The organism is Serratia sp. Nf2, assembly GCF_003028435.1.
GTDB classification, from domain to species: domain Bacteria; phylum Pseudomonadota; class Gammaproteobacteria; order Enterobacterales; family Enterobacteriaceae; genus Serratia; species Serratia marcescens_L.
On record NZ_PYTW01000003.1, the window covers coordinates 450,487 to 500,897 of the forward strand.

The 50,411-nt window shown below is 56.9% G+C and carries 56 protein-coding genes and 1 tRNA gene (1 of these 57 running past the window's edge); 30 read left to right on the top strand and 27 right to left on the bottom strand.

The window, feature by feature from the left end; genetic code table 11:
- Window positions 1-865: the end of a ribonuclease E gene (gene rne, locus C9411_RS10000; protein ID WP_107226971.1), read on the top strand. 2,516 nt of this gene lie to the left of the window's left edge; only the last 865 of its 3,381 coding nucleotides appear in the window; the start codon falls outside the window, past its left edge; it ends in the stop codon at window positions 863-865.
- A 61-nt stretch (window positions 866-926) separates the two neighbouring features.
- On the opposite strand, the gene C9411_RS10005 is transcribed toward rne, so the two are convergent.
- Window positions 927-1,214 carry a putative quinol monooxygenase gene (locus C9411_RS10005; protein ID WP_063989523.1) on the bottom strand — a complete coding sequence of 96 codons (288 nt, stop codon included), beginning with the start codon at window positions 1,212-1,214 and terminating at the stop codon, window positions 927-929.
- A gap of 213 nt (window positions 1,215-1,427) precedes the next feature.
- Here C9411_RS10005 and pyrC point away from each other — a divergent pair, with 213 nt between their 5' ends.
- From pyrC to C9411_RS10045, 8 genes are all read left to right on the top strand, one after another.
- On the top strand, window positions 1,428-2,474 hold the full coding sequence (gene pyrC, locus C9411_RS10010) for a dihydroorotase (RefSeq protein ID WP_107226972.1): 1,047 nt from the start codon (window positions 1,428-1,430) through the stop codon (window positions 2,472-2,474).
- Window positions 2,475-2,549: 75 nt separating this feature from the next.
- The gene (gene dinI / locus C9411_RS10015) at window positions 2,550-2,789 is read left to right on the top strand and encodes a DNA damage-inducible protein I (RefSeq protein ID WP_038875499.1); all 240 of its coding nucleotides are present in this window, start codon (window positions 2,550-2,552) and stop codon (window positions 2,787-2,789) included.
- A gap of 131 nt (window positions 2,790-2,920) precedes the next feature.
- Window positions 2,921-3,199 carry a hypothetical protein gene (locus tag C9411_RS10020; protein ID WP_004927809.1) on the top strand — a complete coding sequence of 93 codons (279 nt, stop codon included), beginning with the start codon at window positions 2,921-2,923 and terminating at the stop codon, window positions 3,197-3,199.
- A 201-nt stretch (window positions 3,200-3,400) separates the two neighbouring features.
- Window positions 3,401-3,655 (top strand): biofilm formation regulator BssS, encoded by a 255-nt coding sequence (bssS, locus tag C9411_RS10025; protein ID WP_004927812.1) that lies wholly within the window; start codon window positions 3,401-3,403, stop codon window positions 3,653-3,655.
- Window positions 3,656-3,796: 141 nt separating this feature from the next.
- Window positions 3,797-4,912, top strand: coding sequence for an N-methyl-L-tryptophan oxidase (solA, locus tag C9411_RS10030; protein WP_063989521.1), 1,116 nt, complete (start codon window positions 3,797-3,799; stop codon window positions 4,910-4,912).
- Window positions 4,913-5,128: 216 nt separating this feature from the next.
- On the top strand, window positions 5,129-5,755 hold the full coding sequence (locus tag C9411_RS10035; RefSeq protein WP_063989520.1) for a LuxR C-terminal-related transcriptional regulator: 627 nt from the start codon (window positions 5,129-5,131) through the stop codon (window positions 5,753-5,755).
- A gap of 122 nt (window positions 5,756-5,877) precedes the next feature.
- Window positions 5,878-5,994, top strand: coding sequence for a DUF2770 family protein (locus C9411_RS10040; RefSeq protein ID WP_074181193.1), 117 nt, complete (start codon window positions 5,878-5,880; stop codon window positions 5,992-5,994).
- Between the two features lie 3 nt (window positions 5,995-5,997).
- Window positions 5,998-6,987 carry a zinc-dependent alcohol dehydrogenase family protein gene (locus C9411_RS10045; RefSeq protein ID WP_107226973.1) on the top strand — a complete coding sequence of 330 codons (990 nt, stop codon included), beginning with the start codon at window positions 5,998-6,000 and terminating at the stop codon, window positions 6,985-6,987.
- A gap of 363 nt (window positions 6,988-7,350) precedes the next feature.
- Here the strand turns inward: C9411_RS10045 and C9411_RS10050 are convergent, their stop codons facing one another.
- Both C9411_RS10050 and C9411_RS10055 read right to left on the bottom strand, forming a co-directional pair.
- Window positions 7,351-7,866 (bottom strand): DUF2778 domain-containing protein, encoded by a 516-nt coding sequence (locus tag C9411_RS10050; RefSeq protein WP_233221892.1) that lies wholly within the window; start codon window positions 7,864-7,866, stop codon window positions 7,351-7,353.
- Window positions 7,867-8,459: 593 nt separating this feature from the next.
- Entirely contained in the window at window positions 8,460-9,518 is a 1,059-nt protein-coding gene (locus C9411_RS10055) for an AI-2E family transporter (protein ID WP_063989517.1), read from the bottom strand.
- A 442-nt stretch (window positions 9,519-9,960) separates the two neighbouring features.
- On the opposite strand from C9411_RS10055, the gene C9411_RS10060 reads away from it, so the two are divergent.
- Both C9411_RS10060 and C9411_RS10065 read left to right on the top strand, forming a co-directional pair.
- Window positions 9,961-10,515, top strand: coding sequence for a cytochrome b (locus tag C9411_RS10060; RefSeq protein ID WP_063989516.1), 555 nt, complete (start codon window positions 9,961-9,963; stop codon window positions 10,513-10,515).
- 23 nt (window positions 10,516-10,538) lie between these two features.
- Entirely contained in the window at window positions 10,539-11,117 is a 579-nt protein-coding gene (locus C9411_RS10065) for a YceI family protein (protein WP_016928208.1), read from the top strand.
- 43 nt (window positions 11,118-11,160) lie between these two features.
- Here C9411_RS10065 and C9411_RS10070 read toward each other — a convergent pair whose 3' ends face one another.
- Window positions 11,161-12,228 (bottom strand): rhodanese-related sulfurtransferase, encoded by a 1,068-nt coding sequence (locus C9411_RS10070; protein WP_063989515.1) that lies wholly within the window; start codon window positions 12,226-12,228, stop codon window positions 11,161-11,163.
- A 120-nt stretch (window positions 12,229-12,348) separates the two neighbouring features.
- Window positions 12,349-12,534, bottom strand: coding sequence for a histidine kinase (locus C9411_RS10075; protein ID WP_233221893.1), 186 nt, complete (start codon window positions 12,532-12,534; stop codon window positions 12,349-12,351).
- Between the two features lie 234 nt (window positions 12,535-12,768).
- On the opposite strand from C9411_RS10075, the gene C9411_RS10080 reads away from it, so the two are divergent.
- The 4 genes from C9411_RS10080 to C9411_RS10095 all read left to right on the top strand — a co-directional run bounded on the left by C9411_RS10080 (window position 12,769) and on the right by C9411_RS10095 (window position 17,541).
- Window positions 12,769-13,689 carry a Kdo(2)-lipid IV(A) acyltransferase gene (locus C9411_RS10080; protein ID WP_063989514.1) on the top strand — a complete coding sequence of 307 codons (921 nt, stop codon included), beginning with the start codon at window positions 12,769-12,771 and terminating at the stop codon, window positions 13,687-13,689.
- A gap of 102 nt (window positions 13,690-13,791) precedes the next feature.
- Entirely contained in the window at window positions 13,792-14,076 is a 285-nt protein-coding gene (locus tag C9411_RS10085) for a YciI family protein (RefSeq protein WP_063989513.1), read from the top strand.
- A gap of 199 nt (window positions 14,077-14,275) precedes the next feature.
- Window positions 14,276-15,514: a multidrug efflux MFS transporter MdtG gene (mdtG, locus tag C9411_RS10090; RefSeq protein WP_107226975.1), complete on the top strand. Its 1,239-nt coding sequence runs from the start codon at window positions 14,276-14,278 to the stop codon at window positions 15,512-15,514.
- A 473-nt stretch (window positions 15,515-15,987) separates the two neighbouring features.
- Window positions 15,988-17,541, top strand: a complete 1,554-nt coding sequence (locus C9411_RS10095; protein ID WP_046686847.1) for a peptide MFS transporter — start codon at window positions 15,988-15,990, stop codon at window positions 17,539-17,541.
- Between the two features lie 48 nt (window positions 17,542-17,589).
- Here the strand turns inward: C9411_RS10095 and C9411_RS10100 are convergent, their stop codons facing one another.
- The 4 genes from C9411_RS10100 to C9411_RS10115 form a co-directional block, all read right to left on the bottom strand.
- The gene (locus C9411_RS10100) at window positions 17,590-17,988 is read right to left on the bottom strand and encodes a VOC family protein (RefSeq protein ID WP_063989511.1); all 399 of its coding nucleotides are present in this window, start codon (window positions 17,986-17,988) and stop codon (window positions 17,590-17,592) included.
- Window positions 17,979-18,407 (bottom strand): YeeE/YedE family protein, encoded by a 429-nt coding sequence (locus C9411_RS10105; RefSeq protein ID WP_107226976.1) that lies wholly within the window; start codon window positions 18,405-18,407, stop codon window positions 17,979-17,981. Before C9411_RS10105 ends, C9411_RS10100 begins: the two co-directional genes overlap by 10 nt.
- Before the next feature lie 76 nt (window positions 18,408-18,483).
- Complete coding sequence (locus C9411_RS10110) at window positions 18,484-18,918, bottom strand: YeeE/YedE family protein (RefSeq protein ID WP_063989509.1); 435 nt, start codon at window positions 18,916-18,918, stop codon at window positions 18,484-18,486.
- Window positions 18,908-19,225 (bottom strand): helix-turn-helix transcriptional regulator, encoded by a 318-nt coding sequence (locus tag C9411_RS10115; protein WP_107226977.1) that lies wholly within the window; start codon window positions 19,223-19,225, stop codon window positions 18,908-18,910. The genes C9411_RS10110 and C9411_RS10115 overlap by 11 nt, the downstream gene beginning before the upstream one ends.
- Before the next feature lie 137 nt (window positions 19,226-19,362).
- On the opposite strand from C9411_RS10115, the gene C9411_RS10120 reads away from it, so the two are divergent.
- Entirely contained in the window at window positions 19,363-20,157 is a 795-nt protein-coding gene (locus C9411_RS10120; protein ID WP_107226978.1) for a helix-turn-helix transcriptional regulator, read from the top strand.
- Here the strand turns inward: C9411_RS10120 and leuA are convergent.
- Both leuA and C9411_RS10130 read right to left on the bottom strand, forming a co-directional pair.
- Window positions 20,114-21,796, bottom strand: a complete 1,683-nt coding sequence (gene leuA, locus C9411_RS10125; protein ID WP_107226979.1) for a 2-isopropylmalate synthase — start codon at window positions 21,794-21,796, stop codon at window positions 20,114-20,116. The genes C9411_RS10120 and leuA overlap by 44 nt on opposite strands.
- On the bottom strand, window positions 21,790-22,008 hold the full coding sequence (locus C9411_RS10130) for a hypothetical protein (protein WP_063989505.1): 219 nt from the start codon (window positions 22,006-22,008) through the stop codon (window positions 21,790-21,792). The genes leuA and C9411_RS10130 overlap by 7 nt, the downstream gene beginning before the upstream one ends.
- Here C9411_RS10130 and C9411_RS10135 point away from each other — a divergent pair.
- Complete coding sequence (locus C9411_RS10135) at window positions 22,007-22,384, top strand: MysB family protein (protein ID WP_063989504.1); 378 nt, start codon at window positions 22,007-22,009, stop codon at window positions 22,382-22,384. The two genes, C9411_RS10130 and C9411_RS10135, sit on opposite strands and share 2 nt — an antisense overlap.
- Window positions 22,385-22,417: 33 nt before the next feature.
- Window positions 22,418-22,963 carry a GNAT family N-acetyltransferase gene (locus C9411_RS10140; protein WP_107226980.1) on the top strand — a complete coding sequence of 182 codons (546 nt, stop codon included), beginning with the start codon at window positions 22,418-22,420 and terminating at the stop codon, window positions 22,961-22,963.
- Window positions 22,964-22,969: 6 nt separating this feature from the next.
- Here the strand turns inward: C9411_RS10140 and C9411_RS10145 are convergent, their stop codons facing one another.
- The 3 genes from C9411_RS10145 to mdoG form a co-directional block, all read right to left on the bottom strand.
- Window positions 22,970-23,215, bottom strand: a complete 246-nt coding sequence (locus C9411_RS10145) for a YceK/YidQ family lipoprotein (protein WP_015377417.1) — start codon at window positions 23,213-23,215, stop codon at window positions 22,970-22,972.
- A 163-nt stretch (window positions 23,216-23,378) separates the two neighbouring features.
- Window positions 23,379-25,937: a glucans biosynthesis glucosyltransferase MdoH gene (gene mdoH, locus C9411_RS10150; protein ID WP_063989502.1), complete on the bottom strand. Its 2,559-nt coding sequence runs from the start codon at window positions 25,935-25,937 to the stop codon at window positions 23,379-23,381.
- A complete protein-coding gene (gene mdoG, locus C9411_RS10155) occupies window positions 25,930-27,498 on the bottom strand; it encodes a glucans biosynthesis protein MdoG (protein ID WP_025302384.1) in 1,569 nt (522 codons plus the stop codon). Before mdoG ends, mdoH begins: the two co-directional genes overlap by 8 nt.
- A gap of 259 nt (window positions 27,499-27,757) precedes the next feature.
- Between mdoG and mdoC the strand changes: the two genes are divergently transcribed.
- The 4 genes from mdoC (at window position 27,758) to C9411_RS26125 (ending at window position 31,804) form a co-directional block, all read left to right on the top strand.
- On the top strand, window positions 27,758-28,888 hold the full coding sequence (gene mdoC / locus C9411_RS10160; protein WP_107226981.1) for a glucans biosynthesis protein MdoC: 1,131 nt from the start codon (window positions 27,758-27,760) through the stop codon (window positions 28,886-28,888).
- 304 nt (window positions 28,889-29,192) lie between these two features.
- Window positions 29,193-29,417 (top strand): hypothetical protein, encoded by a 225-nt coding sequence (locus C9411_RS10165; RefSeq protein ID WP_063989500.1) that lies wholly within the window; start codon window positions 29,193-29,195, stop codon window positions 29,415-29,417.
- Between the two features lie 284 nt (window positions 29,418-29,701).
- Window positions 29,702-31,423 (top strand): potassium/proton antiporter, encoded by a 1,722-nt coding sequence (locus C9411_RS10170; RefSeq protein WP_060387562.1) that lies wholly within the window; start codon window positions 29,702-29,704, stop codon window positions 31,421-31,423.
- A 252-nt stretch (window positions 31,424-31,675) separates the two neighbouring features.
- The gene (locus C9411_RS26125; RefSeq protein ID WP_016928228.1) at window positions 31,676-31,804 is read left to right on the top strand and encodes a hypothetical protein; all 129 of its coding nucleotides are present in this window, start codon (window positions 31,676-31,678) and stop codon (window positions 31,802-31,804) included.
- A 61-nt stretch (window positions 31,805-31,865) separates the two neighbouring features.
- Here the strand turns inward: C9411_RS26125 and C9411_RS26130 are convergent, their stop codons facing one another.
- The 5 genes from C9411_RS26130 to cho form a co-directional block, all read right to left on the bottom strand.
- On the bottom strand, window positions 31,866-31,997 hold the full coding sequence (locus tag C9411_RS26130) for a hypothetical protein (protein ID WP_015377413.1): 132 nt from the start codon (window positions 31,995-31,997) through the stop codon (window positions 31,866-31,868).
- A gap of 69 nt (window positions 31,998-32,066) precedes the next feature.
- Entirely contained in the window at window positions 32,067-32,570 is a 504-nt protein-coding gene (locus tag C9411_RS10175) for a YlaC family protein (protein ID WP_038875410.1), read from the bottom strand.
- A 123-nt stretch (window positions 32,571-32,693) separates the two neighbouring features.
- Window positions 32,694-32,993 (bottom strand): sigma-S stabilization anti-adapter protein IraP, encoded by a 300-nt coding sequence (locus C9411_RS10180; protein WP_063989499.1) that lies wholly within the window; start codon window positions 32,991-32,993, stop codon window positions 32,694-32,696.
- Between the two features lie 191 nt (window positions 32,994-33,184).
- Window positions 33,185-33,281: transfer RNA gene (locus C9411_RS10185), tRNA-OTHER, on the bottom strand.
- Window positions 33,282-33,393: 112 nt separating this feature from the next.
- On the bottom strand, window positions 33,394-34,242 hold the full coding sequence (gene cho, locus C9411_RS10190; RefSeq protein WP_107227005.1) for an excinuclease Cho: 849 nt from the start codon (window positions 34,240-34,242) through the stop codon (window positions 33,394-33,396).
- A gap of 240 nt (window positions 34,243-34,482) precedes the next feature.
- On the opposite strand from cho, the gene C9411_RS10195 reads away from it, so the two are divergent.
- The 6 genes from C9411_RS10195 to C9411_RS10220 all read left to right on the top strand — a co-directional run bounded on the left by C9411_RS10195 (window position 34,483) and on the right by C9411_RS10220 (window position 41,531).
- The gene (locus tag C9411_RS10195; protein ID WP_233221898.1) at window positions 34,483-35,664 is read left to right on the top strand and encodes an efflux RND transporter periplasmic adaptor subunit; all 1,182 of its coding nucleotides are present in this window, start codon (window positions 34,483-34,485) and stop codon (window positions 35,662-35,664) included.
- A complete protein-coding gene (locus C9411_RS10200) occupies window positions 35,661-37,598 on the top strand; it encodes a MacB family efflux pump subunit (RefSeq protein ID WP_107226983.1) in 1,938 nt (645 codons plus the stop codon). Before C9411_RS10195 ends, C9411_RS10200 begins: the two co-directional genes overlap by 4 nt.
- Before the next feature lie 3 nt (window positions 37,599-37,601).
- Entirely contained in the window at window positions 37,602-38,969 is a 1,368-nt protein-coding gene (locus tag C9411_RS10205) for a TolC family protein (protein ID WP_107226984.1), read from the top strand.
- Window positions 38,970-39,383: 414 nt separating this feature from the next.
- Window positions 39,384-40,886: a glycine betaine/L-proline transporter ProP gene (proP, locus tag C9411_RS10210; RefSeq protein WP_063989496.1), complete on the top strand. Its 1,503-nt coding sequence runs from the start codon at window positions 39,384-39,386 to the stop codon at window positions 40,884-40,886.
- Window positions 40,887-41,027: 141 nt separating this feature from the next.
- Complete coding sequence (locus tag C9411_RS25825) at window positions 41,028-41,165, top strand: hypothetical protein (protein ID WP_199200124.1); 138 nt, start codon at window positions 41,028-41,030, stop codon at window positions 41,163-41,165.
- A gap of 96 nt (window positions 41,166-41,261) precedes the next feature.
- Window positions 41,262-41,531, top strand: coding sequence for a hypothetical protein (locus tag C9411_RS10220; protein ID WP_063989495.1), 270 nt, complete (start codon window positions 41,262-41,264; stop codon window positions 41,529-41,531).
- Between the two features lie 67 nt (window positions 41,532-41,598).
- Here C9411_RS10220 and C9411_RS10225 read toward each other — a convergent pair whose 3' ends face one another.
- The 3 genes from C9411_RS10225 to C9411_RS10235 form a co-directional block, all read right to left on the bottom strand.
- Window positions 41,599-42,150: a hypothetical protein gene (locus C9411_RS10225; protein WP_107226986.1), complete on the bottom strand. Its 552-nt coding sequence runs from the start codon at window positions 42,148-42,150 to the stop codon at window positions 41,599-41,601.
- Complete coding sequence (locus tag C9411_RS10230; RefSeq protein WP_107226987.1) at window positions 42,116-42,397, bottom strand: hypothetical protein; 282 nt, start codon at window positions 42,395-42,397, stop codon at window positions 42,116-42,118. Before C9411_RS10230 ends, C9411_RS10225 begins: the two co-directional genes overlap by 35 nt.
- Before the next feature lie 141 nt (window positions 42,398-42,538).
- Window positions 42,539-43,108 (bottom strand): PaaI family thioesterase, encoded by a 570-nt coding sequence (locus tag C9411_RS10235; protein WP_233221894.1) that lies wholly within the window; start codon window positions 43,106-43,108, stop codon window positions 42,539-42,541.
- Window positions 43,109-43,228: 120 nt separating this feature from the next.
- On the opposite strand from C9411_RS10235, the gene C9411_RS10240 reads away from it, so the two are divergent.
- Both C9411_RS10240 and C9411_RS10245 read left to right on the top strand, forming a co-directional pair.
- Window positions 43,229-44,569, top strand: a complete 1,341-nt coding sequence (locus tag C9411_RS10240) for an anaerobic C4-dicarboxylate transporter (protein ID WP_025302367.1) — start codon at window positions 43,229-43,231, stop codon at window positions 44,567-44,569.
- A gap of 379 nt (window positions 44,570-44,948) precedes the next feature.
- Window positions 44,949-45,188, top strand: coding sequence for a hypothetical protein (locus tag C9411_RS10245; protein ID WP_107226989.1), 240 nt, complete (start codon window positions 44,949-44,951; stop codon window positions 45,186-45,188).
- Window positions 45,189-45,210: 22 nt separating this feature from the next.
- Here the strand turns inward: C9411_RS10245 and C9411_RS10250 are convergent, their stop codons facing one another.
- The 5 genes from C9411_RS10250 to C9411_RS10270 form a co-directional block, all read right to left on the bottom strand.
- On the bottom strand, window positions 45,211-46,617 hold the full coding sequence (locus C9411_RS10250) for a hypothetical protein (RefSeq protein WP_107226990.1): 1,407 nt from the start codon (window positions 46,615-46,617) through the stop codon (window positions 45,211-45,213).
- 2 nt (window positions 46,618-46,619) lie between these two features.
- Window positions 46,620-48,695 carry a right-handed parallel beta-helix repeat-containing protein gene (locus tag C9411_RS10255; protein WP_107226991.1) on the bottom strand — a complete coding sequence of 692 codons (2,076 nt, stop codon included), beginning with the start codon at window positions 48,693-48,695 and terminating at the stop codon, window positions 46,620-46,622.
- A gap of 56 nt (window positions 48,696-48,751) precedes the next feature.
- The gene (locus C9411_RS10260; protein ID WP_107226992.1) at window positions 48,752-49,174 is read right to left on the bottom strand and encodes a tail fiber assembly protein; all 423 of its coding nucleotides are present in this window, start codon (window positions 49,172-49,174) and stop codon (window positions 48,752-48,754) included.
- A 2-nt stretch (window positions 49,175-49,176) separates the two neighbouring features.
- Window positions 49,177-49,710 (bottom strand): hypothetical protein, encoded by a 534-nt coding sequence (locus tag C9411_RS10265; protein WP_107226993.1) that lies wholly within the window; start codon window positions 49,708-49,710, stop codon window positions 49,177-49,179.
- Between the two features lie 30 nt (window positions 49,711-49,740).
- Window positions 49,741-50,411 (bottom strand): YmfQ family protein (locus C9411_RS10270; protein ID WP_233221895.1); only part of this gene is annotated, 671 nt, incomplete at its 5' end.

Below are 50,411 nucleotides of genomic sequence, written 5' to 3' on the forward strand. Positions count from 1 at the left end.
CCAGCGCCGCCGCCGTTACCGTGATGAGCGTTACCCGCTGCAATCCCCAATGCCACTGGCGGGCGCGTTCGCTTCGCCGGAAATGGCGTCGGGCAAAGTCTGGGTAAGCTACCCGGTTGCTCAGGTTGAAGAAGCCGAAGTGCAGGCCGAAGTCGTAGAAGTAGAACAGGCAGCGGCACCGGTTGTCGCCGCAGCGGTTGAACAGCACAACGTTGCCGTGGAAGAAACTCAGGCTGCGGCCAGCGTCAACGAGTCGGCACCAGAAGCCGCCGTTGAAACTGCTGCCGTTACCGTATCGGAAGAAGCTGCAGCCGTAGCGCCTGTCGTTGCTACCCCGGCCGAGGAAACCCCGGCGCCGGTAGAAGCCGCTCCGGCACCTGCCGCAGTTGAAGAACCGAAAGCGGAAGAGACTGCCCCGGCAGTGGAAGCCGAGCCGGTAGCTGAAGTCGTTGCGGCAGAGCCTGTGGTTGAAGCCAAGCTGGTGGAAGAAGAGCCTGTGGTCGAAACCGCACCGGTAGAAGCCACGCCAGCGGAAGAAACGCCAGTGGTAGAAGCCGCACCTGCGCCAGCCGCCGTGGAAGCCGCTCCGGTGGAAAAAGCCCCGGAGCCAACTGCCGCCGAGCCTGCACCTGCTGTTGTTCAACAGCCCGCTCCGGTGAAAGCCGTACAGGACGTACTGTACAAACACATCGCCACTGCGCCGATGACCAAAGCGCCTGCGCCGGCCTACGAGCCGGAAGAACGCAAGCACAGCGACTGGCAGCGCCCTTCCTTCAATTTTGAAGGCAAAGGTTCAGCCGGCGGTCACTCGGCAGCGAGCCAGGCCACCGCGCCGGCCACCAAGCCGCAGCCGGTTAACGAATAAGTTAATCTGCAACCCTAAAAAAAACCCGCCATCGGCGGGTTTTTTCTTGCCTGTAAAATGCTCAGGCGATCTTCTTCAGTTTCTTGATGTCCAAAACATCCAACTTGCCGTCAAGCCGGCTGACGAACTGCTGAAAATGCGCCGTCTCATTATGCTTATCCAGCGCTTCGCTGCTGGCCCAACGCTCAAAGAACACGAAAACGCCCGGCTTTTCCAGATCGCGATGCAAGTCATATTGCAGGTTACCCAACTCCTGGCGGCTCGGCTCGATAATGTCGTGCACCGCTTCGCTGACGACGGCTTCAAATCCCGCTTTCGCTTGCAGGGTGGCGATAACGCGTACTTCCATTGCTTTCTCCCTTTCCACTTGATGAAAGTCGACGGTATTGGCGTCGGCATCGTTGAAATCCCTGTTACTATGCGCCCGCTGCCCTACTGATTTCAACTTGTCGCCAACAAACAGATGCATCTCAGGCACTTTCCGCTTATCCTTACACCCCGGCGTGAATAAACCCATTATTCGCTTTTCATTAGACGTATTTGACCGCCGGAGCCTAGCTAGATGACCGCACAACCTCAAGTTCTGAAAATCCGCCGCCCAGACGACTGGCATATTCACCTGCGTGACGATGAGATGCTGAAAACCGTGGTGCCCTATACCAGCCAGGTATTTGGCCGGGCGATCGTGATGCCGAACCTGGTTCCGCCCGTAACGACCGTGGCCGCCGCGCGCGCCTACCGCGATCGCATTCTGGCGGCGGTCCCGCAGGGCCACAACTTCACTCCACTGATGACCTGCTACCTGACCAACTCCCTGGCGGCCAGTGAACTGATCAACAGCTTCGAGCAAGGGGTGTTTACCGCCGCCAAGCTGTATCCAGCCAACGCCACCACCAACTCCAGCCACGGCGTCAGCGACGTGACCGGCATTTACCCGCTGTTCGAACAGATGCAAAAAATCGGCATGCCTTTGCTGATCCACGGCGAAGTGACCGATCCTGCCGTCGATATCTTCGACCGCGAGGCGCGCTTTATCGAACAGGTCATGGAGCCTATCCGCCGCCGGTTCCCGGAGCTTAAGATCGTCTTCGAGCACATCACCACCAAAGAAGCGGCGCAATATGTGCAGGCAGGCAATCGTTTCCTCGGTGCCACCATCACGCCACAGCACCTGATGTTCAACCGCAACCACATGCTGGTGGGCGGCATTCGCCCACACCTGTTCTGCCTGCCGATCCTCAAGCGCAATGTCCACCAGGAAGCGCTGCGTCAGGCGGTCGCCAGCGGCTCGGACCGTTTCTTCCTCGGTACCGACTCTGCCCCGCATCTCAAGCACCGCAAAGAGTCCAGCTGTGGCTGCGCCGGCTGCTTCAACGCGCCGAATGCCATCCCGGCTTACGCTGCCGTGTTCGAACAGCTCGGCGCGTTGGAGCACTTTGAAGCCTTCTGCTCGCTCAACGGTCCGCGCTTCTACGGCCTTCCGCTCAACGAAGACTTCATCGAGTTGCAGCGCGTGCCGACCACCCAACCGGAAGAGATCGCCCTGGGCAATGAATCCGTGATCCCCTTCCTCGCCGGTGAAACCCTGAACTGGTCGCTGAAAGACTGATATTTTTGTTTCGCCCTCTTGCCCCCGCGCCCGGTTAACTGTATAAATAAACAGTAAATCGCTTCGGGGGCAATTATGCGTGTTGAAGTCACTATAGATAAAACCCGGCCGCTGCCGGCGGGCGCCATTGAGGCGCTGACCGGCGAACTGGGCAAGCGGGTCAATCGCCAGTTTCCAGACGCCGTCGTGCAAGTACGTTATGCCGGCGCCAACGGCCTCTCCGTGCTGGGGGGCGCCAAAACCGACCGGGATCTGATCGAGGAAATCCTTCAGGAAACCTGGGAAAGCGCTGACGAGTGGTTCAGCGCAGAATAACACTGCAATGCTGTTTTTGCCGGGGGTCGCTCTCCGGCTTTTTTTGTTTCTGGCGCCCTGCCCATTCATCGCTTACCCTTACTCTGGAACAAAATGCGCCTCAGCGCTGTACTTAACGCAAAGGAGTAAGCATGGCCCCGGACAAGGTGAAATCCGAAGACGCAATGACGTTTGGCGAACTGCTGGCGCTGATAGCCGATCAGAAAAGGCGCTTGAACGTATTGGAAGTGGCTTTCTCTTATCTGGCCTTCAGCCTGGATGATAAAGCCAATCAAAGGCTGATCCACAGCCTGAAGCTGGAATCGCACAGCCAGAATCGCGACGCCGAAACGCAAAAGCATTTCGCCCATTTGGCCGAAGAGCTGGAAAAATGTCTGCATGGCGCATCGCCACCTGCCGACGCGGAATAACGCGCTGCGCGTTACTCATCCACCGCTGCACATACAAATTTGTAGAATAATTGTTCAAATAAATATTTATTTTGCAAATTTCGGTGACAACCCCCTCCACCGATGAAAGCGGATGCGTATACTGTAATTGCTCTCATGATGATGAGCCGCATTGATCCTCGTTAGTCACTCACGGTAGTTACTACTCAATAAGGGGTCTTTATGGACAGAAATGATGAAGTAATTCAGACGCACCCGCTTGTCGGTTGGGATATCAGTACTGTCGACGTTTACGACGCCATGATGATACGCCTTCATTACCTGTCTTCACTAGACCAAACGCCTGAAGAAGCCCAAGTAGACAGAACGCTTTGGCTGACCACAGATGTCGCCCGTCAATTAATCAATATCTTAGAGGCCGGCATCGCCAAGATTGAAGCTACGGATTACCAGGATCTTGATCGCAGAAAACATTGATTCATCGTCCCCTAACCCCTAAGGCGCCGTGGCCCATTCCCGGCGCCTTTTTCTTTGCCTTTCGCCGTTCAATCAGTGCATTGCGCTCGGCAACCTTTTATCATGGGGCGATAAGAAATCGCTATCAGAGAGGGTGGGCACGTGGAATATGATTTGATTGTGGTGGGCAGCGGTTCAGTCGGCGCGGCAGCAGGGTATTACGCTACCCGAGCCGGCTTGAAAGTGCTGATGATCGACAGCGCCATTCCCCCGCACCGCAATGGCAGCCATCACGGCGACACCCGCATCATCCGTCATGCTTACGGCGAAGGTGAAAAGTACGTGCCGCTGGTGCTGCGCGCGCAGGCGTTGTGGAATGCGCTGATTCAGCAATCCGGCGAGGAACTGTTCCAGTCGTGCGGCGTGCTCAATTTGGGGCCGCTGCACTCCGAATTCATTCGTAATGCTCAGCAGAGCGCGCAGAAATTCCGCCTGAACGCGCAAACCCTCAGCGCCGAACAGATCGCTCAACGCTGGCCGGAATTCCGTGCGCCGGATGGTTACGTCGGCGTTTTCGAGCCGGACGCCGGTTTCCTGCGCGCCGAGCTGGCGGTTGCCAGCCTGATCAAGCTGGCGAAAGAGGCCGGCTGCAGCCAGCTGTTCAATTGCCCGGTCAGCGCGGTGGAACCTATCGATGGCGGCGTTGCAGTCGTCACCGGCGAAGGGCGTTTCACGGCGCGAAAAGCCGTGGTCACCGCAGGCACCTGGGTGAAAGCGCTGTTGCCGCAGTTGCCGATCGCGCCATTGCGCAAGGTATTCTCCTGGCATCAGGCGGACGGCCGCTACAGTGTGAACAACCGCTTCCCGGCCTTTACCGTCGAAGCGCAGGACGGCACGCACTATTACGGCTTCCCGGCGGACAACGACGGCCTGAAAGTGGGCAAACACGATGGCGGCCAGCCGATGGATGCCCCCGAGCAGCGCAAGCCCTTCGGCAGCTACGCCAGCGACGGCACCGAAGTCTTCACCTTCCTGCGGCAGTTTTTGCCAGGTGTAGGCGTATGTTTACACGGCGAAGCCTGCAGTTATGACATGAGCCCAGACGAAGACTTTATTATCGATACCCTGCCGGAGTGCGATCGCCTGATGGTCATCAGCGGATTGAGCGGCCACGGCTTCAAGTTCGCCAGCGCGCTGGGTGAGATTGCCGCGCTGTTTGCGCAGGACAAAGCGCCGCCGGTCGATGTCGCCAGCTTTGGTCTGAAACGATTTAGCTAAGCGAAGGATTTCGCTGTCCAGGTTGCCACCGCGCCCTGGACAGCGAAATTTGGCGGTTACAATTCATTAACATGCTAACTCTTTTAAATACCAAGTAAAAATTCTGATAACGGAAATTTCTTGTATTCAGCATTTGAATTTCCGAATTGAACACTTGCAGTGTAAGTCCTATTTTACAGAAGATATGCTCCATCGGCTTTCAACAAGGACGTCACCATGAAACTACTTGTCGTGGACGAATGCTGCTTCACCCGGGTCGGTATAGCCAGCTACTTTGCTGATAGTGGGATTACGACGATCAAGTGCTGCCACAGCATTGAGTACGCTACGCCACTGTTGGCCAGCTTTCAGCCGAGCCACATTCTGGTGAACCTCAGCAACCAGTGCCGCTATAACGAAGCGGACGCACAGCTGCTGGCGTTTATGGAAGCCAGCCAGTCTGCTTTGCTGTTTATCTATCTCGACACGCCTTACCCCTACAGCGAAGCGCCAATGCGCATCGCCGATAACGCGTTTCTGTTCAATAAAAGCATTCTGCCGCTCACCTTGCGCACGCTGCGCGAAAATCCGCTGGCGCTGGCCGATGACGGCGAAGAGCGTTCCCTGTTCAGCCCGCAGGAACTGACGGTGATGAAATATTGGATGGCGGAAATGCCCAACTACCGCATCGCGAAAAAGCTGCAGATCAGCTCGCATACGGTGTACGTGCACAAGCGTCACATCACGGAGAAGATCAACGCGCGCAACCGGCTTGAGTTCTACTCGCTGTATAACGTGCTGCGTTATTTCTACCCGCCAAGCGCACCAACGAATTCGACGCCGCTGGCGCTGCTGGCGGTGTAATATCAAGCCTGCGATAACGCAGGCTTTTTTATCGCCACTCTTCCAGCGCTCACGCGCGGCGCGCTATAAAAGACGCCAAGAAAAGGACTATAATCAAAGGTCTCTTTCTTCAGGCGGCTGAAATGTTAAACCGAATACTGGCGGCTATCGTCAACAACGTGCGTGAGCACCTGGTGCTGTACCTTTGCCTGTGGCTGATACTGCTGGCGCTGGATGTTTATTTTTTCTTCGTGATGTAACCCATGCCGTCGTCATTTCCCCGCTTGAGCTTCAGCCGCTTCGGCGATCCCGCCCAGGTGCTGGCGCTGCAGCAGGTGAACAGGCCGACGCTGCGCCCCGGCCAGCGGCTGCTGCAGATGCGCTATGCCCCGATCAACCCTTCTGACCTGATCCCGATTCACGGCCAATACGCGCACCGCATCGCCCTGCCGCAGGTGCCGGGCTATGAAGGCGTAGGCGTCATCGTCGATCCGCAAAGCGGGCGCTCGACCGGCCGACGCGCGCTGGCGGTAGCGGGTGACGGCAGCTGGCAAACCTTCGTCACGCTGCCTGAGGATCGGATGGTCTGGGTGCCGGACGACATCGACGACGCCGGCGCGGCGCAAATATATATCAACCCGCTCACCTGCTGGGTGCTGCTGACGCAATGGCTGCCGCTCAACGCCGGTGACGTGCTGCTACTCAACGGCGGCGGCTCCGCCGTTAGCCTGCTGTTGGCGCAGATGACGGCACTGCGCGGCATTCGTCTGGCGGTGGTGGTGCGCAACGTCGCTCATCGCCCGGCGCTGCTGGCCGCCGGCGCCTGGCGCGTTATTGAGGCGCCGCAGCTGGCGCAAATGACCCACTTTGGCGCCCGCGCCGCTATCGACTGCATCGGCGGAGAAGACGGATTGCAGTTGGCGCGGGCGGTTCGCGCCGGCGGCGACTTTGTCGCGCTGGGCCTGCTGGGTGGGCGCCAGGTGAACTGGCGGCGCGTGGTGGACGAATTGAAGCTGCGCGCTTCGCTGTTCCACTTGCGCAAATGGAATGCGCAGGCGGCGCCGGCGCAGTGGCAAACGGCGTTTTATCAACTATTCCAGCTGCTGCGGCGCGGCCAGCTGGCGCTGCGCCAACCCGCCGCGATTTACCCTTTGCAACAGTACGCAGCTGCTCTGCAACACGCTGCGCAGCCCGGTGTGAACGGCAAAATCTTTCTTAAGCCGACGGCATCGGAGATGGTTGCGGTGGATTAACCATTATTCAACGGAGTTCCCAATAAATAAAATGCAATGGAGGAAAAGGCGCTTTTTCCATTAATGCAAACTTATTAGTGGTGAGATACCCTTTTATTAACACATCGGACATTCTGTATTTATCTGAATTGTCTTAATGCCATCTTTACCAAACCAAATATAACCAAGGCATAGAGAACCACAGTAAATATCAGCGTGCTGAATGTCAGTGGATCTGCGTCCATTTCATAGAAACCTGTTTGATACCTGCCAAAGAGTTGTTGAGAGGTATCGATGATGAGTGACGTTAAGCCATACAGTGGCATCCCATAGCGAGAAAAACAGAAAGCAGTAATGAAACATGCAATATACAGTACTATATTCTTAACGAGCGATGCATTTTTCAAACTTGCTCTCCCCTTGCACATCAACAAAACCATAGGTCATCAACGTACTGCGTGACCCAGGAACTCTAATAAGCTTCATTCCAAGGATGAAGCGACGAACCTTGTAAAACTCCAGACGACTCACAAACGTAATGCACCCTTCACTATAACCGCGGCCATCGGGTCTGAGCGGATGCAATCTAAAACTACCACGTGCGATCTTATTTACAAACATGCTGTCACTCATTGTTTGAGCACTGAACAGAGCTAACCAGTCGCTATGATCGTTTCCTGTGTACTGGTCAAGCACCCACGAACGAACTTGATTGGCTAGACTACCTCTCGGCCTGTCAACCACCCAATAACGACCAACAGGTATTGCACTGTTCTCAATGTAGGTGCAGTTAGGATCATTTGTGTACGGCTGCCTACCAGAAAAAACGGGGAAAGTACCTAGCCCATAGACGTGGAGCTTCGCTTCTCCTCCGTTTTTTGAAAGATCGTTGTAACTCATCCTCATTATCAACATGCACATATCCTTATGCTTGGTACATTTATGTACTCTACCGCTTTTCTTGGTATGTATAACAGTTATCACTGTTCTCGTAAAAGTATTTCACTAGCTATATCATCCGTAATTCCTGTCATTAATCACTACCGCATTATATATATTGAAAATGATATGGATAAAGATAAATTTTACGAACCCTTGGATGCCGCTAATTTACCGAAGTAATATTCCTGTTGTTACCCATATAGTCTTTAGGCGTAAAATAGAAAATCTTTCTGAACTTTGGGTGCTCACAAAATGAAGTGGTTGATTGAATGGCTGGGTAACTCGTTCGCTTACCTAATCCCTATCGTACTCATTATTGTCGGCGGGGTTATTTTCGTTTCAGTGTTCCCAAACTCTGGTTTTTACCTCACCCTCATCTGGGCCATTGTCGTTTGTGTCGCCTATGTAAAGTGGTCTAAGTGGTTGTAGTTTTTTACTGATTAGCCAATGCTCCCAGTCTGCACTAACAGTATAAGCGTTAAGCCACCGTTGGGTGGCTTATTCAAAACTCATTAACAACGCACGGCTCAACGTGGCTACAAAAACGCTCCTCACTCCGGCGGCGCCGGAGGCTGGCGTGGCGGGCGGCCGTCGCCCAGGATAACCGCCAGCCGATAGCCGCCCTCGGTGGTCTCCAGCGCGATGCGCGCCACAATTGTCAGCGGTACCGACAGCAGCATGCCGACCGGGCCGAGCAGCCAGCCCCAAAAGATCAGCGACAGGAACACCACCAGCGTCGACAACCCCAGCCCGCGCCCCATCACCCGCGGCTCGAGGATATTGCCGATCACCATGTTGACTGCGATAAAGCCGCCCGCCACCACCAGCGCATCACCCAATCCGTTGAACAGCAGCGCCTGAATCAGCGGCGGAATGGCGGCCAATACCGAGCCGATATTGGGAATATAGTTGAGCAGAAACGCCAGCAGCCCCCAGATAAAGGCGAAGCGCACGCCGACCGCCGCCAGGAAGATCCAGACGATCACCCCTGTGGCCAGGCTGATGATGGTTTTAATCACCAGATAACGCGTCACGCCGTCCAGCGCACGCCGCATCGCCGCGAGGCCTTCGTTCGGCTTATCCAGCGCCTCCTGCAGCTTATAAGGCAGCAGTTGCACTTCGAACAGCATAAACACCACGGTCATCAGCAGCAGGAAGACGTTGGTCATGGCGCCAGACAGGTGCCCCAGCATGCGGGTAACCAGATTCATCGCCGCGCTGGGATCGACATATTGCAGCATCGCTTCGCTGGAGAGGCTGATATTGAAGCGATCGGCGTAATGCTGCAGCTCGCGCAGTTTCTCGATCATCATGCCGCGGTACTGCGGCAACGAACGGGCGAACTCATTGAGCGAAGCGCCCAGCATGCCGATAAACAGCATGACGACCACAATCACCGCCGTCACCAGCAGCGTCACCCCAAGGATGCGCGGCACCCGGCGGCGTTCCAGCATCGCCACCAGCGGGTTCAGCACCATGGCGAGGAACACCGCCAATAAAAACGGCACCACAATGTCGGCGGCCGCTTTCACCCCAGCCAGAATGATCACCAACATCGCCAGCAGGACGGCCAAACGCAGGCTGTTGTCGGTTACACGGGTTCGGCCCATCACGTTTCCTTGTTATTTCACTGGGTTAACCGGCCACAAAGAGCCGACGCTTGGCGCTAATGGTAGCAAAGTCCGCCGTTATGCCGCAGAGGGTTACGCGTAACCGTTCGAAAAAATTAATCTTTCCGCCCTGCTCTTCGCCGCGAGAAATAGGCATAAACTTTGCCAGCAAATAATCCCATCGAGCAATTTATGGACGATTTACGTAAAATGACAAAAGCTGACATTAATAGATAATAAGCCTAATTTTCAACAACTAGCATAATCGTTACGTGAAAGAAATAATATCATCTTCAACGATTTATCTGATGAACCCCGAACATCTCAAACAAATTCACTGACTAATATTTCTAAGAAGTAACATAGTTAAATTTATTATTGATTTTATGTTTCCTAAAGTTTAATTATTGCAGCCAGCCAATCGGTAATCGAAGGAAACAGGATGCTCTGGAAAAATACCGCCGATCGTTTCGGCCATGTGTCAGTGTTGATCCACTGGCTGGTGGCGCTGACGGTGTACGGCATGTTCGCGCTCGGCCTGTGGATGGTCACGCTGGGCTATTACGACGTCTGGTATCATCAGGCGCCGGAGATCCACAAAAGCATCGGCGCGCTGCTGTTCAGCGTGATGGTGATCCGCGTGATCTGGCGTTTTGTCTCGCCGCCGCCCAAGCCTCTGGCCAGTTATGGTCGCCTCACTCGCGTCAGCGCCATTCTCGCGCATCTGGCGCTATATGCCGTGCTGTTCGGCATTCTTATCAGCGGCTATCTGATCTCGACCGCCGACGGCCAACCGATCAGCGTATTCGGCTGGTTCGACGTGCCAGCCACCGTAACCGGCATGGCGGAACAGGCCGATACCGCCGGTGCCATACACCTTTACCTGGCCTGGGCCGTGGTAGTGCTCTCGGTACTGCACGGGCTGGCCGCGCTTAAACATCACTTTATCGATCGTGATGTCACTTTGAAACGGATGCTGGGTAGCAGCGCCGATTAACCTTTGGATTTATGGAGATTGCTATGTTGAAAAAGACCGTATTGGGCCTGACCGCAGGCGCCCTGCTGCTGAGCGCCGGTTCCGCACTGGCGGCGGACTACAAGATCGACAAACAGGGCCAGCACGCCTTTATCGAGTTCCGCATCCAGCACCTGGGTTATAGCTGGCTGTACGGCAGCTTTAAAGACTTCGACGGCGGCTTCACCTTCGACGAAAAAGATCCGTCCAAGGACAAGGTCAACGTGACCATCAATACCGCCAGCGTCGACACCAACCACGCCGAGCGCGACAAGCACCTGCGCAGCGCCGAGTTCCTGAATGTGGAGAAGAACAAACAGGCCAAGTTTGAATCCACCGAAGTGAAGAAAAGCGGCGACGGTTATGCAGTGGTCGGCAACCTGACGCTGAACGGCGTGACCAAACCGGTTACGCTGGACGCCAAACTGATTGGCCAGGGCAACGATCCGTGGGGCGGCTACCGCGCCGGCTTTGAGGCCAACGGCAAGATCAAGCTGAAAGATTTCGGCATCACCACCGATCTGGGTCCGGCGTCGCAAGACGTTGAGCTGATCATCTCCGTAGAAGGCGTGCGCGAGAAATAAAAAAAAGCCCGGCTTGGCGGCCGGGCTTCTCATTTCCTCAGGCTCAGCGGGCTGGGCCTTCTTCTTCCGGTGCCGGAATGTGCATCGTAGTCTGCAACAAGCCTTTCGACTTATTGAAGATCTTGACGCCGTTTTCACGGCCGGCACGGCGCGCGCGCTGCTCTTCACGCGGCAGCTTCAGCTCTTCGCGGCAAATCTCGCTGCAGCACCCTTCAAACTTGGCGGCGCAACTCGGGCACTGAATGAACAGCAGATGGCAGCCGTCGTTCTTGCAGTTGGTGTGGGTGTCGCACGGCGCACCGCACTGGTGGCAGTTGGCGATCACATCGTCGGAGATGCGCTCGCCCATGCGCTCATCGAATACGAAGTTTTTGCCGATAAACTTCAGCGGTAGCCCCTGTTCTTTCGCTCTGCGGCTGTACTCGATGATCCCGCCTTCCACGTGGTAGATGTTTTTAAAGCCGTTGTGCAGCATATAGGCGCTGGCTTTTTCACAGCGAATGCCGCCGGTGCAGTACATGACGATGTTTTTGTCTTTGCTGTCCTGCAGCATCTCCACCGCCATCGGCAGCTGATCGCGGAAGGTATCCGACGGCACCTCGATGGCATTTTCGAAGTGACCGACTTCGTACTCATAGTGGTTGCGCATATCGACGAATACCGTATTCGGATCGTCGATCATCTGATTGACGCGATCGGCCTGCAGATACTCGCCGACGTTACTTGGGTCAAAGCTCTCGTCATCGATGCCGTCGGCCACGATGCGCTCGCGCACCTTGAGGCGCAGCACCCAGAAGGATTTGCCGTCGTCTTCGAGCGCAATATTCAGGCGTACCTGATCCAGCGCCGGGTGCGAGGCGAACAGCGCGGCTTTGAACGCGTCGAAATTATGCTGCGGCACGCTGATCTGCGCGTTGATGCCCTCTTTCGCCACGTAAACACGGCCGAACACCTTCAGTTTTTCGAACTGAACGTACAGGCTGTCGCGAAACGCCTTGGGATCGTCAATGGAGAAGTATTTGTAAAAAGAAACTGTGGTGCGCGGCTCGGTTTCCGCCAGCATGCGCGCCTTCAGTTCCTCATTAGAAATTCGGTTATGTAACACTGGCATGGTGTACTTTCCTGTCTTTCGGGAGGTGACTGATTTACCGCACGCGGCCTGCCGACCCACGCGCGGCGCATATCATACCCGAAAAACCGCCGCCGCGCAGCCCTGGCGCAAACGCCCCGTTCAGCCTCCGCCGCCTTCGGTAAACGCGGAAGCCACTATGCCGAGCGCCATCATCACGCCGGCGAGCGCCAATATCGCGTTCATCTGCAAATGCGCGCCGACGCTGCCGACCGCTGCGCCCAAAACCAGCAGCCCCGCACTGATCCATGGTGCCAAAATATTTACCCTCTGAATAATTACCAGCAATAATATCGCCATTATCTTTGGCAGGAAAGATTGTGGAAAAATTCGGCATTCGATGCATATTTAACGCCCAAAGAGGGATTTTAATGCGTTGTGTTTTCCCGGATCGCCAGAAAAATGCCACAATAGTCGCAAACAAACGGCAGAAACGAACCTTGCCGCCGAGCTCACCCGGCTGCCAGACCATGCGATGACTCTGTCATTACACTTAAACAACCGTATTCAAACAGAGAACCCATGACTCAAGTTCCTACTTTCAATCGTTCCTTATTGCACCCGCGCTACTGGTTGACCTGGGTCGGCATCGGCTTGCTGTATCTGCTGGTGTTGCTGCCTTACCCCGTCATCTACTGGCTCGGCACCTCGATTGGGCGATTTTCCATGCGCTTTCTCAAGCGACGTGTCGCTATCGCCCAACGCAACCTCGAGCTCTGTTTTCCCGACATGCCGCAGGCCGAACGCGATGCGCTGGTGGTAAAGAATTTCGAATCGGTCGGCATGGGGCTATTTGAAACCGGCATGGCGTGGTTCTGGCCCAACTGGCGCATCGAGCGCTGGTTCAAGGTCAGCGGCCTGGAGCACATCCAAAAAGCGCGCGACAACCGGCAGGGCGTGTTGTTGATTGGCCTGCACTTTTTGACGCTGGAGCTGGGTGCGCGCATCTTCGGCATTCATAACCCGGGCATCGGCGTTTACCGCCCGCACGACAACAAGCTGATGGACTGGCTGCAAACCTGGGGCCGCATGCGTTCCAACAAATCGATGCTGGACCGCAAAGACATCAAAGGCATGATCCGCGCCCTGAAACAGGGCGATATCATCTGGTATGCCCCGGATCACGACTACGGCCCGCGCAGCAGCGTTTTCGCGCCGCTGTTCGCGGTAGACAAAGCCGCCACCACCACCGGCAGCTACGTGCTGGTGCGGATGGGCAAACCGGCGATCATTCCGTTCACCCCGCGCCGCCTGCCGGACGGCAAAGGCTATGAGCTGATCATGCAGCCGGCGGTGGAAAACTTCCCGCTGGATAACGAACTCGACGCCGCCGCCTTTATGAACAAAGTGGTGGAGAAAGAGATCCTGATGGCGCCGGACCAATACATGTGGCTGCATCGCCGCTTCAAGACCCGCCCGGAAGGCGAGCCTTCGTTGTACTGATCAAACCAACCCGCCGCCGGCGGGTTTTTTTATTGCGCGCCCCTTGAGAATCGACGGCGAGGGTGGGATGGTAAAGCCTTTACCGCCCCCCCCGGAGCCGCTATGTACATTGTCAGCCTGACCTACCATCGCCCCATTGCCGACGTCGACAGCCACCTTGACGGGCACATCGCCTGGCTTAAGAAATATTTTCAGGACGGCACCTTCATCGCCTCCGGCCGCAAGAATCCCCGCACCGGCGGCGTGATCCTGGCCAAAGGCATTGAGCGTGCGCGGCTGGACGCCATCCTGGCCGAAGATCCGTTCAACGCCGTGGCCCACTACGAGGTCACCGACTTTAGCGCCACCACCACCGCCACCGGTTTCGAGGCGCTGGCCGGCTTATAAAACGCTGTAAATTCCGCGCGCTAAGCGCGGAATAAGGTTTAAACGCCATTTTTAAAACTTTATTTCATTTTTCTCCCTATTTCCGTCCCCTGGTTTGCCGTTGCCACGCAGGCGGCGCATACTTATCAGGCTAACCTTCACGTTTTGCCCCTTCATCCTGCCGCCGGCAAAACGCGTCACCTTTCGGCAGTGGACATTTATGGCTTCGGCAGCAGAACCCGTTAACTGGAAACGCAACCTTTTCGTCGCCTGGGTCGGGTGTTTTCTCACCGGCGCCGCCTTCAGCCTGGTGATGCCGTTTCTGCCGCTGTACGTAGAGACACTGGGCGTAACCGGCCATCAGGCGCTCAACATGTGGTCCGGTTTGCTGTTCAGCATCACCTTCCTGTTTTCCGCTATCGCCGCGCCGTTCTGGGGTGCCCTGGCCGACCGACGCGGCCGTAAACTGATGCTGCTGCGCTCCGCCCTGGGCATGGCGATCGTCATGGTGCTGATGGGCATGGCGCAAACGGTCTGGCAGTTTCTCGCGCTGCGAGCGGTGCTGGGGCTGCTCGGCGGGTTCATACCCAACGCCAACGCGCTGATCGCCACTCAGGTGCCGCGCAACCGCAGCGGCTGGGCGCTCGGCACCCTGTCTACCGGCGGCGTCGGCGGCGCGCTGATCGGCCCATTGATCGGCGGCCTGTTGGCCGATCTGTACGGCCTGCGCCCGGTGTTTTATATCACCGCCGCAGTGCTGTTCGTCTGCTTCGTGCTGACGCTGCTGTATGTCAAAGAGCAATTCACCCCGGTGCAAAAGCGCGACATGTTGCACGCACGGCAGGTGTTCGCCTCGCTGAAGAACCCGAAGCTGGTGCTCAGCCTGTTCGTGACTACCATGATTATCCAGATCGCCACCGGCTCGATTGCGCCGATCCTGACGCTGTATGTGCGCGATCTGGCCGGCGCCACCCATAATCTGGCGTTTATCAGCGGGCTGATCGCCTCGGTGCCCGGCGTCGCGGCATTGATGAGCGCCCCAAGGCTGGGCAAGCTGGGCGATCGCATCGGCCCGGAGCGCATTTTGATATGTATGCTGATCGTCTCGGTGCTGCTGCTGATCCCGATGGCTTTCGTGCAAACCCCGTGGCAGCTCGGGGTGCTGCGTTTTCTGCTGGGGGCGGCTGACGGCGCGCTGCTGCCGGCGGTACAGACGCTGTTGATTTACAACTGCACCAATCAGGTGGCCGGCCGAATTTTCAGCTATAACCAATCGTTCCGCGACGTCGGCAACGTCAGCGGCCCGCTGCTTGGCGCCGCAGTCTCCGCCGGCTACGGTTTTCGCGCGGTCTTCGCCGTCACCGCTTTGGTGGTGCTGTTCAACGCCGGTTATTCCTGGTGGTGTTTGCGGCGGCGGCCGGGCTACATGCGGGAAGACACGCTGCAGGAAGAACAATAGCTGCATTTATCGCCAATTTCCGCGATTGGCCGGATCAACGCCGCGTTTCCCCTACTTTTAATAATGCTTCCTTCGGGCCCGCGAATTTTCGCGCCAGCCGGAACATTATTGATCCAACATATTGTTTATCAACAATTAATTAGCCTTCAGCGCATAAAACCCGCTGTCAATCATATTCCTGTCATAACCAACAGAAAAACCAGAAAAGGAGATGCTTGTCGACTTTTCGTCTAAAAAATGGGATACAGGTACTAGACAAAACCAACGACCAGTTATCAAATGGTTAAATAATATCACGCCAGATGTGAACCATCGGCCAAGTGAAAAAAGGTCAGCACGCTTTCCACGGTTTATCAGCGTTGCAGCCGCGGTTTTGTCGGGTAATCCGCATTGGGCGGATCGCCTTCATTAAATACACATACAACCACAGTACGGGCTGCAGCCATGCAGCGCCTTTTTATTGGGAAATCGTTATGCAATCCTCTGTCAATAAGTCAGAAAGCCGGACCTTCTTCGGCCATCCCTATCCGCTGGGTTCTCTGTTCTTCACCGAAATGTGGGAGCGTTTCTCGTTCTACGGCATCCGCCCGCTGCTGATCCTGTTTATGGCCGCCACCGTGTACGACGGCGGTCTGGGTCTGGCGCGCGAGAACGCGTCGGCGATCGTCGGCATCTTCGCCGGCAGCATGTACCTGGCGGCGCTGCCGGGCGGCTGGCTGGCGGACAACTGGCTCGGCCAACGCAAGGCCGTCTGGTACGGTTCTATCCTGATCGCCCTCGGCCACCTGTCGATCGCCCTGTCCGCGGTGATGGGCACCAACCTGTTCTTCATCGGCCTGATGTTCATCGTGCTCGGTTCCGGCCTGTTCAAGACCTGTATCTCGGTGATGGTCGGTACGCTGTACAAGAAAGGCGATGCGCGCCGTGACGGCGGTTTCTCGCTGTTCTACATGGGCATCAACATCGGCTCGTTCATTGCCCCGCTGATCTCCGGCTGGCTGATCAAGTCACACGGCTGGCACTGGGGCTTCGGCATCGGCGGTATCGGGATGCTGGTGGCGCTGGTGATCTTCCGGGTATTCGCCGTACCGGCGATGAAACGCTATGACCGCGAAGTGGGCCTGGATTCCACCTGGAACAGCCCGGTCGCAAAGAAAAAAGGCGTCGGCGCCTGGCTGCTGGCATTGGCGGTAGTCCTGGCTGCGGTCATCGTGCTGATCGCTCAGGGCACCATCGTCATCAACCCGGTTGAGGTAGCCAGCGTGCTGGTGTACGTCATCGCCGCGTCGGTCACCCTGTATTTCATCTACCTGTTCGCCTTTGCCGGCCTGAGCCGCAAAGAGCGTGCGCGCCTGCTGGTGTGCTTCATCCTGCTGATCTCCGCCGCGTTCTTCTGGTCGGCGTTTGAACAGAAGCCGACCTCGTTCAACCTGTTCGCCAACGATTACACCAATCGCATGGTCGGCGGCTTCGAGATCCCGGCGGTGTGGTTCCAGTCGATCAACGCCCTGTTCATCATCCTGCTGGCCCCGGTGTTCAGCTGGGCCTGGCCTGCGCTGGCGCGCAATAACGTGCGCCCGAGCAGTATCACCAAGTTCGTGATCGGTATCCTGTGCGCCGCCGGCGGTTTCGGCCTGATGATGCTGGCCGCGCAGAATGTGCTGAGCAACGGTGGCGCCGGCGTATCGCCGATGTGGCTGGTGGGCAGTATCCTGATGCTGACGCTGGGTGAACTGTGCCTGAGCCCGATCGGGCTGGCCACCATGACGCTGCTGGCGCCGGAGAGAATGCGCGGGCAAATGATGGGGCTGTGGTTCTGCGCCAGTGCGCTGGGCAACCTGGCAGCCGGTCTGATCGGCGGTCACGTCAAGGCCGACCAACTGGATATGCTGCCGGATCTGTTCGCTCGCTGCTCCGTCGCGCTGCTGATCTGCGCCGCCGTGCTGATCGTGCTGATCGTGCCGATTCGCCGCATGCTGGAAAATACCCAGTCCAAGAGCGCGCAAAAACCGGCGACCAACGCCTGACGGATAACCCGTTTATCTTGCAAACCGGCGCTCAATGCGCCGGTTTTTTTATGCCTGCCAGGCCTGATGTTGCAGGACCACCCGGTAGCCGTCAGGATCTTCAAAGGTTTGCCCCGCCCGATCCCAATAGGGATTATAGGCGGTGACCGCCAGGAATCCCGCCGCCCGCATCCGCTCACACGCGGCTCGCCATTCGTTCTCATTCGGCAGGTAAAACACCAGCAGATGATCCTGCGTCGGCGCCTGCCCGACCCGCACCCCGCGATGCTGCGTAAACTCCAGATGGTAGGCATGCTGCGGATGCCCAATCATCATGCCGTCAAACCCCTGATGATCGACAAACTCGCCCAGTTTTTCGAAACCCAGCCCCCGGCAATACAGCGCGGCAATCTCTTGCAACCTATCGGTCGGGCGCGCAATGCGCAGCACCGCCTTGGCTATCGACACGAACGCCTCCATCTCATGATAATCTCATACAGCGCCATGCCCGCCAGCATGGCCAGCAGGAACGGCCATACCCGTTGTATCTCCGCCCCCGCCAACACCCAGGCCGGGCCAGGGCAAATGCCCGCAATGCCCCAACCAATGCCGAACAACGCGCTGCCCACCAGCAAACGGCGATCCACACGCCCGGCGGCCGGGATCTGCAGCGGTTCCCCCAACAGGCTCCGCTGGCGTCGACGCGCCCACATAAAGGCCGGCACCGCTACCGCAATCGCCCCAACCATCACCAACGCCAGCGAAGGATCCCACTGGCCGGTAATATCGAGAAACGCCAGTACCTTAGCCGGATTGGCCATGCCGGCGATAATTAACCCCAGGCCGAAAATCACGCCGCTCAGCAGCGCCAACAGAGACTTAAGCATCTTCACCCTCCCAGCAGATGGCGCATCAGCCACACGGTCGTAAAGCCCAGCAGCGCCAACAGAGACTTAAGCATCTTCACCCTCCCAGCAGATGGCGCATCAGCCACACGGTCGTAAAGCCCAGCAGCATAAACACCGCCGTGGCGGCCAACGATCGCGGCGCCAACCGCGCGACGCCGCACACGCCGTGCCCGCTGGTGCAGCCGCTGCCCAATCGAGTACCCACCCCCACCAACAGCCCCGCCATCGCCAGCCCGCCGCTGCCGGCCGCGATCTCACCGGACGGCAAAGCCGCAGCGGCGGCATACAGCCAGGGGGAGAGCAGCAACCCGCCAATAAATGCGGCGCGCCAGCCCCGCTCCCGGCCGCCCGCGCTCAATAAGCCGCCGGTAATGCCGCTGATACCGGCGATGCGGCCGTTGAACAGCAGCAGCAACGCCACCGCGCCGCCGATAATGGCCCCGCCCGCCAGCGCGGAATAAGGCGTGAAGTGTTGCCAGTCAATGGTCATCGCGGCTCTCCGGCTGTGGGCAATACAGTTGATACAGGGTATGGAGCAGCGTCAGCGCTTTGGCATCGGCCACCGCATAGTAAATCTGCTTGCCGGCGCGTCGGGTGGAGACCAAGCCCTCCTCGCGCAGCACGCCAAGCTGTTGGGACAACGTCGGCTGGCGGATAGCCAGCGTCTGCGCCAGCTCGCTCACCGCCATTTCGCCCTGGCTGAGCCGGCACAGCAGCAGCAGCCGATCTTCATTGCCCAAGGTACGCAGCATCGCACCGGCCTGCGCCGCCGCCTTGCGCATCGCGTCGATATCCATCCCCCCCTCCAATCAATTTATAAAATTATATAATATAATTTTATAAACTATTTATCTGCCGCGTGCCACAGGCTGGTGTGAAACAGCGCCGCATGGCATGCTGTCCTCCCCCTTTTGCCGCGCGGAGCCTGCTTACGATGCTGTTGTTTCACGACATTCTGCCGCCCGATCAGCCTGTCCGGCCATTAGCCAGGGATTATCACCACGGTGACAGCGAGCCGGACCACTACCATAATTGCGCGCAGCTGATTCACAGCCTGAGCGGCGTGGTGCAGGTCACGACCCGGCTCGGCAGTTGGGTGGTGCCACCCGGCCGCGGCGTCTGGGTACCGGCGAAAATGGTGCACAGCCTGCGCATCACCGGCCAGGTAGCGGCCAGGACGCTGTTCGTCGATCCGCTGGCGCGTGCCGATCTGCCGGCCCAATGCCAGGTGGTACAGGTGTCGCCGCTGCTGCGCGAGTTGATTATTTGCGCGATGGAGATTGCGCCTGACTATCCAAGCGGCGGGCGCGATGAGCGCGTGATGGAACTGATCCTGGATGAGTTGAGAATGCTGCCGATCCTGCCGCTGCACCTGCCGGAACCGCGCGAGGCCTCTCTGCTCGCCCTGTGCCGCCATATTCAGGCCACGCTGGCACAGCCCTGGATGCTGGAACAGGCGGCCGCTCATCTCAGCGTCAGCGGGCGCACCCTGTCGCGGCGCTTCCAGCGAGAAACCGGGCTGCATTTTAGTGATTGGGTGCGGCGCGCCCGTTTGCTGGCGGCGTTGAACGCGCTGGCGACCGGCCGCTCGGTGTTGGAAGTGGCGCTGGATCTTGGCTATGACAGCCCCAGCGCGTTCAGCGCCATGTTCCGCCGGTTATTGGGGGTTGCGCCCAGCGACTATTTCAGCCGGACCGCGCCGACGACAGATAGCGCCCGGCAACGTTGAACAACGCCTGCAGCGAAGCGCTGGCGGAGTCAACGTCGATGCCAACGCCGTAGGTCGCCTCACCTTGCGGCAGCGTACAGCGGATATAGGCCACCGCTCGGCTGTCGCTCTGATGCCCCAGCGTATGCTCGTGGTAATCCTCGATCGCCAGCGGCAAGCCGAAGCGTTGGCGCAGCGCATCCACCGCGCTGGAAAGCAGGCCGTTGCCGGCGCCCTGCAGGCGCAGTGGCACTCCCTCGCAGGCAACTCGCGCGTTGAAGCTATAAGCCTCTACCCCGTGACTTTCCGTCTGGTAGCTTAACAGCTGCAAACGCGGCTGCTCCACCAGCCCGTAGGTATCGCGGAACAAGCGCCACAGCTGCGCGCCGCTCATTTCCTTGCCACTGCCGTCGGTCGCCCGCTGTACCACCTGACTGAAATCGATCTGCAAGCCGCGCGGCAACGCCAGCCCATGATTCTGTTCCAACAACCAGGCGGCGCCGCTTTTGCCGGACTGGCTGTTGACCCGGATCACCGCCTCATAGCTGCAGCCGACATCGGCGGGATCGAGCGGCAGATAAGGCACCTGCCACCAGCCATCCTGTCGCTGCCGTTGCGCAGCGAAGCCTTTTTTGATCGCATCCTGATGCGAACCGGAGAAGGCGGTAAACACCAGCTCACCGGCATAAGGATGGCGAGGATGCACCGGCAGCTGATTGCACAGCTCCACCACCTCCACCACCTGCTTCAGGCGGCTGAAGTCCAGGCCCGGCGCTACGCCCTGGGTATAGAGATTCAACGCCAGCGTAACCAGATCGACGTTGCCGGTGCGCTCTCCGTTGCCGAACAGGCAACCTTCGACCCGATCGGCGCCGGCCAACAGCGCCAGCTCCGCGCAGGCCACGCCGGTACCACGATCGTTATGCGGATGCACGCTGATCGTCACATCGGCGCGGCGGCTGAAGTGGCGACAAAACCATTCGATCTGATCGGCATACACGTTGGGCGTACTCACCTCCACCGTCGCCGGCAGGTTGATGATCATCGGCCGCTGCGGCCCCGGTTGCCACACCTCCGCCACTGCTTCGCAGATCTCCAGCGCGAACTCTAATTCAGTAAAACAGAAGGTTTCCGGCGAATACTCAAAGCACCAGGTGGTATCGGGCTGTGCCTCGCACTGCCGGCGGATGCGCCGCACGCCGTTCACCGCCAGCGCCACGGTGGCGGCCTTATCCTGGCGGAACACGATATCGCGAAACATCGGCGCCGTGGCGTTGTACAAATGCACGATAGCCCGCGGTGCTCCCTGCAGCGCCTCGAAGGTGCGATCGATCAGATCGTCGCGCGACTGCGTCAGCACTTGAATAGTGACGTCGTCCGGGATCAGCCGCTCGTCGATCAGCGTGCGCACAAAATCGAAATCCGTTTGCGATGCCGAAGGGAAAGCCACCTCGATCTCTTTGAAACCGCACTGCAACAGCAGTTGATAGAATTCGCGTTTGCGCGCGTTATCCATCGGCTCCGCCAGCGCCTGGTTGCCGTCGCGCAGATCGCTGGAGCACCAGCGCGGCGCCTGCCGCAGCGTACGCGCAGGCCACTCGCGGTCCGGTAACGCCACCGGCGGGAACGGTCGGTATTTGCTTGAAGGGTCGATTAACATGGGCTTCTCCTGACGCCTGAGTGAACGATAGCGCCATTATTTCCCGCCATCGCCGCCTCTTCTCCCGCTTTGCGGACAATCATCGTCGCAAAGCGGACAACAAAAAAATTTGCATCCTGCGCCAGTGAGACAACAATTAGTTTTGACGTTTTCACCCACGCGACGGCAGCACCGCCGGGCGCTTTACTCTCATCGTCAACGGAGGCAAACATGAGCCTGTATGCAACCCTGGAAGAAGCCATCGAGGCCGCACGCGAAGCGTTTATCGACACCGCCGAAGGCGGCAGCGGTGACGAACCACCGGTGCCGCAACAGTTCAATCTGCAAAAGTACGTGATGCAGGATGGCGACACGATGTGGCAGGCGGAGTTCTTCGAAGAAGAAGGTGAGGCGGTGGAATGCCTGACGCTGCGCAGCGGTGCGGCGGCGCAGGCGATCTTTGACGGTGACTACGACGAGGTGGAAATTACCGCAGAGTGGATAGACGAAAACACCCTCTACGAATGGGAAGAAGGCGACTTTCAGCTCGAACCGCCGCTGGATACCGAAGAAGGCCAGGCCGCGGCCGATGAATGGGATGAGCGTTAACCCGCACCACGCTTTCATCGCCAAGGAGGCAGCATGATCATTCGTCGGGCCCGCCCCACCGACTACCCTGCCATTTTGCAGCTGCAGGGGGAAAACGTGCCGGAAGCGCTCGACGAGCGCCAAAAACGGCAGGGATTTATCGTATCGCGCATGAATGAGGCACAACTGACGGCGATCAACCGCGGCATCGGCATACTAGTGGCCGAACAGGAGAACCAACTGGCAGGGTTCGTTTGCTTGATGCCCGCCGACGTGCACCCGAGGCCGCCGGTGGTGGACGCGATGCTGGCGACGCTCGCCACGCAATCCTTCACCGGGCGGGCGCTGAGTGAACAGCGGGTGTTTCTCTACGGCCCGGTTTGCCTCGACGCCGCCTGGCGCGGCAAAGGTGTGCTAAAGCGCCTTTACGCCGCGGTCAAAGCGCACACCCGTCATGACTACGACGTGGGCGCGCTGTTTATCGACGACGACAATCCGCATTCGTTGGCGGCTCACGTGCAAGGGTTGGGCATGACGGCGCTGGCGCCTTTCCATTGTGGGCAGAAAGGCTATCAGCTGGTGGTGTTCGCCACCCGCTGAACGGGTTTATTCATAGGGGCCATGCTGCGCATCGAATGGCAGCATAAAGGTGTCCACCACCATCGACAGCGGCACGTCTATCACCGTGACGTAGCGCCAGGGCGTATCGCGCAAATCCCACTGCACGCCGGGATAGTACTGGTGGCCATGCCCCGCACCGGGCACGGTGCGGCTGATGATGCTGCCGCAACCGGTTAAGGCCATCACGCCGGCCGCCACGCAAGCCAGCCGAAGGTAGGAAGAGAGCTTCACGACATTGACTCTGAGCAAAGGGTTGTTTCGCGAGTGAACAACGCATCGGCCGCAGTCTACCACAGTTCCCTTTTTCTGCCGGCACCGGCGCACGTAAGCAAAAGGTAAAAAAAACGGGGAACGCGCCATGCGCATTCCCCGTCTGAGCGTTGCCGTTCAGCGATTAACGTCGGCCCGTTGGGTGTGCCAGCGGGTTGTGCGGCAACTGCTGATAGTGCTCACGCCAGGCGGCGCCTTCCGGCAGCAGCCAGACGCGCTGGTGCAGACGAGCCAGCGTGACCGGATCGCTCAGCAGCTCCAGACGTTTGCCCTTCACCAGCTTCTCCGGCCCCAGCTGCAGCGCTTCGTTCACCCGCTCCTCGCGGTTGCGATCGAGGGTAGCGCGCAGATGGTGACGCGCCGTCGCCAACGCCGTCGCCAGCGCGTTGAAAGACGGGTTGACCACCGCGTGCATAAAGCCGTTGGTCAGCGCACGGTTGCGGTTGAGATGCAGGTACTCTTCCGTCGCCAGCAGCTCGCGCGGCGGGTTGTACTCTTCCGGGATCAGGAACAGCTTGGCACGTTTGCTTTTCATGCCCAGCGTCGCGCGGCTCGACAGCACCGACACGAACGGCGACAGGATCAGCGAGAACACGATCGGCGCCAACCACCACAGGAAGCGCAGATCCAGCCACGCCATGCCGCCGGCCCACACCAGGCCCAGCAACATCTGCGAGCCATGGCGGCGGAACGCTTCGCCCCAAGGCGTATCGTCATCGTCACGCTGCGGCGAATTCCACACCACTTCCCAACCGAGGAAGGCGCTCACCACGAACACGGTATGGAACAGCATGCGCACCGGCGCCAGCAGCACCGAGAACAGCATTTCCATCAGCATCGAAATGAACAGACGGAACGCCCCGCCGTACTCTTTCGCGCCCTTGGCCCAGATCAGCACGATACTGAGCAACTTCGGCAGGAACAGCAGCACCAGCGTGGTGGAGAACAGCGCTATCGCCAGCTCGGGCCGCCACTGCGGCCAGACCGGGAACAGCTGCCGCGGCTGCAGGAAGTATTGCGGTTCCATCAGGGTGTGCACCACCTGTAATGCGGTGGAGAGCGCCAGGAACATGAACCACAGCGGCGCCGACAGGTAGGACATGACGCCGGTCAGGAACACCGCGCGGTGCACCGGGTGCATGCCTTTCACCAGGAACAGGCGGAAGTTCATCAGGTTACCGTGGCACCAGCGACGGTCGCGTTTCAGCTCGTCCAGCAGGTTTGGCGGCAGCTCTTCGTAACTGCCCGGCAGATCGTAAGCGATCCACACGCCCCAGCCGGCGCGGCGCATCAGCGCCGCTTCAACGAAGTCGTGCGACAAGATTGAGCCGGCGAAGGAGCCTTCGCCCGGCAGCGGCGCCAGCGCACAGTGCTCGATAAACGGCTTCACGCGGATGATGGCGTTATGGCCCCAGTAGTGCGATTCGCCCAGTTGCCAAAAATGCAGGCCGGCGGTGAACAACGGCCCGTAAACGCGGGTGGCGAACTGCTGCACGCGCGCATACAGGGTATCCATACCGGACGCCTTCGGCGCGGACTGGATGATGCCGGCGTTCGGGTTGGCTTCCATCAGACGCACCAGCCCGGTGAGGCATTCGCCGCTCATCACGCTGTCGGCGTCCAGGATCACCATGTAGCTGTACTCGCCGCCCCAACGACGGCAGAAGTCGTCGATGTTGCCGCTCTTGCGTTTTACGCGGCGGCGACGGCGGCGATAGAAGATGCGGCCGTGGCCGTCGACATCGCGGCACAGCTCCATCCACGCCTTTTGCTCCGCCACGCAGATGTCCGGATCGTAGCTGTCGCTCAGCACGTAGATATCGAAGTGCTCCAGTTGACCGGTGGCGGCGACGGACTCATAGGTCGCACGCAGGCCGGCGAACACGCGTTCGACGTCTTCGTTGCAGATCGGCATGATCAGCGCGGTGCGGTGCGCCGGGTTGATCGGCTCATCGCCCTTGATGGTGGAGGAAATACTGTATTTGTCTTTACCGATCAGCAACTGCAGGAAGCCCATCAGCGCGGTCCAGAAACCGGCCGAGACCCAGCAGAACAGCACGGCGAACAGGATCAGAATGCCGGTTTGCAGCACATACGGCAGCAGCTGCAGCACCGACTGCATCAGATCCTGATCCAGCATGGCGATAGGATCGATCAGCGCCCAGCCCTGATAAGGCAAGATGGTTTTCATGTACCATGTGGCGATGCCGGTCTGCACCAGCATCAGCACCAGCAGCACATAGCGGCGCATGGAGCCGACAACGCGCCAGCGGTTCTCAGCCTCGGCCTCCTCTTTGGTGGCGTGCCGATTGTGCGGCGAACGCCCCAGCAGAGAATCCCAGAAGCGCGCCACCGGGTTGGTGCGCCAGGCTTCCGGGAACATGGTGGTTCGTTTGATCGGCGGCGTCGCCTTCAGAATGGCGCGCCCTTCTGCGTCGGTATCGAAGTCGTCATCGCTGACCGCATCCGGCCAGGCGTTTTCGATGCGCGGTTTGACCGAGGCCAGCGCCACGTCATCCGCCGACAGGCTATTGACGTTGGCGTCGGCGGCGCCCATCTGCCGATGGAGCGCCTCCAGTGCCTGAGCGTCATCCGCCGTTTGAGGGTTGAGCGCCTCCGACCGCTCGGCGGTCAGAGGCAGCGCCGCAAGATAATCCTGGGCGGGTTGAGTAGGCTTATTCATTGGCAGGTAGCTGATAGCTCCAGGTTTCCGACAGAGTCTTATCGCCATTGACCAGCGCCGCGCGCATTTCTACCGGCTTCTTGTCGTCTTTCACTTTCAGACGCACCGTCAGGCGCCAGCCTTTGGTCACTGGGTTATAGCGGACGTTGTTTTCTACCATTTCACCGTTGTCGCCGATGCTGATCTGAGAAGCGACCGGGGTATTGGCATCCAGCCCTTTCAGCACCGGACCGACGAAGTCGACCAGGAAGGCCACGCTGCCGTCTGGCTCGCGAATCAGGTTGGACTGCTTCACGTCACCGGTCGAACGCATGGTCCGCGCCACATAGGCGATGTCTTGCGAATGCAGTTTGTCTTCATCGCGGGTGAAGTTCAGACGGTAGCTCAGCGTCAGCGGCTTTTTGGCTTCCGGCAAGGTATCCGGCGTCCAGAACGCGACGATGTTGTCGTTGGTTTCATCCGCCGTCGGGATCTCCACCAGTTCGACCTTGCCTTTGCCCCAGTCGCCCTTCGGTTCGATCCAGGCGCTAGGGCGCAGATCGTAACGATCGTCCAGGTCTTCATATTCTTTGAAGTTGCGACCGCGCTGCAGCAGACCGAAGCCTTTCGGATTCTCGACGGTATAGGTGCTGACGGACAGGTGTTTAGGATTGTTCAGCGGACGCCAGATCCACTCGCCGTTGCCGGCATGGATAGACAGACCGTTGGAATCGTGCAACGCCGGGCGATAGTTCAACGTCGGCGACGGCTGGTTCGGCCCGAACAGGTACATGCTGGTCAGCGGCGCCAGGCCCAGTTTGCCCACCTTGTCGCGCAGGAACACTTTAGACTCGACGTCCACGGTGGTGTCGCGGCCCGGGATCACCGTGAAACGGTAAGCGCCGGTGGCGCGCGGGGAATCCAGCAGCGCATAGATCACCAGATGCTTGTCGCCCTGCTTCGGACGCTCAACCCAGAATTCGCGGAAACGCGGGAACTCTTCGCCGGACGGCAAAGCGGTGTCGATAGCCAGGCCGCGAGCGGAAAGCCCGTAAACCTGCCCTTTACCCACTACGCGGAAATAGCTCGCGCCCAGCAGGCTCATGATCTCATCGTTTTTGTCGGCGCTGTTGATCGGGTAAAGCACCTTAAAACCGGCAAAGCCGAGGTTTTTCACCGATTCTGGGTCGTGTTTGACCGAACCGAAGTTGAAGTAATCCGGGCTGTACTTGATCTGTTTTACGCTGGTAGAGGTGACCTCGTTGATTTTCACCGGCGTGTCGAAGTACATCCCCTGATGATAAAACTCAAGCTTGAAAGGGGTTTTCAGCTTGCTCCAATAGGCTTTATCGTGATTGAACTGAATCTGCTGATAGTCTGCGAACTTCATCTCGCGGAACTGAGAAGGAAGGTTGCTCTTCGGGGCTTCGAAACCTTTCGCCGCCAGATCCTGCGCCTGCTTGGCCACATCATCAATAGAAAAGGCCCAAGCCGGCGAACTGAACAGCGTGAACAATACGGTAGCACCTAACCAACGAACGCTCGCGGCGCGTGGTTGTCCGGATAATATATTAACTAGCACATCCCCCCCTATTCGTGTGCTCAAATCATTTAAATCCATATTAATGGATTACTCAGCTTTCCGACAACATGATAAATGGATGGTTCATGTTTACGGCTCATTGTTTAAGCAGCTGATGGAACACCAGCGTAGCAAGCCGCGCAACAAGACGCTATGGAAAAATGCGGGGGGCTATAGTAGGGTTCCGGATAACAATTTAACGTTTGACGACTTATTAAGCGTGTTAATGAACTCTCGATTAAATCACCAGCGGTAATCTATGACTAAAGGCAGCAAACAGCGCGAGTTTTTTCTCGATTCGATCCGAGCCTATTTGATGTTGCTCGGGATTCCGTTTCACCTCTCCCTGATTTATTCCAGCCATGCCTGGGCGGTGAACAGCGCGTCGCCCTCTTTCTCGCTTACGGTGCTGAACGACTTCATTCACGCTTTCCGCATGCAGGTGTTCTTCGTGATATCCGGCTACTTCTCCTACATGCTTTACGAGCGCTACGAGCGCCACCAGTGGCTGAAGGTCAGGCTGGAACGGGTGGCGATCCCGCTGCTGAGCTCCATCCCGCTAATCACGGTACCGCAGTTTTTCATGCTGAAATACTTCACCGATAAATTAAACGGCTGGGATGAATTTTCTCTCTATCAGAAAATAAATGTAACAGTTTGGGAATTGGTTTCTCATCTCTGGTTCTTATTGACACTGTCATTGTTAACCTGCGCCTGTTTTTATCTGTTCCGCAAAATCAAGCATCAACCCCGTGAGCCTATTCCGGCGTTAATAAACCGAATGCACGGATTAGGAAACATCTCACTGTATTTCTTTATTTATGCGGTATGCTATTCGGCCGCGCACCGCATTATTTTAATTTTCGCCCCGCAGCTATTATCCAACGGCCTGTTAAATTTCGTGGTGATGGAGACGATGTTCTACCTGCCGTTCTTCATCCTCGGCGCCTATGCGTTTAAGTACGTGTGGCTTAAGGAGATTTTTCTGCGCCGCTCACCGCTGGCGCTGCTCGGTTCGCTGCTGCTGTTTATCGCATATATGCTGAATCAAAAGCTGTTGGCGCACAGCAGCTATATGTTCGAGGTAGAAGTGGTGATCAAAACCCTAATGGGGATCCTGATGACCAACGTCGTGTTCTCTTTCGGGCATAACTTGCTGAATTATCACTCGCCGCGCATCACCTATCTGGTCAACGCCTCGCTGTTTATATATCTGGTGCACCATCCGTTGACCCTGATATATGGCGCTTTCGTGACGCCTTATATCGGCAACAACCTGTTGGGATTCTTGCTGGGCCTGCTGTTTGTGTTCTCGCTGGCCTTCGCGCTATATGAACTGCACAAGCGTATTCCGGTACTGCGCTTCCTGTTCTCCGGCAAGCCGCAATAACCTTCCGCCCCTGTAAACCCGAAAGTTTGCAGGGGTTTCCCGTCATCTTGCCGTCGTGCAAAAAGCCTATACTGGTGGTTTGCATGCAGAGCACACATTGCTCAGCCTGGCGTCGCCCGTTAGGGCAAAGTGATACGGCTGCATAGATAACCTAGCCGTTATAACTGCAATGCATAAGTAGAAATCCGGATCCCTGCCTTACGGTAGTGATTGGGCTCAACACCCCCGAAGGGCTGCGCGATCGTTGAATTTATTCGATGGCGTTAGCTGCATCTCCCTTCCGTCACGACAGAGAGGATTTTGAATGACCGATAAGCACACCCCGGCTCAGGAAGCCATAGCGGAAAACGCCACCCTGCTGAAGATCCTCGGCAGGTTGCTGTCCGCACTGGACGCCTCAATCAGCGGCAAAGAACGCAGCGTTTTGGTCGCTGAGCTCTCCAACTTCAATCTCGACGGCATTTCCGAAACGGAAAGCAAGTTGGCCAACGAGCTGATCAAACGGGCGCTGGAATCGCTCGACCACTAACCCTACCGCGTCTACAAACCATTAAGCCTGCCAGCGCGGGCTTAATGGTTTTTCCCTCCGCCACGATCGGAAATTGTTGCCAAAGCAGAAATACAGCAGCCTGATAATGTTGGATAAAAGGCAGGATTCTCTCTCTTCTCCTCACTTTCTTCGGTTAATCGCATCAAAGGGCAATAATTGATCGGTTGTTTTCGCAATCAGCCTTGGCGTTTTACCCACTAAACACGCTATCATCGACACACGCGCAGTGCCCCACCGATTCCCAGCCTCAGGAGAGCAATATTTTGGATGCCAGCACCATTAACAGTTTGTTCGTCATCGGTGCCGTGCTGGTGGGGGCAAGTATTCTGCTCAGCTCATTTTCTTCCCGGCTCGGCATTCCGATCCTGGTGATCTTCCTGGCGATCGGCATGTTGGCCGGCGTCGATGGCCCCGGCGGCATCGTCTTCAGCAATTATCCTGTCGCTTATCTGGTCAGCAACCTCGCGTTGGCGGTGATCCTGCTCGACGGCGGCATGCGAACCCGGGTCAGCTCATTCCGCGTCGCTCTGTGGCCGGCGCTGTCTCTTGCCACCATCGGCGTGGTGATCACCGCCGGCCTGACCGGCATGGCCGCCGCCTGGCTGTTCAACCTCGATCTGCTACAGGGGCTGCTGATCGGCGCCATCATCGGTTCCACCGACGCCGCCGCGGTCTTCTCGCTGCTGGGCGGCAAAGGGTTGAACGAACGCGTCAGCGCCACGCTGGAGATCGAATCCGGCAGCAACGATCCGATGGCGGTGTTTCTCACCATCACGCTGATTGCGATGATCGCCGCCGGAGAAACCGCGCTGAGCTGGACCTTCCCGCTGCATCTGATGCAGCAGTTCGGCATGGGTATCGTCTTCGGTCTGGGCGGCGGCTGGCTGCTGCTGACGCTGATCAACCACATCAAACTGGCGGACGGCCTCTATCCGCTGCTGGCGGTGAGCGGCGGTATTCTTATTTTCGCGCTGACCACTGCGCTGGACGGCAGCGGCATTCTGGCGGTGTACCTGTGCGGCCTGCTGCTGGGCAACCGGCCGATCCGCAACCGTCACGGCATCGTACAAACCTTCGACGGCCTGGCTTGGCTCAGCCAGATCGGCATGTTCCTGGTACTCGGCCTGCTGCTCAACCCGCACGAGCTGCTGCCGATCGCCATCCCTGCCCTGCTGCTGTCGCTGTGGATGATCCTGTTCGCCCGCCCGCTGTCAGTGTTTATCGGCCTGCTGCCGTTCCGCAGCTTTACCCTGCGCGAACGCGGCTTTATTTCCTGGGTCGGCCTGCGCGGCGCAGTGCCGGTGATCCTGGCGGTGTTCCCGATGATGGCCGGGCTGCCCAACGCCCAATTGTTCTTCAACGTGGCGTTCTTCGTGGTGCTGGTCTCCCTGCTGCTGCAAGGCACCACGCTGTCGTTTGCCGCCAAAAAAGCCAAGGTGATCGTGCCACCGGCGCTGACGCCGATCTCCCGCGTTGGGCTGGATGTACACCCGGAGAACCAGTGGGAACAGTTCGTGTATCAGCTTTCGGCGGAAAACTGGTGCGTCGGTGCAGCACTGCGTGAGCTGAAAATGCCCCCCAACACCCGCATCGCCGCCCTGTTCCGCGGCAAAGAGCTGCTGCACCCTAGCGGCAGTACCCGGCTGCGGGAGAACGATATTCTGTGCGTCATCGGCCATGAGCACGATCTGCCGATCCTCGGCAAGCTGTTCAGCCAGGCGCCGGCCGTGACGCTCGACGAACGCTTTTTCGGCGACTTTATCCTGCAATCCGACGCCCGTTTAAGCGACATTTCTCAGCTTTATGGCCTCAACCTTCAAGACGACGTGGACGAGCAGCAGACGCTTGGCCAGTTCGTCATTCAGCTGATCGGCGGTGAACCGGTGATCGGCGACCAGGTGGAATGGGACGGCCTGACCTGGACCATCGCCGAAATGGACGGCAACCAAGTCAGCAAGATAGGCGTGCGGATCGTAACCGACTGACGCTGCCGCACTGTCTGCGTTATCAGACGAGGGAACTTCTGGCCTTAAGAACGTTCTTAATCACTATCATGATGCATGAAGTACGGCGCCGCTGAATTATATCCATTTGATATAAAAACAATTTAGCAGTGGCGCCGTCAGGGATTAGGGATGTGAACGGCAAGACTCGATTTCTTTCGGTGATGATGCTCATGGCCCTGGGCGTAGCGGCAGCCGATCTCGGCATCGCCGGTTTGGTCCATAGACTTTTAATTGGATAATTTTAACGTGACGCAGCAGGAACAAGAAAAAGACATTCTGGGGAAAATACTGGTGACGGTGTCCGCGCTTTGCCTGATTCTGGTGGCGGCGTTCCTGATCTGGGGATTCGTGCTGGATTGATATCGCACGACACTCAGACATAAAAAAACCGCCGCGGCGGTTTTTTTTATGGGTCAGGCGATCAGATCTTGCAACCTTCGCAGTCCGCTTCGTCCTCGAGGAACTCAGGGACCTCTTTTACCTTCTGCGCCGCTTTTTCTTCGGCTTTCGCCAGTTCGGCATCGATATCAAAATCGAAAATATCATCACTCATCGCTTGGTCCTCATTCTGCTTCGTGTTCAAACGCTGAGTATAATCGACAAGCCGCCGGCCGGAAACCTTTCAGTTTGCCGCCGCCAACTGCGGTGGCTCATCCTGCGGCTTTTTTCCGTAGGCCATGTCGTACACGTCGTAGAAGTCGATTTCGCCCTTATTGCCGATGATCACGCGCATCTTCTGTTTCAACGCGGCGCCGATAGACGGCTCATCCAGCAGTTGCTGCACCGCATAAGGCGACAGCGCGCGGGTAAAATACCACTCTCCGTTGTAGCAAACCCGCAGATCCAGCACCCCGATGTCCTCGAAGCGGTATACCGGCCGGATCTCTATCAGCAGCATGGCGAACATGAACAGTACGAAAGCGGTGAAGCCCAGGAAGGCATATATCCCCATGTACGGCACCTGGTACATCACGGCGATCACCGCGAAATAACCGGCGAACATGGCAAGGCACAAATAGCGGTGAGTGCGGGCGAATTCGCTGTTGAAGCGCGGCTTGCCGTCCCGCCCTTCGCGCCGATTGATCTGTTCAATCTCTTTAACCAAGATGCTTTTAATCGCGTCCATCGTTACAACCTTATGCTGGAAACAGCATTGCCATCAAATCTCACCGCTAAAAGTAACACAAGTACAGTTTCGCCGGGTAGATCAGTTAGCCAACTTAATGGCGGCAACTGTTATAGTTCGGCTTCAACGCGGCTGGGCGGCCTTGCCTTGCGCAAACATGAACATACGCTGGGCCACATCGTCGGCCTGTTTGATTTTCTGCTTTTGCGGTTCGTTGCTGCGATGAATGGCGCGGGCGTAAGCGATTTCGTGGGCCTGATCGATCATCGCAATGATCCGATCTCGTTCGGTCTTCTCCATATTGCCCAACATGGTGGTGATAATCGCCTGATAAGCATTGGACGCGGCGCTCAGCGCTTTCTCTCTCGCCTCGAGGGCGGCGACGCGTTGCAAGAGTTCCTGCAGTTGCTCGGAGTGAGACATATCGACCTCCTGTTGCCGGGCAGCAAGCCTGCCTGATTACAGTTTAGCAAAGGATCGAAAGAGAAAGAGGAAGAGGAAGGAAAGCCAGCGGTTACGGTAAAGCACACCCGAAAATCCCAACGAGGAGCCGATAGTGCAAATCAACCCGGGTGCGCTTTACGGTAAGCGCGGTGAGATGAAGGGAAGAAAGCTGGCGCGCTATGCAGGACTCGAACCCGCGTCTATCAATTTTCAAGCCAAAACAAGCCATTATAAAACCAATCACTCTGCCAACTGAGTTAATAGCGCGTTCCTTCGCTTCGGGGCGCCATTATCCATAACAACATTATGGACTCAAGCTTTTTTAGCATAATACCCTGAATTTACAGATAAGTCTTAGGTTATCGATAGCGTTATGGCATTACGGCAGCTCAATAATCCGGTAATCGCCGGCGATGAGCGGCTTGCACAAAATCTTGTAGCCATCGCTGTCAAAGTGGCTGGCCGCACTTTGCAGCCGCTGCGCCTGCGCCAGGGTGCTGACCGAACCCAGATAAAACCAATTGTGAATCACATGGTACTGGCGCAGCGTTTCGCCCTGCTCTTCCAACGCCACGCGCCCGGCGAACGGCCAACAGGCGATGCGCAGCTGTTCAAGCGCCGCGCCGAGCCGCCGCGCATGTTCCTGCGCCGACTCCACGCCGCAGCAGGCACCGGCGCACTTGCGCAGGCTGTAGCGGAAGCAGGCTCGCCCGGCGGGCAGCTTGTCGATCCCCAGCTTGCCGTAACATAAACGATGCTCGTCGGCGATGGCGCGCAGTTTTTCCAGCGCGGCATGGCGATTGGCAAACAGCCCGTAAAGATGAGGCGTGACGGCGAAATCGATCTCTTTGGCATGGGCAATCGTCACCCTGTCCGCCTGCAGACGCAGTGCGCACAGCTGTTTCGAGCGCCGCAGGCGTTTGTTAAACAGTGGCTGTTGTTGCTTGATCAATTGCGCCTCAAGCAGCAGTGCCCCCAACTCGCCGGCGGTCTCGATAAAACTGATGCGCCGGGTTTGCCGCAGCATTTTTGCCTCATCCTGCGCGCGAAAATGCGCCATCACCCGGCTGCGTACGTTGACGCTTTTACCGATGTAAAGCGGCAGGCTGTCGCTCTCGCCGTGGAACAGATAGACGCCAGGCCCCTTGGGCAATGGCGCCAGGCAAGCGCGCAGGTGCTCCGGGTAGTGGTAAATATCGAGTTCCGGCTCGAGGCGATTTGGCATCATGGCGGCGGCGTTATCCTGCGGATGAATGAACACTGGTTTTTTAGCCAGTATAACGCGCCGCGCAGCCGGTTGCACACTCGAAGGATAATAACTCGCCGTGATCTTTAGCGGGAAAGCCTTTACTATCCCCTTTCCAGCGGGAAAGCGCCTCACGTTTAGCGCCAGTTCAAGCTGGCGCTGCCATGATGGCAGACTGCAACCGCCGCTTTTATCGTTATGGAAAACCTGGGCATGCCATCACTGAAACTCACACCCCGTCGTCTGGCGTTGATCGCCGTCATCGTTTTCATCGCCGTCGCCATCGCGCTGGCCCTCTATTGGCAACGCCCGCCGCAGCAGGATTACGTTACCGCGCCGGCCCGCCAGGGCGATATCGAGAACGCCGTGCTGGCCACCGGGCGGCTGGATGCCGTCGAACGCGTTAACGTCGGCGCGCGGGTCTCCGGTGAAGTCAAATCGCTGAAGGTCAAACTGGGCGATCGCGTCACCAAAGGGCAGCCGATCGCCGACATCGACGATCTGCAACAGCGCAACGATCTGCGCAACGCCGAGGCGGCGCTGAACGTCATCAAAGCCGAACTGCAGGCCAAACAGGCACAGCTTAAGCAGGCCGAGTCGCGTTTCAAACGCCAGCGGCGCATGCTGAACGACGAAGCCAGCTCGCGTGAAGACTTCGAAACCGCCGAAGCCACGCTCGCCACCACCCGCGCCGAGCTGCTTTCGCTCAATGCGCGCCTGGTGCAGGCGCAGATTGAAGTCGACAAGAAAAAGATCGATCTGGGGTATACCCGCGTGGTCGCGCCGATGGACGGCATCGTCATCGCCGTGGTCACGCAGCAGGGGCAAACGGTCAACTCAACCCAAAGTGCGCCGACCATCGTCAAGCTGGCGCGGCTGGATATGATGACCATCAAGGCGCAGATCTCCGAAGCCGACATCACCCGCATTTCGCCGGGGCAAAAGGCTTACTTCACCATTTTCTCCGATCCGGATAAACGCTACGACGCCACATTGCGCACCATCGAACTGGCGCCGGAATCGGTGATGAAGGACGACTCGCTCGCCGGCACCAGCTCCGCGTCCGGCTCCGGCACCTCGAACGCGTCGGTCTATTACAACGCGCTGCTGGACGTGCCCAACCCGGAAAACCGCCTGCGCATCGCCATGACCGCGCAGGTTTCCTTGCTGCTCGGCGAAGCGAAGAATGCCCTGTTGGTGCCTATCCAGGCCGTGCATAAAACCGAAGGAAAAGGGCAACAGGTGCAGGTACTGACCCAGGATCAGCGGCTGGAAACGCGCGACGTGACCACCGGCATCACCAACAACGTCGACATTCAGATCCTCAGCGGCCTGAAAGCCGGTGAAACCGTGGTGCTGTCGCAGCCTGCCGCCAAGTCGGCTGAGGATGGCATCTTCCTGTGAACGCGATCATCGAGCTAAAAGGCATCAGCCGGACCTACACCAACGGCGGTCAGGCGCTGACGGTGTTGAAAGACATCGATTTGACCATCGCCGCCGGTGAGCTGGTGGCGATCATCGGCGCCTCCGGCTCCGGCAAATCGACGCTGATGAACATCATGGGCTGTCTCGACGTACCGGATCGCGGCGACTACTACATCAGCGGCCAGAACGCCGCCCACCTGTCGCCGGACGAACTGGCCCGCCTGCGCCGCGAGCACATCGGTTTTATCTTCCAGCGTTATCACCTGATGCCCGACCTCAGCGCGCTGGGCAACGTCGAAATTCCGGCCATCTACGCCAACGCCCGGCGCGATCAGCGGCGGCAGCGGGCGGCGCAACTGCTGGCGCGGTTGGGCCTGGAGGGACGCGAAGACCACAAGCCCGGCCAGCTTTCCGGCGGCCAGCAGCAGCGCGTCAGCATCGCGCGCTCACTGATCAACGGCGGCGAAATTATCCTGGCGGACGAACCGACCGGCGCGCTGGACACCCAATCCGGCCAGGAGGTGCTGGCGATCCTGAGCGAACTGAATCAGCGCGGCCACACCGTGGTGATCGTCACCCATGATATGAACGTGGCGCAACATGCGCAGCGCGTCATCGAGCTGCGGGACGGCGAGATCATCGCTGACAGCGGCCGCCAATCGGCGCCCGTCGCAGCGCTGCCGCCGCCGAACCGCAGCCGGCAAAGCGGCTGGCAAAGCCTGATCGACCGCACCCGCGAGTCGCTGCACATGGCGCTGAAGGCGATGAACGCCCACCGCCTGCGTACCGCGTTGACCATGACCGGCATCATCTTCGGCATCGCCGCCGTGGTCACGGTGGTGGCGCTGGGCGAAGGCGCCAAACAGCGCACGCTGGAAAACCTCAAAGATCTCGGCACTAACGTGGTAAGCATCTATCCGGGCCGCGATTTCTTCGACGACGCCATCGACAGCATCCGCACCCTGGTACCGGCCGATGCCGACGCGCTGGCGCAGCAAAGCTTCGTCGACAGCGTCAGCCCGGAAGTAGACGCTTCCGACAGCATCCGTTTTCGCAGCAAATCTGCCACCGCCTCGATCACCGGCGTCGGGCGCGACTATTTCCGCGTTAACGGCGTCGAGCTGTTACAAGGCGTGACTTTCCGCGACGATCGTAATGCGCTGCAGGAAGTGATCATCGACGACAATGCACGCCAGGCGCTGTTCGGCGATTTCGGCGTCGAGCCGCTCGGCCAGATCGTGTTTCTCGGCTCGGTGCCGGCCCGGGTGATCGGTGTGGCTAAAAGCAATCGCAACTACGCGCCCAATCGCATCACTGTATGGATGCCCTACAGCACGGTGATGTATCGCATGGTAGGCAAACCGACGCTCAGCGGCATCACCGTTCGGCTAAAGGACAATGTCGCCAGCGAATCGGCCGTCACCGCTATCACACAGCTGTTGACCCAACGCCACGCCGTAAAAGATTTCCGTTTGTACAACTTCGATAAAATCCGAAAGTCCATCGAACGCACGTCAATGACTTTTAGCCTGCTGATCCTGATGGTGGCATCCATCGCGCTGGTGATCGGCAGCCTGGGCGTGATGAACATCATGCTGGTCTCGGTTACCGAACGCACCCACGAAATCGGCGTGCGCATGGCGGTCGGCGCGCGGCGCGGTGACATCATGCAACAGTTCATGATCGAGGCGGTGCTGGTTTGTCTGATCGGCGGCGCATTGGGCATCGCGCTGTCGTTCGCCGCCGGGTCGCTGTTCACCTCGCTGGCGGGCGGCATGTTCACCGCCATCTATTCCTGGCAAGCCGCCGCGACGGCGTTTTTCTGTTCAACCTTAATCGGCATGATCTTCGGTTATCTCCCCGCCCGCAAAGCGGCAAGGATGGATCCGGTCGTTTCATTGGCCAGCGAGTAACCCATGAAAATTTTCTCTCCCCTGGCATTAAGCCTCGCCGCCCTGCTCACAGCCGGCTGCGGCAACGCCCTGAAAAGCGACTACCGGGCGCCACAGATCAACTATCCGACGAGTTGGCAGCACGCCGCCGAAAACGCCACGCCGACGCCGTTCGACTGGCGCGATTTCCACGATCCCGAGCTCGACCGCTGGCTGCAACAGGTGATGGCCAGCAACAACGATCTGGCCGTCGCCGTGTTGCGCGTCTACCGCGCGCGCCTCGAGGCGGAACGCGTCGGCATCAGCACCGCGCCCGACGTCAACGCCTCGTTGAACAGCAACATCAATCGCCCGCTGTCGGAGTCCTCCGCCTGGAATAAAACCAGCGGCGCAACGCTCTCTACGAGCTATGAAGTCGATCTGTGGGGCAAATTGGCGCGCCAGCGCGACGCCGCCGAGTGGGCCAGCCAGGCTTCCGAGCAGGATCTGCAGACGGCCCGCCTAACGTTGCTGGCCAACGCCGCCACGAATTACTGGCGCATCGGCTTCCTCAATCAGCAGATCGGTGTCAGCCAGGCGAGCATCGACTATGCCAAAGAGACGCTGCGGCTGGCCAACGCCCGCTATCGGGCCGGCAGCATCTCGGCGCTGGACGTGGTGAACGCGGAACAGAACGTGCTGACGCAGGAAAGCCGGCTGCTGACGTTGCAACACGAGCGTCAACAGGCGTTGAACGAACAGGCGGTGCTGTTGGGCGCGCCTTCAGGCCAGGCCACCATCACGCCCGCACGTTTGCCGACGGCGGCAATGCCGCAGATCAGCACCGGCATTCCCGCCAGCGTCTTGAGCCATCGCCCGGATCTCAGCGCCAAAGAGCTGCGGTTGCGCGCCGCGCTGGCCAACGTCGACGAAAAACGTCTGCAATACTACCCCGCATTCAGTCTGACCGGCTCGCTGGGCGCCAGCAGCAGCGCGCTGCTGGAGTTTCTGCGCAACCCGACCGGCAGCCTCGGTGCCGGCCTGACGCTGCCGTTCCTGCAATGGCGGCAAATGGGCGTGGATATCAAGATCGCCCGTAATGACTACGAACAGCAAGTGCTGGAATTCAGGCAGGCACTGTACAAGGCGATGGGCGATGTGAATAACGCCCTGTCGCTGCGTGCGCAGCTGCTGGCGCAAGAGACGCAGCTGCAGGCCTCGCTGGCGCTGGCGCGCAAGTCGGAACGGCTGAACGAGGTGCGTTATCGGCAGGGCGCCGTCACCATTACCGACTGGCTAAATGCTCAGGAGCAGCGCCGTCAGGCGGAGTTGGCGGTGGACGAAAACCGCTTCGCGCAGTACCAGAACCTGGCGAAACTCTATCTGGAATTCGGCGGTTCGCCGGTACCCTAAACCAAAAGGCCTGGCCATTGGGTCAGGCGTCTTTTTGGTGGCGAATACATCAATTTTCCCTGTTTTATCTCCCGCACTCTCTATACTTGAAACATCATCAATGAGACGAAAAATCGTCAAATTGCGCATTTATTAGACCATTATCGCACCAAATCGGTGCAAACACTTAAGTTAAACTGCTGGATTTGATCGGCGCAAGATATAACGTTAAGCTATAGATGCAAAATAATTAGTCACCTAAATGACATAACCTTGGCATAAAAGACGATATTTTGTGATCCACATCCCAACTTAAATGTGGATAATGAATCGTCTTGAACCGCGATTCGATTAGCCGATTTGATAACTCGAAAACAACAGTGAACGGAGATTACGCTTTCACGAACAACGAATAATTCATTAAGGGATGATTATATGAAGTTAAGAAAAAAACGACATAAACCGATGCACATTAACGACATCACCATCATCGATGACAGCAAACTCAAGAAGGCGATCACCGCGGCAGCCCTGGGCAACGCGATGGAGTGGTTCGACTTCGGCGTATACGGCTTTGTCGCCTATGCGCTTGGCCAGGTCTTCTTCCCCGGCGCCTCGCCCGGCGTGCAAATGATCGCCGCGCTGGCGACCTTCTCCGTGCCCTTCCTGGTGCGTCCGCTCGGCGGTCTGTTCTTCGGCGCCATGGGTGACAAGTTCGGCCGTCAAAAAGTCCTCTCGGTCACCATTATCATCATGGCGGTCAGCACCTTCTGTATCGGTCTGATACCGTCTTATGCGTCGATCGGCATCTGGGCGCCGATCCTGCTGCTGCTGGCCAAACTGGCGCAGGGCTTCTCCGTCGGCGGTGAATATTCCGGTGCGGCAATTTTCGTCGCCGAATACTCGCCGGACCGCAAACGCGGCTTTATGGGCAGTTGGCTGGACTTCGGCTCCATCGCCGGCTTTGTGATGGGTGCAGGCGTGGTGGTGCTGATCTCCAGCATCGTCGGCGAAGCCAACTTCCTCGACTGGGGCTGGCGCATTCCGTTCTTCATCGCCGCGCCGTTGGGCCTGATCGGCCTCTATCTGCGCCATGCGCTGGAAGAAACCCCGGCGTTCCAGCAGCACGTGGACAAGATGGAGAAAGAAGACCGCAACGCCATCGAAAATCCGCCGAAAACCTCGTTCAAAGAGATCGCGGCCAAACACTGGAAAAGTTTGCTGGTGTGTGTCGGTATCGTGATTTCCACCAACGTGACCTATTACATGCTGTTGACCTATATGCCGAGCTACCTGTCGCATAACCTGCACTACTCGGAAGATCACGGCGTTCTGATCATCATCGCCATCATGATCGGCATGCTGTTCGTGCAGCCGGTGATTGGCCTGACCAGCGACCGCATCGGCCGTAAGCCGTTTATCATCGGCGGCAGCATCGGCCTGTTAGCGCTGGCGATCCCGTGCTTCATTCTGATCAACAGCAACGTGATTGGCCTGATCTTCGTCGGTCTGCTGGTGCTGGCGGTGCTGCTCAACTCCTTCACCGGAGTGATGGCTTCCATCCTGCCGGCGATGTTCCCGACGCACATTCGCTACAGCGCGCTGGCGATTTCGTTCAACATTTCGGTGCTGATCGCCGGTGCGACGCCGACCGCCGCTGCCTGGCTGGTCGAAGCGACCGGCAACCTGTACATGCCGGCCTACTACCTGATGGTGGTGGCGGTGATCGGTCTTATCACCGGTCTGTACATGAAAGAGACCGCCAACAAGCCGCTGCGCGGCGCGACGCCGGCGGCATCTGACCGCTCAGAGGCGAAAGAGCTGCTGCAGGAGACCTACGACAACATCGAACAGAAAGTCGAGGACATCAACGCGCAGATCGCCGAGTTGGAAAAGAAAAAACAGATCCTGATCGACCAGCATCCCAAGCTGGACTGATCGGCGCTGAAAGGCAAAAGCCACCCGATTGGGTGGCTTTTTTATTTTGATTTCAAACGAAATAATGCGCAGCGCATTTTATGACCATCGGGATTGGTGGTACGCTTTGCAGCACACGCTTTATTGATGAAGAACATGATCATGAGCAAAATGGATCTTCCCGTCATCATCAGCATCCTTGTTATGCTCGCCCTCTGGTTTGGCGCGTTCTTCAACATTGGCGATATCACCTTCAGCATTTCACGCCTGTTTCACTGGATTGAGAGCCAACGCAGCTAACCCCACGCCGACGCAGGCGGTGGAAAACATCGGCTATGATTAAAAGACGTTACCGCCATTTTCCACGATTATCGCTCGCAATAAGGGGACTGCATCATGACCGATTATGCGTTCTACAATCAGATCCTGACCCGACTGGCCGCCAATCACCCCGGCACGCTGGATGAAAAAAACTACGAACTGTGGAAACAAGACGCCACTAGCCCGCATGCCTTCGCCGATCCCTTCGCCTATCTCAAAACCAAAGGGCTGATACAGGCCTATGTGATGAGCGACATCGATGAGAACAACTATGATATCGACCCGCATCAAACGCGGATCACCGCCGCCGGTCTCGAGTTCATCCGCAACGGCGGGTTTAAATAAGGGCGACACGCGCCAACAAAAAAACCGCCAGACGGCGATTTTTTATCCCAGAAGCATGCGAACCAACTCAGGCGGGGAAAGGCCGATAAAAAATGCGCAGCACTTCGTTGTCGCCCTGGCGTAAAAAACCGCCTTCCGGCTGCCAGCGCAGATCGCGCGCCAGATTGAGATTTTCCCAACCGACCGCGCCCCCCACGCCGATGCAAAGATTTTTATTGCCGGCGGCAAATCCTGCACCGGTGCCGATCATGGCATGCAGCAAACGGGGCGCCGCCGCGTCACGCAGGGAGAATATGCCGATAAAACATCCCTGCGGCGCGCGCAGCATATCCGCCATGGTGCGGATCTCATTATCGTCAGGGCTGACGAAATGTTTGTATTGCTTATCGAACACCGTCTGCCACAGCTGCTTGTATTTCGCCTTACTGAGCGCGCCTGAACGATGAGCGCAAAGCACCACCGCATCCCAGCACATCTCCCCGCTGAGCGAAAGATACTCTTCCGTATCGGTTTGCGGCTTATCGGCGTAATGCCGCGCAAATTCAGCCGCATTCAAATGCGGCGGCACGGCCTGTTTGGCAACGTCACTCTTGTAGCGCTTGAAATTCAACCAATGCATGGGAAGTCTCCTCTTCACCCGGTAGGTTAACAATCCGGCAGCCGTGGATGAGACGCGCCATCAAATCCAGGGCATCGTCAGCAGCGGCGATTTCGTCGTCATTCAGCCCCTGCTCCATCGACCGCTCGATCGCGCTCATCACCCCCGGAGCGCTGGTTTCTTCCCCCTGCGCCACCACGTCTAATACGGCTTTGCCGATCGCCAGACAAAGCTCATGATCAAACTCAATCTCTTTATACGGCTGCATAATCACCCCGATAAATTTTTACCCAAGAATACTAGACCACAATGGTGTATCGCGCCTGTCATCGTAGCGCAGCAAGGTATGCAGCCGAAGAGAATTGCATCAGGCCCCGGGTTGATAGCCCGAAGCCCGACAAAAAGCAGATTATTGCGGTGCTTGTTCGGTAGGGCGAATGATAAAACAAGTGGCGGTTGCCGAAGCCAGCAGCTTCCCTTCCGCCGTTTTGAGCGTGCCTTCAGCGAAAGCGACGTTTTTCGCCGCATAGACCAGACGCCCCTCGGCGATCAGGTCAGTTTCCTTCGGCACAGGGCGCAACATTTTAACCTGCAGATCGACGGTGCCATAACCAATCCCCGCGCCCAGCATACTGTGCACCGCGCAACCGGTCACCGAGTCCAAGACCGTGGCGGCAAAGCCGCCATGAACGCCTCCCAGCGGATTCAGGTGGCGCCCGTCGGCCCGCGCCACGATGCGGATATACCCCTCTTCCACCGCAACCGGTTTCATGGGCACGGTATCAGCGATCGAGGCCGGTGGAGTTTTACCGGCCATCGCAGCCTGTAATAGCGCCAGTCCTGTCATTTTTGTCGGATCCATTGATCTCTCCTCTGGTGATAAACCCGTTATATAGGAGAGGTCTGACCTCTTGACTTGTTTTTTCGTGCTGATGTCGTCAGCCGCCTGCTCTTCAGATTCTCTGAACGTGACCGTCATCACTCTTTAGCGCTAATAACCCTAATTTTTTAGCGCCTTTAGATTTAAAACAACTTTCTGCTGCCAGCGCAGCCGGAAACTGAACGCAGTTAAGTTCAACATTATTAAGGCGTATCTATCATGGATTTCTTTCTGCAATTAGCGGTGATATTGGCATGCCTGCTGTATGGGGCGCGTAAGGGCGGCATTGCGCTGGGGTTACTGGGTGGGATCGGGTTGATGATCCTGGTGTTCGGCTTTCACCTGCAGCCCGGCAAACCGCCGGTGGACGTGATGCTGGTGATTATCGCGGTGGTGGCGGCTTCCGCCACCCTGCAGGCCTCGGGCGGGTTGGACGTCATGCTGCAGATCGCCGAACGGATGCTGCGACGTAACCCGCGCTATGTCTCGATCATCGCACCGTTCGTGACCTGCATTCTCACTATTCTGTGCGGCACCGGGCACGTGGTGTACACCATCTTGCCGATCATTTATGACGTGGCAATCAAAAACAACATCCGCCCGGAGCGACCGATGGCGGCCAGCTCGATCGGCGCGCAGATGGGCATTATCGCCAGCCCGGTTTCAGTGGCGGTAGTCTCGCTGGTGGCGATGCTCAGCAGCTACACCTTCAATGGCCGCCATCTGGAATTCCTCGATCTGCTGTCTATCACCATCCCGTCTACCCTGTGCGGCATTCTGGCGATCGGCATCTTCAGTTGGTTCCGCGGCAAAGACCTGGACAAAGACCCGGAGTTCCAGAAATTCATCTCGGTGCCGGAAAACCATCGCTACGTCTATGGCGATGCCGCCACCTTACTGGACCGGGTTCTGCCACGCAGCAACTGGATCGCCATGTGGATTTTCCTCGCCACCATCGCACTGGTGGCGGTACTGGGGGCGTTTTCCGATCTGCGGCCCAGCTTCGGCGGCAAGCCGCTCTCCATGGTCCTGGTGATCCAGATGTGTATGCTGATGGCCGGGGCATTGATCGTCATCATTACCCGCACCAACCCGGCGTCTATCTCTAAAAACGAAGTGTTCCGCTCCGGCATGATCGCCATCGTGGCGGTGTATGGCGTCGCCTGGATGGCGGAAACCATGTTCGGCGCGCATCTGGCGCAGATCGAAGCCACGCTGGGCGTGCTGGTGAAAGAATACCCCTGGGCCTATGCGCTGATCCTGCTGCTGGTGTCGAAGTTCGTCAACTCGCAGGCCGCCGCGCTGGCGGCACTGGTGCCGGTGGCGCTGGCGATCGGCGTCAACCCGGCCTATATCGTCGCTTCGGCGCCGGCCTGTTACGGCTATTACATTTTGCCAACCTACCCCAGCGATCTGGCGGCAATCCAGTTCGACCGATCCGGCACCACCCGCATCGGCCGCTTCGTGATCAACCATAGCTTTATTCTGCCCGGCCTGATCGGCGTCAGCGTCTCCTGCGTCTTCGGCTGGATCCTCGCCGCGGCGTTCGGTTTCTTATGAGTTGTATTTCGGAGCCCTGAGGGGCTCCGTACAGGCAGGGTGGCAGCACGAAAAGAAAGGATGCAGGTATAATACGAATTTCAGGCACAAAAAAACCGCCTCTCGGCGGTCTACGACATTACTACTTATTGCTTTGATTATTCGGTATTTTCATTCCCTGGTACCCGGGGCGGGACTTGAACCCGCACAGCCATAAGCCGAGGGATTTTAAATTGCTACTGTTATCATTAAATAACAACCACTTGATTGCGATATTCAGAATATTTATAATATTTTACTAACATTTAAATCAAAGCGTTACGTAACGCTACCCCGCAAAATTATGAAGGCTTTTTCTTAGGTGCTACCATTACTGAACACTCACCAGCGGAGCAGTCAAATGGGTAGCATCACCCTCGCCGGCCGGCAGATCTTCATTCTCAACGAAAACGACAGATACCCAAAACCCCAGCAGAACAGCCCTCCGATGTTTGCAATCCGCGAAGACGAAGAGCAGCAGCACTGGCTTTATGTTTGGCACAAGGGCCGCTGGCCGCTCGTATCAGAAACGCCATTCGAAACAGAGGGCAAAGCCGTTGATGCAGCACTCGCATTCGACTTTGCCACGCTTTACAAATAGCCGGGTTCCCTCCCGGCAGTCTTTATGCGAGGTACGAAATCGCTCGCTCCATTTCTTCAGCACTCAACGCGGTAGGCCAATACACTACTTTCTTGATGTGGCCGTTAAACCAGTTCTCTGGGCCGATGTAGGATCGCCCGATAGCCAGGCGATTAAGTGCATCAGGCAAGGCGGTAACCGTTTGAGAGTACCAATTGAACCCGTCGAACAATTTAAGGTTCAGACTCGGCTTGTCGAAGGAAAAAATAGCAGACTGCTCTGAGTCCCTGACCGGGGAAAGACTGTAAATTTCCAGCGATTGAGACACACCCGCCGCATCCGCTGCCGCCCACTGTGCCCGACCGTTGTTCGTTGTCAGGTTTCGGTATGAGAAACGAAGGTTTGCACCTGCCGCGGTGTTATCAAGAACGGCCGTACATGCCAGCTTGTTGTATTCTCCACTCACCGACTGAATACTGTGCGGATGTACGCATGTCATCAGCACCGTGCCGCCTGTAGCAGAGACGAAATCAGCACTCGTTGGCGTAGTACAAATATCTGCCGCGCGCGAGCCCTCAGCGCCAGATGTTGGGATATACGACGAAGCCCCATCCCGGCGCTCTGCCTGAGCGCCCCAAATCCATACAGACCCAGGAACATCAGGCACATACGACGGCAAAGCCGCCGCACTGCTGTCACTCTTTGTCAGCGCCAGTGTAAACTGCGGAGATACGGATAGCGTCGGTGCTATGGTAATAGCACAGCGATACCATCCGTTAGCGTGTTGCTCCATAGTCGCCTGAAGGACTTGCGGTGAGGACTTACCGATCTTCCCATTGCCCAGGTCAAAGTTCACAAACTGCGTTGTGGCCACGGCACCCTGGGCAGCTATCTGCAACACACTGCCAGTGTGCGCCTTTGCCCAAATGCTGAAGGTATAGGGCTGCGATGCAGTGGCATCCATTGTGGTAATGGCCAGCAGGGTATGCGCTGATGCTGTACTCCCAGCGGTTTCAATCAATTTGGTGGCCGTAACATTCCCATCTGGAGACTTTTCACCGTTGGCAGTCACAGCAACATCGGACGCTGTCCAGCTCGTTGCCTGCGTAAAGTCCTGGCTGTATGCCAAGCGGTTATTCGACACAGACTCTGTACGAATGCCCAAACATTCACCTGTGATCGGATGGTATTCAATTGCTGGTTCGCCAGATTCAAGGTACTCGATCAACCCGGTAGCTCCAACGCGTGTGGCTGTACTGGCTCTCGAAAATCCAAGCACATCTGAGATATTTGCTGAGCGTTTAACCTGGCCGGTGGCATATTGCATCACATACCGAGAGCTGGAGAAGTCAGCAAACAATGCAGCGCCAACCGGTAACGGCGCATTTGAACTGGGTAAGCTGCGCTGAGAGCCTTTAAACGTTCCGTTGCTTTTTAGTATCGTAGCCATTATTAAATTCCCGCATTAAAGTTGGTTGTCACTCGCGTTTGGGTGCCGCTAAGGTTTAGTGAATTCTGTGCGTTACCGACACAGTGGTTAAACGAGATATCGACATCGGTCAGCGCCCCGGCGAGATTTACAGGATATTGCTGAGTTACCGTTGCCTGAGTGTCGCGGATTTTATTGTTATTGATTGAGCATGCCGTAAATGGAACCGAACTGTTCACGCCATTTCCCAATTCATTCTTCCCGTTACCCCAAATTTTATTGTTAGTGAAGTCGCAGTTGATAACCTCTTTAGCAGCTTCAATGTTAATTCCGTGGCGACCATTTCCATAGATATGATTGCTATCGACTGTTTCATTTTGCATTACGACATTTTCATCGATGTAGCGGAAATTTACCCCATCCTTACCATTGTTTGTTATCTGATTTTGTGAATATATGTTCCACCCAATCAGTGGGTCTGTTTTCGTACTATACGAATAAACACCATGCTCTGTATTGGAATCAATAATGTTGCTGATAAATTGTGCACGGCGACCGGGTTTTCCATCATTATTTGTTCCAGGGTAACGAAGGATCCCGAATTTATTCAAACGCATCTGATTACCGATAGCCTGGAATCCATCCACGCCACAATCAGCAAGCCCGGCATAGCCCCCCATAAGAACATTGCCAACAGCAATCGCTCCGCGCGCTGCGCCACCACCCTGCGGCTCCAGGAATAACGGGAAGTTAGTACCGTTCTTGACCGTATTGAAGGCAATGTACAACGGTTCATCATCAAGAGCACCTGTGCCAATTCCTATGCCCGAGGCTCCCAGAGGGCGCTCCCATATTCCAGCACTTTCAGCATTCGGTGCCAGACGACCATAGTTTTCAATGCGACAGCGAATGACGGAACAGTTGTCTCCCATATCGTTACCCAGCGCTGTCGCGCCGATGTTCAACATGGTGATCCTGTCCATTACGCAATTTCGCCAGTGCTTAATATACGTCCCTTTAATATCTGGTACGTACTGAGCACCAGGAAGCAGAACCTGATTTTCACCATCGATGGTGAAATTACTCATCAGAACGTTTTCAAGATAATTCGTCAGCGTTCCAGCATACTTTATTGCTGTATTCTGTTTGTATGGAAGTAAAACAGACCTATCACCATCACCAACAATTGACACATTGTTGCGCGGGATGATGAAAGTAGATAGCGGATAATAAGCCTCTGGTAAATAAACCACGCCACCACCGTTCCAGCTCAACCAATCGATCGCACGCTGAATGGCGTACGTCGCATTTTCTCCTGTTTTTGCATTAAACCCGCACTCCCTGACATCGAGTACCCGGCGATTTTTAATCAGACCATCAATCTTTTTCTGTTGGGAACTCATCATGTCTTGAATGGACGATTGCATATCAGGTAAGTGGAGGTGTCCATACTCATCAACAGCACCATATGCGGCATTATTGGCGTCAGATAGAAGGTTAAGGTAGGGGCCTTTGTTTTTGTCAAGGGACTCCATTTTATCCTGAAGACTACCATCAATACCAACAACGTGAGAGCCTCCAAACTCATCATTCACCGCAATAGTGTTGCCATTCGCATCAGATGATAACTCAATATTATCATTCTCATCATGGCTAACATATACAGCTAGATCATTTGCTCCGAGCGACCCAGCAACTTCAACAGCAACACCATCTTTATTGATGTATGTTTTGAATCCATTCCCGACACCCTGTCCAACTCGGAAGCTTTTACCGTTTGGCGTCCCGGCAATACCCGCAATCGTGCCATCGGGATCAGTCGGTGATGTGTAAAAGGTGTTGGCATCTGCGATGTTCTGAGCATCTTCAGCACTCTGTTTCGCCTGTTTTGCATAAACTTCTGCGTCTTGCTGAGCACCAATAATTTCATTTATACGCTCAGATACCTGCTTACGTACTGTAGGAAATGGTTTTTGAAAACGATCGTAAGCCTCATCTTGTTCGCCGTTAAGGAAGTCATCATACGCGAGAGCATTATCATTTAAATCCTTCATGCTGTTAGAAGGACGTGGGTTTCCGGTGTTGTATCTCTGAGCCATAGTCATTTCCATAAAAAACCCGCATAAATGCGGGCTATATAATGTTGAAAAATCGTTTATCTTTTCGGTTTTTCTGGCCAAGTGATATCTGGAGCATCATTGGGATTAATTCGGTTTAGCAATACCGAATACTTTTCCCATCTTTCCAAGCTTCTCAACTCTTCTGACGTTGCGATGCCATATTTCTCTGCACGCGCTAACGGGGAAATGATATCTTCAGCCTCTATTCGGTACTGCTCTTTCTCCGCGGCGGCCAGCGCAGTTAATTGGCCCTTAGTGAGTGGCGGTACATCTACCCAGGCAGGTTTCCCATCAGGGCCTCCTCCCCTTTGCTTACCTTCTGGCGGTATCCCAGTAAATTCAAAAAATACTTCTTCACCGACAGCCATAAGATCTGCTGGCAACGAATGGTTATCCCGGTAGGCCGGTAATAATTCATCTGGATAAAAACACCCTGTTGATGCGCTAAATTGATACATGGTTATTCCCCAATCGCGATCCAGCCAAAGTTATCAGCATTACCGGCACCACCACTGATCCAGCCATATGCGCCAAATGCTGAGTTGGTATCATTGGTTACGGACACGGAACGGTTTCCATCTGCATATTTCGTTGCCACGATAGCAATAACCCGCTTTGGGAAGGGGATCGGATATTGCACTGTCCCTGACGGCGCATTAATAGTGCCGGTTCCCATTTGAACAATAATGTTTTTCTTTCCGCCAGATGGAGTCTGAGTAGGGATGATGCAATACCCCTGAGAAGTAAGAGCACCAACGATAGGATCAGACAGAAGAGAGGTCACCCTCAGCTCACCGATCACCTCTTTTAACTGATTATCGTTATCCGGATCTAGTTGTCGCCCAGAGCCTTCAACCACGCCAATTAACTCGCGCTGGAAAGTGTTCAACATCTCGGCATTGATAATGGTCGGCGGGATGCCCTGCGCCACATTGCCATTCGTATATTCGCCGTTTGCATCTGCTGTATCAGTTGTGCTTCCTACTTTTCTCATGATAACTCCTGAAATTTAATATAGATTTGATTAGAGATAGCCCGATGCAGTGTCGAACATATCGGCAAATTCTGGGGTAACGTCGTAAACGCCCTCGTCATTAAATCCAAAATTGATATAGCCAAATTTAACGATCGTATGCGAAGGCGATAGCGCATTCATTCGGCACTCAAGCTGCCGGTTTCCCCATGAGCGCAACGGATCGCCGCAGTAACTCATTCCGGCTCGGGCATAGGAGATGGTTGTTTCCTCCGCCTCAACCAACCATACAAAAGGCCAGTCATCGCCATTTAGGCCATCACCACAGGCTGAAAGCCCGGCGCGCGCCTGGCGGTATTCTTTGATAGTGATGTTGTAACCGAGCGCTCTGGCGATACCGATAAAATAGGTGCGTGACTGGCCGCCCGTGCTGATAAATTTTGACACTACAGCCGCCTGGCGTTTCGCTATCGTGTCAACCTCACCGATCGAACAATCATCTGGCAAGCCCAGCGTTTTCTCCCATTCAGTCAGCATGATGGTTGCGGTTTCAGGGAAGGCTCCGACAAGTAGCGCTATCGCATCGTTATCGCTGCGCTGAAACCCTGTAGCCAGAGCCCGAATAACTGCCCCCTGAACCCCGCCAGGGTCGCGCGGCCACGCTAACCCGGTCGGGATCAACGCCTGTAGCGCGCGCGAATACTCCTTTACGGTAAACTGGC

Excerpts from the sequence above, each read along its gene's own strand:
- C9411_RS10005 (WP_063989523.1), bottom strand. The coding sequence starts at position 1,214 with ATGGAAGTACGCGTTATCGCCACCCTGCAAGCGAAAGCGGGATTTGAA.
- pyrC (WP_107226972.1), top strand. The coding sequence starts at position 1,428 with ATGACCGCACAACCTCAAGTTCTGAAAATCCGCCGCCCAGACGACTGG.
- dinI (WP_038875499.1), top strand. The coding sequence starts at position 2,550 with ATGCGTGTTGAAGTCACTATAGATAAAACCCGGCCGCTGCCGGCGGGC.
- C9411_RS10020 (WP_004927809.1), top strand. The coding sequence starts at position 2,921 with ATGGCCCCGGACAAGGTGAAATCCGAAGACGCAATGACGTTTGGCGAA.
- bssS (WP_004927812.1), top strand. The coding sequence starts at position 3,401 with ATGGACAGAAATGATGAAGTAATTCAGACGCACCCGCTTGTCGGTTGG.
- C9411_RS10035 (WP_063989520.1), top strand. The coding sequence starts at position 5,129 with ATGAAACTACTTGTCGTGGACGAATGCTGCTTCACCCGGGTCGGTATA.
- C9411_RS10040 (WP_074181193.1), top strand. The coding sequence starts at position 5,878 with ATGTTAAACCGAATACTGGCGGCTATCGTCAACAACGTGCGTGAGCAC.
- C9411_RS10045 (WP_107226973.1), top strand. The coding sequence starts at position 5,998 with ATGCCGTCGTCATTTCCCCGCTTGAGCTTCAGCCGCTTCGGCGATCCC.
- C9411_RS10050 (WP_233221892.1), bottom strand. The coding sequence starts at position 7,866 with ATGAGTTACAACGATCTTTCAAAAAACGGAGGAGAAGCGAAGCTCCAC.
- C9411_RS10055 (WP_063989517.1), bottom strand. The coding sequence starts at position 9,518 with ATGGGCCGAACCCGTGTAACCGACAACAGCCTGCGTTTGGCCGTCCTG.
- C9411_RS10060 (WP_063989516.1), top strand. The coding sequence starts at position 9,961 with ATGCTCTGGAAAAATACCGCCGATCGTTTCGGCCATGTGTCAGTGTTG.
- C9411_RS10065 (WP_016928208.1), top strand. The coding sequence starts at position 10,539 with ATGTTGAAAAAGACCGTATTGGGCCTGACCGCAGGCGCCCTGCTGCTG.
- C9411_RS10070 (WP_063989515.1), bottom strand. The coding sequence starts at position 12,228 with ATGCCAGTGTTACATAACCGAATTTCTAATGAGGAACTGAAGGCGCGC.
- C9411_RS10080 (WP_063989514.1), top strand. The coding sequence starts at position 12,769 with ATGACTCAAGTTCCTACTTTCAATCGTTCCTTATTGCACCCGCGCTAC.
- C9411_RS10085 (WP_063989513.1), top strand. The coding sequence starts at position 13,792 with ATGTACATTGTCAGCCTGACCTACCATCGCCCCATTGCCGACGTCGAC.
- mdtG (WP_107226975.1), top strand. The coding sequence starts at position 14,276 with ATGGCTTCGGCAGCAGAACCCGTTAACTGGAAACGCAACCTTTTCGTC.
- C9411_RS10095 (WP_046686847.1), top strand. The coding sequence starts at position 15,988 with ATGCAATCCTCTGTCAATAAGTCAGAAAGCCGGACCTTCTTCGGCCAT.
- C9411_RS10105 (WP_107226976.1), bottom strand. The coding sequence starts at position 18,407 with ATGCTTAAGTCTCTGTTGGCGCTGCTGAGCGGCGTGATTTTCGGCCTG.
- C9411_RS10110 (WP_063989509.1), bottom strand. The coding sequence starts at position 18,918 with ATGACCATTGACTGGCAACACTTCACGCCTTATTCCGCGCTGGCGGGC.
- C9411_RS10115 (WP_107226977.1), bottom strand. The coding sequence starts at position 19,225 with ATGGATATCGACGCGATGCGCAAGGCGGCGGCGCAGGCCGGTGCGATG.
- C9411_RS10120 (WP_107226978.1), top strand. The coding sequence starts at position 19,363 with ATGCTGTTGTTTCACGACATTCTGCCGCCCGATCAGCCTGTCCGGCCA.
- leuA (WP_107226979.1), bottom strand. The coding sequence starts at position 21,796 with ATGTTAATCGACCCTTCAAGCAAATACCGACCGTTCCCGCCGGTGGCG.
- C9411_RS10135 (WP_063989504.1), top strand. The coding sequence starts at position 22,007 with ATGAGCCTGTATGCAACCCTGGAAGAAGCCATCGAGGCCGCACGCGAA.
- C9411_RS10130 (WP_063989505.1), bottom strand. The coding sequence starts at position 22,008 with ATGTTTGCCTCCGTTGACGATGAGAGTAAAGCGCCCGGCGGTGCTGCC.
- C9411_RS10140 (WP_107226980.1), top strand. The coding sequence starts at position 22,418 with ATGATCATTCGTCGGGCCCGCCCCACCGACTACCCTGCCATTTTGCAG.
- mdoH (WP_063989502.1), bottom strand. The coding sequence starts at position 25,937 with ATGAATAAGCCTACTCAACCCGCCCAGGATTATCTTGCGGCGCTGCCT.
- mdoC (WP_107226981.1), top strand. The coding sequence starts at position 27,758 with ATGACTAAAGGCAGCAAACAGCGCGAGTTTTTTCTCGATTCGATCCGA.
- C9411_RS10165 (WP_063989500.1), top strand. The coding sequence starts at position 29,193 with ATGACCGATAAGCACACCCCGGCTCAGGAAGCCATAGCGGAAAACGCC.
- C9411_RS26130 (WP_015377413.1), bottom strand. The coding sequence starts at position 31,997 with ATGAGTGATGATATTTTCGATTTTGATATCGATGCCGAACTGGCGAAA.
- C9411_RS10175 (WP_038875410.1), bottom strand. The coding sequence starts at position 32,570 with ATGGACGCGATTAAAAGCATCTTGGTTAAAGAGATTGAACAGATCAAT.
- C9411_RS10180 (WP_063989499.1), bottom strand. The coding sequence starts at position 32,993 with ATGTCTCACTCCGAGCAACTGCAGGAACTCTTGCAACGCGTCGCCGCC.
- cho (WP_107227005.1), bottom strand. The coding sequence starts at position 34,242 with ATGATGCCAAATCGCCTCGAGCCGGAACTCGATATTTACCACTACCCG.
- C9411_RS10205 (WP_107226984.1), top strand. The coding sequence starts at position 37,602 with ATGAAAATTTTCTCTCCCCTGGCATTAAGCCTCGCCGCCCTGCTCACA.
- proP (WP_063989496.1), top strand. The coding sequence starts at position 39,384 with ATGAAGTTAAGAAAAAAACGACATAAACCGATGCACATTAACGACATC.
- C9411_RS25825 (WP_199200124.1), top strand. The coding sequence starts at position 41,028 with ATGAGCAAAATGGATCTTCCCGTCATCATCAGCATCCTTGTTATGCTC.
- C9411_RS10220 (WP_063989495.1), top strand. The coding sequence starts at position 41,262 with ATGACCGATTATGCGTTCTACAATCAGATCCTGACCCGACTGGCCGCC.
- C9411_RS10225 (WP_107226986.1), bottom strand. The coding sequence starts at position 42,150 with ATGCATTGGTTGAATTTCAAGCGCTACAAGAGTGACGTTGCCAAACAG.
- C9411_RS10230 (WP_107226987.1), bottom strand. The coding sequence starts at position 42,397 with ATGCAGCCGTATAAAGAGATTGAGTTTGATCATGAGCTTTGTCTGGCG.
- C9411_RS10235 (WP_233221894.1), bottom strand. The coding sequence starts at position 43,108 with ATGACGGTCACGTTCAGAGAATCTGAAGAGCAGGCGGCTGACGACATC.
- C9411_RS10240 (WP_025302367.1), top strand. The coding sequence starts at position 43,229 with ATGGATTTCTTTCTGCAATTAGCGGTGATATTGGCATGCCTGCTGTAT.
- C9411_RS10245 (WP_107226989.1), top strand. The coding sequence starts at position 44,949 with ATGGGTAGCATCACCCTCGCCGGCCGGCAGATCTTCATTCTCAACGAA.
- C9411_RS10250 (WP_107226990.1), bottom strand. The coding sequence starts at position 46,617 with ATGGCTACGATACTAAAAAGCAACGGAACGTTTAAAGGCTCTCAGCGC.
- C9411_RS10255 (WP_107226991.1), bottom strand. The coding sequence starts at position 48,695 with ATGGCTCAGAGATACAACACCGGAAACCCACGTCCTTCTAACAGCATG.
- C9411_RS10260 (WP_107226992.1), bottom strand. The coding sequence starts at position 49,174 with ATGTATCAATTTAGCGCATCAACAGGGTGTTTTTATCCAGATGAATTA.
- C9411_RS10265 (WP_107226993.1), bottom strand. The coding sequence starts at position 49,710 with ATGAGAAAAGTAGGAAGCACAACTGATACAGCAGATGCAAACGGCGAA.